At 70.1% G+C, this 54836-nt stretch carries 53 protein-coding genes, 1 tRNA gene, 4 pseudogenes and 1 riboswitch (1 of these 59 running past the window's edge); of the genes and pseudogenes, 27 read left to right on the top strand and 31 right to left on the bottom strand.

Going from position 1 to position 54836, the window contains the following annotated elements; translation table 11 throughout:
- The 4 genes from rlmB to AB0I83_RS24405 all read left to right on the top strand — a co-directional run.
- On the top strand, positions 1-348 hold the 3' portion of the coding sequence (gene rlmB, locus AB0I83_RS24420) for a 23S rRNA (guanosine(2251)-2'-O)-methyltransferase RlmB (protein WP_363306127.1). 609 nt of this gene lie to the left of the window's left edge; the window shows 348 of its 957 coding nt (coding positions 610-957); the start codon falls outside the window, past its left edge; its stop codon occupies positions 346-348.
- Between the two features lie 122 nt (positions 349-470).
- The gene (rfbD, locus tag AB0I83_RS24415) at positions 471-1352 is read left to right on the top strand and encodes a dTDP-4-dehydrorhamnose reductase (protein ID WP_363306126.1); all 882 of its coding nucleotides are present in this window, start codon (positions 471-473) and stop codon (positions 1350-1352) included.
- Positions 1353-1418: 66 nt separating this feature from the next.
- The gene (locus AB0I83_RS24410) at positions 1419-1850 is read left to right on the top strand and encodes a dTDP-4-dehydrorhamnose 3,5-epimerase family protein (RefSeq protein ID WP_363306125.1); all 432 of its coding nucleotides are present in this window, start codon (positions 1419-1421) and stop codon (positions 1848-1850) included.
- Between the two features lie 269 nt (positions 1851-2119).
- Positions 2120-3712, top strand: a complete 1593-nt coding sequence (locus AB0I83_RS24405; RefSeq protein WP_363306124.1) for a DoxX family protein — start codon at positions 2120-2122, stop codon at positions 3710-3712.
- Between the two features lie 88 nt (positions 3713-3800).
- Here AB0I83_RS24405 and AB0I83_RS24400 read toward each other — a convergent pair whose 3' ends face one another.
- The 3 genes from AB0I83_RS24400 to ugpC all read right to left on the bottom strand — a co-directional run bounded on the left by AB0I83_RS24400 (position 3801) and on the right by ugpC (position 6349).
- Positions 3801-4520, bottom strand: a complete 720-nt coding sequence (locus AB0I83_RS24400) for a nucleotidyltransferase family protein (protein ID WP_363306123.1) — start codon at positions 4518-4520, stop codon at positions 3801-3803.
- 36 nt (positions 4521-4556) lie between these two features.
- Positions 4557-4970, bottom strand: coding sequence for a hypothetical protein (locus tag AB0I83_RS24395; protein ID WP_356531363.1), 414 nt, complete (start codon positions 4968-4970; stop codon positions 4557-4559).
- A gap of 242 nt (positions 4971-5212) precedes the next feature.
- Positions 5213-6349, bottom strand: a complete 1137-nt coding sequence (gene ugpC / locus AB0I83_RS24390; RefSeq protein ID WP_356531364.1) for a sn-glycerol-3-phosphate ABC transporter ATP-binding protein UgpC — start codon at positions 6347-6349, stop codon at positions 5213-5215.
- A gap of 177 nt (positions 6350-6526) precedes the next feature.
- On the opposite strand from ugpC, the gene AB0I83_RS24385 reads away from it, so the two are divergent.
- Positions 6527-6600: transfer RNA gene (locus AB0I83_RS24385), tRNA-Thr, on the top strand.
- A 120-nt stretch (positions 6601-6720) separates the two neighbouring features.
- Here AB0I83_RS24385 and AB0I83_RS24380 read toward each other — a convergent pair.
- Both AB0I83_RS24380 and AB0I83_RS24375 read right to left on the bottom strand, forming a co-directional pair.
- Positions 6721-6855 (bottom strand): annotated as a pseudogene (locus tag AB0I83_RS24380) (site-specific integrase); the annotation flags it as partial.
- 79 nt (positions 6856-6934) lie between these two features.
- Positions 6935-7588 (bottom strand): hypothetical protein, encoded by a 654-nt coding sequence (locus tag AB0I83_RS24375; RefSeq protein ID WP_363306122.1) that lies wholly within the window; start codon positions 7586-7588, stop codon positions 6935-6937.
- 262 nt (positions 7589-7850) lie between these two features.
- Between AB0I83_RS24375 and AB0I83_RS24370 the strand changes: the two are divergent.
- From AB0I83_RS24370 to AB0I83_RS24355, 4 genes and pseudogenes are all read left to right on the top strand, one after another.
- Positions 7851-8234, top strand: a pseudogene (locus AB0I83_RS24370) (mobilization protein); the annotation flags it as partial.
- 649 nt (positions 8235-8883) lie between these two features.
- On the top strand, positions 8884-9414 hold the full coding sequence (locus AB0I83_RS24365; RefSeq protein ID WP_363306121.1) for a hypothetical protein: 531 nt from the start codon (positions 8884-8886) through the stop codon (positions 9412-9414).
- Between the two features lie 154 nt (positions 9415-9568).
- The gene (locus tag AB0I83_RS24360) at positions 9569-12319 is read left to right on the top strand and encodes a hypothetical protein (RefSeq protein ID WP_363306120.1); all 2751 of its coding nucleotides are present in this window, start codon (positions 9569-9571) and stop codon (positions 12317-12319) included.
- Positions 12316-12594: pseudogene (locus AB0I83_RS24355) on the top strand (LysR family transcriptional regulator); the annotation flags it as partial. The gene AB0I83_RS24360 and the pseudogene AB0I83_RS24355, both read left to right, overlap by 4 nt.
- Before the next feature lie 120 nt (positions 12595-12714).
- Here AB0I83_RS24355 and AB0I83_RS24350 read toward each other — a convergent pair.
- The 9 genes from AB0I83_RS24350 to AB0I83_RS24310 form a co-directional block, all read right to left on the bottom strand.
- Positions 12715-13569, bottom strand: a complete 855-nt coding sequence (locus AB0I83_RS24350; protein ID WP_363306119.1) for a helix-turn-helix transcriptional regulator — start codon at positions 13567-13569, stop codon at positions 12715-12717.
- Positions 13570-13769: 200 nt separating this feature from the next.
- A complete protein-coding gene (locus AB0I83_RS24345) occupies positions 13770-14204 on the bottom strand; it encodes a DUF393 domain-containing protein (RefSeq protein WP_363306118.1) in 435 nt (144 codons plus the stop codon).
- 85 nt (positions 14205-14289) lie between these two features.
- Positions 14290-15372: an HTTM domain-containing protein gene (locus AB0I83_RS24340; protein ID WP_363306117.1), complete on the bottom strand. Its 1083-nt coding sequence runs from the start codon at positions 15370-15372 to the stop codon at positions 14290-14292.
- Positions 15373-15505: 133 nt separating this feature from the next.
- Complete coding sequence (locus tag AB0I83_RS24335) at positions 15506-16207, bottom strand: DUF5819 family protein (RefSeq protein ID WP_363306115.1); 702 nt, start codon at positions 16205-16207, stop codon at positions 15506-15508.
- Positions 16208-16405: 198 nt separating this feature from the next.
- A complete protein-coding gene (locus AB0I83_RS24330; protein WP_363306206.1) occupies positions 16406-17692 on the bottom strand; it encodes an ice-binding family protein in 1287 nt (428 codons plus the stop codon).
- Positions 17693-18049: 357 nt separating this feature from the next.
- Positions 18050-18454, bottom strand: coding sequence for a VOC family protein (locus AB0I83_RS24325; protein WP_363306114.1), 405 nt, complete (start codon positions 18452-18454; stop codon positions 18050-18052).
- Between the two features lie 39 nt (positions 18455-18493).
- Positions 18494-18859, bottom strand: a complete 366-nt coding sequence (locus tag AB0I83_RS24320) for a hypothetical protein (protein ID WP_363306113.1) — start codon at positions 18857-18859, stop codon at positions 18494-18496.
- A gap of 75 nt (positions 18860-18934) precedes the next feature.
- A complete protein-coding gene (locus tag AB0I83_RS24315) occupies positions 18935-19621 on the bottom strand; it encodes a TNT domain-containing protein (protein ID WP_356531370.1) in 687 nt (228 codons plus the stop codon).
- A gap of 258 nt (positions 19622-19879) precedes the next feature.
- Positions 19880-21289 (bottom strand): FAD-dependent oxidoreductase, encoded by a 1410-nt coding sequence (locus AB0I83_RS24310; RefSeq protein WP_363306112.1) that lies wholly within the window; start codon positions 21287-21289, stop codon positions 19880-19882.
- A 106-nt stretch (positions 21290-21395) separates the two neighbouring features.
- On the opposite strand from AB0I83_RS24310, the gene AB0I83_RS24305 reads away from it, so the two are divergent.
- Positions 21396-21872, top strand: coding sequence for a GNAT family N-acetyltransferase (locus AB0I83_RS24305; protein ID WP_356531372.1), 477 nt, complete (start codon positions 21396-21398; stop codon positions 21870-21872).
- Between the two features lie 47 nt (positions 21873-21919).
- On the opposite strand, the gene AB0I83_RS24300 is transcribed toward AB0I83_RS24305, so the two are convergent.
- The gene (locus tag AB0I83_RS24300; protein ID WP_363306111.1) at positions 21920-23116 is read right to left on the bottom strand and encodes an FAD-dependent oxidoreductase; all 1197 of its coding nucleotides are present in this window, start codon (positions 23114-23116) and stop codon (positions 21920-21922) included.
- Between the two features lie 99 nt (positions 23117-23215).
- Between AB0I83_RS24300 and AB0I83_RS24295 the strand changes: the two genes are divergently transcribed.
- A complete protein-coding gene (locus AB0I83_RS24295; protein WP_363306110.1) occupies positions 23216-23923 on the top strand; it encodes a pentapeptide repeat-containing protein in 708 nt (235 codons plus the stop codon).
- A 19-nt stretch (positions 23924-23942) separates the two neighbouring features.
- Here the strand turns inward: AB0I83_RS24295 and AB0I83_RS24290 are convergent, their stop codons facing one another.
- Positions 23943-24440, bottom strand: coding sequence for a hypothetical protein (locus AB0I83_RS24290; RefSeq protein ID WP_356840514.1), 498 nt, complete (start codon positions 24438-24440; stop codon positions 23943-23945).
- Positions 24441-24593: 153 nt separating this feature from the next.
- Here AB0I83_RS24290 and AB0I83_RS24285 point away from each other — a divergent pair.
- A pseudogene (locus AB0I83_RS24285) lies at positions 24594-24779 on the top strand (TetR family transcriptional regulator); the annotation flags it as partial.
- Positions 24780-24831: 52 nt separating this feature from the next.
- Here AB0I83_RS24285 and AB0I83_RS24280 read toward each other — a convergent pair.
- Together AB0I83_RS24280 and AB0I83_RS24275 are read right to left on the bottom strand one after the other, a co-directional pair.
- A complete protein-coding gene (locus AB0I83_RS24280; RefSeq protein WP_363306109.1) occupies positions 24832-25461 on the bottom strand; it encodes a response regulator transcription factor in 630 nt (209 codons plus the stop codon).
- Positions 25458-26921, bottom strand: coding sequence for a sensor histidine kinase (locus tag AB0I83_RS24275; RefSeq protein ID WP_363306108.1), 1464 nt, complete (start codon positions 26919-26921; stop codon positions 25458-25460). The genes AB0I83_RS24280 and AB0I83_RS24275 overlap by 4 nt, the downstream gene beginning before the upstream one ends.
- 173 nt (positions 26922-27094) lie before the next feature.
- Here AB0I83_RS24275 and AB0I83_RS24270 point away from each other — a divergent pair, with 173 nt between their 5' ends.
- Both AB0I83_RS24270 and AB0I83_RS24265 read left to right on the top strand, forming a co-directional pair.
- The gene (locus tag AB0I83_RS24270) at positions 27095-27652 is read left to right on the top strand and encodes a heme-binding protein (protein ID WP_363306107.1); all 558 of its coding nucleotides are present in this window, start codon (positions 27095-27097) and stop codon (positions 27650-27652) included.
- A 113-nt stretch (positions 27653-27765) separates the two neighbouring features.
- On the top strand, positions 27766-29139 hold the full coding sequence (locus AB0I83_RS24265) for a M1 family metallopeptidase (protein ID WP_363306204.1): 1374 nt from the start codon (positions 27766-27768) through the stop codon (positions 29137-29139).
- An 84-nt stretch (positions 29140-29223) separates the two neighbouring features.
- Here the strand turns inward: AB0I83_RS24265 and AB0I83_RS24260 are convergent, their stop codons facing one another.
- The gene (locus AB0I83_RS24260) at positions 29224-30813 is read right to left on the bottom strand and encodes a M4 family metallopeptidase (protein WP_356531381.1); all 1590 of its coding nucleotides are present in this window, start codon (positions 30811-30813) and stop codon (positions 29224-29226) included.
- A 203-nt stretch (positions 30814-31016) separates the two neighbouring features.
- Positions 31017-31592 carry a TerD family protein gene (locus tag AB0I83_RS24255; protein WP_356531382.1) on the bottom strand — a complete coding sequence of 192 codons (576 nt, stop codon included), beginning with the start codon at positions 31590-31592 and terminating at the stop codon, positions 31017-31019.
- A gap of 172 nt (positions 31593-31764) precedes the next feature.
- Here AB0I83_RS24255 and arfB point away from each other — a divergent pair, with 172 nt between their 5' ends.
- Positions 31765-32199, top strand: a complete 435-nt coding sequence (gene arfB / locus AB0I83_RS24250) for an alternative ribosome rescue aminoacyl-tRNA hydrolase ArfB (RefSeq protein WP_356531383.1) — start codon at positions 31765-31767, stop codon at positions 32197-32199.
- A 62-nt stretch (positions 32200-32261) separates the two neighbouring features.
- Here the strand turns inward: arfB and AB0I83_RS24245 are convergent, their stop codons facing one another.
- Entirely contained in the window at positions 32262-32768 is a 507-nt protein-coding gene (locus AB0I83_RS24245) for a flavin reductase family protein (RefSeq protein WP_356531384.1), read from the bottom strand.
- Positions 32769-33121: 353 nt separating this feature from the next.
- Here AB0I83_RS24245 and cdgB point away from each other — a divergent pair, with 353 nt between their 5' ends.
- Both cdgB and AB0I83_RS24235 read left to right on the top strand, forming a co-directional pair.
- Positions 33122-34780 (top strand): diguanylate cyclase CdgB, encoded by a 1659-nt coding sequence (gene cdgB, locus AB0I83_RS24240; RefSeq protein WP_356531385.1) that lies wholly within the window; start codon positions 33122-33124, stop codon positions 34778-34780.
- Positions 34781-34912: 132 nt separating this feature from the next.
- Positions 34913-35905 carry a carbohydrate-binding protein gene (locus AB0I83_RS24235; RefSeq protein ID WP_363306106.1) on the top strand — a complete coding sequence of 331 codons (993 nt, stop codon included), beginning with the start codon at positions 34913-34915 and terminating at the stop codon, positions 35903-35905.
- Between the two features lie 88 nt (positions 35906-35993).
- On the opposite strand, the gene AB0I83_RS24230 is transcribed toward AB0I83_RS24235, so the two are convergent.
- From AB0I83_RS24230 to AB0I83_RS24220, 3 genes are all read right to left on the bottom strand, one after another.
- Positions 35994-36926 (bottom strand): 1-phosphofructokinase family hexose kinase, encoded by a 933-nt coding sequence (locus AB0I83_RS24230; RefSeq protein WP_363306105.1) that lies wholly within the window; start codon positions 36924-36926, stop codon positions 35994-35996.
- Between the two features lie 162 nt (positions 36927-37088).
- Positions 37089-38243: an N-acetylglucosamine-6-phosphate deacetylase gene (gene nagA, locus AB0I83_RS24225; protein WP_356531388.1), complete on the bottom strand. Its 1155-nt coding sequence runs from the start codon at positions 38241-38243 to the stop codon at positions 37089-37091.
- Positions 38243-39175 (bottom strand): ROK family protein, encoded by a 933-nt coding sequence (locus AB0I83_RS24220; RefSeq protein ID WP_363306104.1) that lies wholly within the window; start codon positions 39173-39175, stop codon positions 38243-38245. The genes nagA and AB0I83_RS24220 overlap by 1 nt, the downstream gene beginning before the upstream one ends.
- 244 nt (positions 39176-39419) lie before the next feature.
- Here AB0I83_RS24220 and AB0I83_RS24215 point away from each other — a divergent pair, with 244 nt between their 5' ends.
- From AB0I83_RS24215 to otsB, 3 genes are all read left to right on the top strand, one after another.
- Entirely contained in the window at positions 39420-40637 is a 1218-nt protein-coding gene (locus tag AB0I83_RS24215; RefSeq protein ID WP_363306103.1) for an extracellular solute-binding protein, read from the top strand.
- Positions 40638-40647: 10 nt separating this feature from the next.
- The gene (locus tag AB0I83_RS24210; protein ID WP_356531392.1) at positions 40648-40881 is read left to right on the top strand and encodes a DUF3263 domain-containing protein; all 234 of its coding nucleotides are present in this window, start codon (positions 40648-40650) and stop codon (positions 40879-40881) included.
- Positions 40882-40946: 65 nt separating this feature from the next.
- Complete coding sequence (gene otsB / locus AB0I83_RS24205; RefSeq protein ID WP_363306102.1) at positions 40947-41801, top strand: trehalose-phosphatase; 855 nt, start codon at positions 40947-40949, stop codon at positions 41799-41801.
- Here the strand turns inward: otsB and AB0I83_RS24200 are convergent.
- The gene (locus tag AB0I83_RS24200; protein ID WP_363306101.1) at positions 41798-43180 is read right to left on the bottom strand and encodes a trehalose-6-phosphate synthase; all 1383 of its coding nucleotides are present in this window, start codon (positions 43178-43180) and stop codon (positions 41798-41800) included. The genes otsB and AB0I83_RS24200 overlap by 4 nt on opposite strands.
- 86 nt (positions 43181-43266) lie before the next feature.
- Positions 43267-44217: a glucosyl-3-phosphoglycerate synthase gene (locus AB0I83_RS24195; RefSeq protein ID WP_356531595.1), complete on the bottom strand. Its 951-nt coding sequence runs from the start codon at positions 44215-44217 to the stop codon at positions 43267-43269.
- 153 nt (positions 44218-44370) lie between these two features.
- A riboswitch (SAM riboswitch) is annotated at positions 44371-44498 on the top strand.
- Between the two features lie 18 nt (positions 44499-44516).
- Between AB0I83_RS24195 and thrC the strand changes: the two genes are divergently transcribed.
- The 4 genes from thrC (at position 44517) to groL (ending at position 48823) form a co-directional block, all read left to right on the top strand.
- Entirely contained in the window at positions 44517-45815 is a 1299-nt protein-coding gene (gene thrC, locus AB0I83_RS24190; RefSeq protein WP_363306100.1) for a threonine synthase, read from the top strand.
- Positions 45816-45843: 28 nt separating this feature from the next.
- Positions 45844-46119, top strand: a complete 276-nt coding sequence (locus AB0I83_RS24185) for a MoaD/ThiS family protein (RefSeq protein ID WP_356531397.1) — start codon at positions 45844-45846, stop codon at positions 46117-46119.
- A 469-nt stretch (positions 46120-46588) separates the two neighbouring features.
- Positions 46589-46795 carry a cold-shock protein gene (locus tag AB0I83_RS24180; RefSeq protein ID WP_003967346.1) on the top strand — a complete coding sequence of 69 codons (207 nt, stop codon included), beginning with the start codon at positions 46589-46591 and terminating at the stop codon, positions 46793-46795.
- Between the two features lie 405 nt (positions 46796-47200).
- Positions 47201-48823 (top strand): chaperonin GroEL, encoded by a 1623-nt coding sequence (gene groL / locus AB0I83_RS24175; RefSeq protein WP_356531399.1) that lies wholly within the window; start codon positions 47201-47203, stop codon positions 48821-48823.
- A gap of 195 nt (positions 48824-49018) precedes the next feature.
- On the opposite strand, the gene AB0I83_RS24170 is transcribed toward groL, so the two are convergent.
- The 5 genes from AB0I83_RS24170 to AB0I83_RS24150 all read right to left on the bottom strand — a co-directional run bounded on the left by AB0I83_RS24170 (position 49019) and on the right by AB0I83_RS24150 (position 53353).
- Positions 49019-49672: a response regulator transcription factor gene (locus AB0I83_RS24170; protein ID WP_356531400.1), complete on the bottom strand. Its 654-nt coding sequence runs from the start codon at positions 49670-49672 to the stop codon at positions 49019-49021.
- A gap of 89 nt (positions 49673-49761) precedes the next feature.
- The gene (locus AB0I83_RS24165) at positions 49762-51453 is read right to left on the bottom strand and encodes a histidine kinase (protein WP_363306203.1); all 1692 of its coding nucleotides are present in this window, start codon (positions 51451-51453) and stop codon (positions 49762-49764) included.
- Positions 51454-51675: 222 nt separating this feature from the next.
- Positions 51676-52218, bottom strand: coding sequence for a dihydrofolate reductase family protein (locus AB0I83_RS24160; RefSeq protein ID WP_363306098.1), 543 nt, complete (start codon positions 52216-52218; stop codon positions 51676-51678).
- Positions 52219-52317: 99 nt separating this feature from the next.
- Positions 52318-52530: a DUF397 domain-containing protein gene (locus AB0I83_RS24155; protein WP_363306096.1), complete on the bottom strand. Its 213-nt coding sequence runs from the start codon at positions 52528-52530 to the stop codon at positions 52318-52320.
- Positions 52511-53353: a helix-turn-helix transcriptional regulator gene (locus tag AB0I83_RS24150; protein WP_363306095.1), complete on the bottom strand. Its 843-nt coding sequence runs from the start codon at positions 53351-53353 to the stop codon at positions 52511-52513. Before AB0I83_RS24150 ends, AB0I83_RS24155 begins: the two co-directional genes overlap by 20 nt.
- Before the next feature lie 118 nt (positions 53354-53471).
- Between AB0I83_RS24150 and AB0I83_RS24145 the strand changes: the two genes are divergently transcribed.
- The 3 genes from AB0I83_RS24145 (at position 53472) to AB0I83_RS24135 (ending at position 54686) form a co-directional block, all read left to right on the top strand.
- Positions 53472-53711 carry a hypothetical protein gene (locus AB0I83_RS24145; RefSeq protein ID WP_363306202.1) on the top strand — a complete coding sequence of 80 codons (240 nt, stop codon included), beginning with the start codon at positions 53472-53474 and terminating at the stop codon, positions 53709-53711.
- Complete coding sequence (locus tag AB0I83_RS24140) at positions 53701-53937, top strand: hypothetical protein (RefSeq protein WP_363306094.1); 237 nt, start codon at positions 53701-53703, stop codon at positions 53935-53937. Before AB0I83_RS24145 ends, AB0I83_RS24140 begins: the two co-directional genes overlap by 11 nt.
- A 131-nt stretch (positions 53938-54068) precedes the next feature.
- Entirely contained in the window at positions 54069-54686 is a 618-nt protein-coding gene (locus tag AB0I83_RS24135; RefSeq protein ID WP_363306093.1) for a Uma2 family endonuclease, read from the top strand.
- Positions 54687-54836 lie beyond the last annotated feature (150 nt).

Below are 54836 nucleotides of genomic sequence, written 5' to 3'. Positions count from 1 at the left end.
AGGGCGGCCGGCATGACGGCCGGCGCCTGGAAGTCCTCGGCCGGCACGGCGGCCCGCACGCCCGTCTCGCGCGTCACCAACCTGACCCGCGCCCTCGAGGGCTACCAGAAGGCCGGCCTCGCCGTGGTCGGCCTCGCCGCCGACGGCGAGCACACCGTCGAGGACCTGCAGGCCCTGGAGGGCCCCGTCGTCATCGTCATCGGCAGCGAGGGCAAGGGCCTGGGCCGCCTGGTCGGCGAGACCTGCGACTACCGGGTCCGGATCTCCATGCCGGGCGGCGCGGAGTCGCTGAACGCCGGTGTCGCCGCGGGCATCGTGCTCTACGAGGTGGCCCGCCGCCGCGCGTGACGGGTACCCACGGGGGTGCGCGTCCGCGTGACGCGCTCGCGCGCGGGTGGGGGTGGGACGTCGGGCCTCGGCCTGGCGCCGTTCCACGTGGGCGTCTGTGTTTCAGTGGGGGCTGTGACCTGGTGGACACGGTGCTCGTCACAGGCGGCCACGGCATGCTCGGCCGGGCGGTGACCACCGCGCTGCTCCGCGCGGGGCATCACACCGTCTCCCTGGGACGCCTCGAGCTCGACATCACATCGCCGAAAGCCGTCGCCTCCGCATGGGCAGCTCATCGTCCCCACACTGTTGTCAACTGCGCTGCCTACACGGCCGTCGACGATGCAGAGGAGGACGAAGCCGCAGCCTGGGCCGTCAACGCGGAGGGATCACGCCATCTTGCCGAAGCTGCGGCGGGTGCCGGTGTCCCGAGGCGGTCGGCCCGCCTCATCCATATCTCCAGCGACTACGTGTTCGACGGCGAGGCCACTCATCCCTACGCCGAGAACGCCCCCACCCGGCCCCGTACGGCTTACGGGCGTTCCAAGCTCGGTGGGGAACGAGCGGTGCTCGACACCCTGCCCGCAGACGGAACCGTTCTTCGCACCGCATGGCTCTATGGTGGGCACGGCCGTCACTTCCCCGCCACGATGGCCCGCCTCGCACACGAACCGGGCCGGATCGTGCGCGTCGTCGCGGACCAATACGGCCAGCCCACCTGGACCGGAGACCTCGCCGCTCGGGTCGTCGAACTTGTCCGATACCCCTGCCCAGGCATCCTGCACGCCTCTAATGCGGGCGAGACCACCTGGTTCGACCTTGCCCGCGCGGTCTTCGCCCGCGCGGGGGCCGACCCTGAGCGAGTCCGCCCTGCACGGACTGCAGACATGCCCCGTCCCGCTGCGCGCCCCGGCCGTTCCACGCTCGGCCACGGGCGGTGGGCTGCTGCCGGGCTCTCTCCGATGCGGCACTGGCTCGATGCGCTGGACGGGGCCTGGCCGACCCTCGGGCTCAGCAGCCGCTGATGTGTTCCCGGTTCCCCGAGACACCAGGCTGCCCGGGCGAGTTCACGACAGGAGGATGGGGTTCTCTTGCGTCAACTGGCCATACCCGGAGCCTGGGTCCACACACCCACTGCCCATCGCGACCCGTGCGGCACCTTCCACGAGATCTCCCGGGCCGAGGCATTCTCGCGGGCCACAGGCCGGGCACTCACACTCGCCCAGGCCAACGTGTCCGTCTCCCGGCGAGGCGTGCTACGTGGAATCCACCACGTCGAAGTGCCGCCTGGCCAGGCGAAGTACGTCACTTGTCTGCAGGGCGCGATGCTCGATGTCGCAGTCGACCTCCGCACTGGCGCACCCACCTACGGAGGTTGTGAGCGGTCCGGCTGGACGCCACGAACCGGAACGCGCTCAATCTGTCAGAGCAACTCGGGCATGCCTTCCTCGCGATCGACGACGACGCACCATGGTGTACTTCTGTTCTCAGGGCCATGCGCCGGAGCGGGAACATGGCACTGACCTCTCGATTTTTAGCTCGCCATGGATTGGCCGAGCGGCATCCCTCTGCGGCTCTCGGACAAGGACGCCACTGCCCCGACCCTCCGCGAAGCGGCCCGCTTCCCTCCCGCTCGGTGTGTTTGCTATACGCGAGCGGCCTTTGAGAGAAGGGCTGTTGACGGGTCTCGGACACTTTCGATGAGGCGAGGCAGTGTCCTAATCACACATCACTCGGTTAGATGAGTGTGGACACCAGAACGCCTCGGTTCGACGACCAACCCGCCCTGAGCATGACGAAGGTGGACAGCGACCCCGCACAGGTCATCGTCAGCCACGCCAGCTTCCGGGTGCAGCTCGCCCCGGGCCAGCGCACTCGTCTGCGCCCCGTGGGCTCCGCCGGACCGGCGAGGATCCCCGCCATGAGCGGCGCGGGAGGCCGTAGGCGGGCCCCCGTCGTCTGGAGCGGCAGGTCCGAGCCTGGCGACCCCGGAGCGACCGGACTCCTGCAGGCCGTACGGAACTCCACCGCCGGCCACCTCGACTCCCGCCCCGGCGGCGACTTCGGTGCGGGGTACGACGACGCGGGCGGCGGCACCCAGGTCATCCCGCGCCTCGACGAGACCCAGCCCAACCCGGTGGTCCCCGCCCCGCACAGGCACGGCGGCGGCCGGACCGGCCCGCTCCTGCCCCCCATGCGGCAGGCCGTCGGCGCCTACGACTCGGCGGAGCCGCCGCAGCACGGCGCCTACGACATGGACCACGGCGACGAGAACGCCGACGACGAGGGCCGCGACCGTGCCACCGCAGGGGAGCGCCGGCACGCCGGTGACGGCGTCCGGCAGGCCTACTACCCCGACCGCCGGATGAACCTCGGCGTCGTACTCCTCCCGCTCCGCGTCCTCCTCGGCTTCATCTCGATCTACGCCGGCATGGGCAAGCTCTGCGATCCCGCGTACTTCGAAGGCGGCGACCGCGGCTCCATGGTCAAGTGGCTGTCGTCGCTGCACCCCTGGTCCGCCGCCGAGCCGCTGCGCGACTTCGCGCTCTCCCACCCCGTCGGCGCCGGACTCTCCGTCGCCTTCCTCCAGGTCGTCGTGGGCGTCCTCACGCTGCTCGGCCTCTGGCAGCGCGTCGCCGCGGCCTTCGGAGCCCTGCTGTCCGCCGCCATCCTGGTGACGGTGAGCTGGCGCAGCGTCGCCACGTACGGTGCGTCGGACATCCTCTTCCTCGCCGCCTGGAGCCCGCTCGTCATCGCCGGTGCTCCCGTCTACTCCCTGGACGGGCGTCTCGCGGGCGAGGCCTGGCGCACGCTGGGCCCGCGTTCCGAGATCGGGGAACTCCGCCGCAGGGTGCTGCGCCGGGGAAGCGCGGTCGCCACCGTGGTCGTGGGTCTGACGCTGCTCGTGGGTTCGATGCTCGGCGGAGCGGTTCGTTCCAGCGAGGTCGTCACGGTGCCGGGCCCCGACAGCTACCCGACGAACCAGCTGCCCGGATCCCCGCTCCCCGGCGAGGCCAAGGACAAGAAGCGCAAGCCTTCCAGCACCCCGGAGGGGCGTCGTCCGGAGACCTCTCCCTCCAGCGCTCCCGGTACGCCGTCGGCGGAGCAGTCCACCCCGGGCTCCGACTCCGCGCGTGAGTCCGGCCCGACCGCCGGGGCGAGCACGGGGCAGCCCAGCCAGACGCAGGGCACCGGCCAGGCTCCTCCGCAGGAGCCGGAGCCCCAGGAGCCCCCGGCGGGTGACGACAGTTCCGGTTCCTCCGGCTCCAGCGGCTCGGGCGGACCCACCGGCGGTACGGACGGCGGCGGTTCGGACGGTGGCTCCGGCGGAGGTACGGACGGCGGCGGAGCCGGCCAGAACCCCATCGGCGGCCTGCTCGGCTGATCCCGCGCCACACGCCGTGAGGGCGGCCACCGGCATCCGGTGGCCGCCCTCACGTACGGGGTGCGGGGTTTCGACACGCGCGAGGGCCTCAGGTGCCCGCGTCGGCGCCCAGCTCCTTCGCGGCCTCGGTGAGGTCCTTGGCGGTGTCGATCGCCCGCCAGTAGGCACCGTGGGGCAGTGGGAACCCGGCGAGCCGGCGTTCCCGGGCCAGCCTGGGGAACGTCGTACGTTCGTGGTCGCCGCGGTCCGGCAGCATCGAGGTGAACGCGGGCGCGAAGACGTACACACCCGCGTTGATCAGGTACGGCGACGGCGGCGACTCGATGAAGTCGGTGATGTGGCCGAAGGCGTCCGTCTCCACGGCGCCCCAGGGGATCCGCGGTCGGGCCAGTGCGAGCGTCGCCGTGGCGTCCCGCTCGGCGTGGAAGGCGGCCATCTCCCGCAGCGAGAAGCGGGTCCAGATGTCGCCGTTGGTCGCGTACCAGGGCTTCGACGGATCGGGCAGTCGCGCCGCGGCATGCTTCAGACCGCCGCCCCGGCCCAGTGGCTCGGTCTCGACGACGGTCGTGACGCGCAACGGAAGAGCGGCGGAGTCCAGCCACTCCTGAAGGACATCGGCGAGATGACCGCAGGAGATCACGGCGTCGGTCACGCCCTCGGAGGCCAGCCAGGAAAGCTGATGGCCGATGATCGGCGTCCCGGTTCCGGGGATCTCGACCATCGGCTTGGGGCGGTCATCGGTGTACGGGCGCAGCCGTGACCCCTGGCCACCCGCCAGGATCACGGCCTGCGTCGGATACGTATGCATGCCAGGCACGATATGCCGTGCCCGGGCAGGCCCGGCTCAGCTGAACTGTGCGACGCCCGACGCGAACGACGTGTCGCAGACCGGACGGGAGAAGCGGTGGGCACGCGTCGGGCCGTACTGGTCGACGGCGGCCTTGCCCAGCGCCTTGGCGATCGACATGCAGTGCCTGGCGAGTGACGGACGTCCCTCGACGGCACGCTGGAGGTTCGTCAGGGCTACGCCCGGGTCCTTCTCACGGAGTTCGAGCAGGAGCTTGTCCCGCAGGATGTCCTGCGGAGCCGCTGCCTTCTTCTGCTTGGCCACGGTCTCCGAGGCGGCGGTCAGCAACTGGGTTTCGGTGTCCTGCCCCGACCACTGCACGCGGGTGACCGCGAGGGTCCCGGACAGGACCATGACGACTGGCAGTACGAGAGCGAGGGTTCGGCCGATTCGGCGCGCGGTGTGGGTCACGCAGGCGAGCGTAGCGGGCAGTGACCGGTCGGCGACATTTCGTCACCCCTGCGGGGGATGGTTCGAGAGGCTTTTTCGAATCGAGGGTTGACGTGCCCGGATGAATTGACCGTTGTGTCGGGGTATTTGGGGCCGAACAGATCCAAAACCCGATGCCGTGACGCGGAACGCAAACGGCCCCGCCTCCTCCAGGAGGACGCGGGGCCGCAGCGTGATGATCAGGTGACCGGTCGGTCAGGTGATCAGTCGGTCAGGCGCTCGCCGGTCGAGGTGGCGAAGACGTGCAGCTCCTCCGGGCGCGGCACGACGTGGAGCTCCGTGCCCTTCTCCGGGACGGCGCGGCCGCCGACGCGGACCACCAGGTCCTTGTGCTCGCCACCGACCTGCGCGGCACCGTAGACGAAGCCGTCGGCGCCGAGCTCCTCGACTACGTTGACGGAGACGGCCAGACCGGCCGGGGCGTCGGAGGAGGCCTTGGAGAGGCCGGTCGCGGCGGCGCCGCCGTGCTCGACGATGTCGAAGTGCTCGGGGCGGATGCCGACGGTGACGGTGCGGTCACCGCGGTCGGCGGCGGCGGAGAGCGCCTCACGGGAGACCGGGACGACGCTGTTGCCGAACTTCACGCCGCCGTCGGTGATCGGGACCTCGACGAGGTTCATCGCCGGGGAGCCGATGAAGCCGGCCACGAAGAGGTTCGCCGGGCGGTCGTACATGTTGCGCGGCGAGTCGACCTGCTGGAGCAGACCGTCCTTGAGGACCGCGACACGGTCGCCCATGGTGAGGGCCTCGACCTGGTCGTGGGTGACGTACACGGTGGTGATGCCGAGGCGGCGCTGCAGGGACGCGATCTGCGTACGCGTCGAGACACGGAGCTTGGCGTCGAGGTTCGACAGCGGCTCGTCCATGAGGAAGACCTGCGGCTCACGCACGATGGCACGGCCCATCGCCACACGCTGGCGCTGGCCACCGGAGAGCGCCTTGGGCTTGCGGTCCAGGTAGTCGGTGAGGTCCAGCATCTTGGCGGCCTCTTCGACCTTCGCCCGGATCTCGGTCTTGTTGATCCCGGCGATCTTCAGCGCGAAGCCCATGTTGTCCGCGACGGACATGTGCGGGTAGAGCGCGTAGTTCTGGAACACCATGGCGATGTCCCGGTCCTTCGGCGGCAGGTGCGTGACGTCGCGGTCACCGATGCGGATCGCGCCGCCGTTGACGTCCTCGAGACCCGCGAGCATGCGCAGGGAGGTCGACTTGCCGCAACCGGAAGGACCGACGAGGACGAGGAACTCGCCGTCCTCGATGTCTATCTCGAGCTGGTCCACAGCCGGCTTCGTGGAGCCGGGGTAGACGCGGGACGCCTTGTCGAACGTGACACTGGCCATGGCGATTCTTCTCCTCCACCGGCAGGAACGTGCCGGACGATCCGAGTAAGGGAGTGGTGTGGTCCACTGGAGTGAACCTGAGGTGACGCTACCTGGCGATTTCTGATCTGTCAGTAGTCAGCGGTCGCGAATATTGAGCGGGACCAGCCCCTCGGATTGGTTAGACTGCACCGGCACGCCTCCTTAGCTCAGCTGGCCAGAGCAACGCACTTGTAATGCGTAGGTCATCGGTTCGAATCCGATAGGGGGCTCCGAGAAACCCCAGGTCACATAGCCCGTGACCTGGGGTTTTCTGTCGTTCCGGGGATGGCGTGCCGGATGGCCGGGGCGCGGCGGGCGGGCCCGCGTGAGCGGTGCGTGAGCGGAGCCGCTCAGGGACCCTCCTTCTTGGCCTTCTCCTTCTTCGCGGCCTTGAGCGCCGCCTTCTCGGCCTCGGCCTTGCGCTGGAGGGGGACGAGCCTGGCTGTGGCCTCGGCGGCGCTCCTGCCGACGTGGGGCAGGACGCTTAATGGTGACGGCAGGTATCGGGACTGTCCGAATGACTGCCTCGCCATCCGTAGCCGGCACGTGCTCGGCAACTGTGGATCATGACTTCCACTGGTCGCAGTACTCGATGTGGATCTCGCGGGCGTCGCCGAGGGTGCCGTCATTCGAGTGGAGCTCGGTGCAGAAGTACGGATAGCCGGGGTGGGCCGGAACATAGCTCGGTCCGTTGCGGGCGACATCGAGGAAGTGCCGAGCGGTCTCTCGGAACACCTTCGCGCTGCCGGTCATGAACAGCGTCTCGGCATGAAGGTGCTGGTGAAACAGGTCGCGGTTCTCCTGGTAATGGCGTGCTGCCCAGTCGATTGCGGCGTTGTCGACAGGGTCTCTGTCGGGCAAGTTCACGGTCTGGGGACGGCCGGCGCCGAGTCGACTCCTTACCTGCTTCCAGAAGGAGGGGGCAAACTGCAGCGAATGGTGCAAGAGTACGAGGTCGAGCTGGAAGCCGATGTCGTCCGGTACTTCCCGGACTGGCGGGCGGTTCGCCCGCATTGGCAGGTGAATCAGCGAACGAGGCGAGCGTGCGGCGAGCATCCACAATCCTGCGATGCGTCGGGCGGCGTCTTGGTCGAGATAGACGTCCAGATGCCGATCGTGGTCGATGAGTACTGCATGGCTCAGAGGTTGCGCAGGCCGGATGACTCTGAACTCGTCGGCTCCCAAGCGGGCCTGGTGGATCATGACCGGCAGCTTCATCTGTTCTCCGTTGCGGTGCGTCGGCTGATTTCATTGGCATGTGTGGCCCAGTCGCCCGGGGAGAGACGTTGCCAGGTGACGGCGACATGGGTGTGGATGCCCAGGGTGCGGGCGAGGATCGGGGCCGGGATCTCGGTGACGAGCTGGAAGAGAGCGGTGCTGCGGGCCTGATTGGGCCGGATCCCGAGCTGGTGCAGGCGCTGGGTCAGCTGTGTGGTGCTGATCGGCCGTCCAGGCCGGCCGCCGGGGAAGAGCCATGCAGAAAGCCGACGACATCCTGGTCAAGCCCCGACGCGGCCCCTCCGGAGACCTCCTCGGCTACGCAGATCTACCACCCCGGCGGGAAGATCGCCCCCGACCTCGCCCTGCCCATGCTCAAGGCCCGCCTGGAAACCAGCGCACCGGAGGAACACCCCACAGCCCGTCGCGACCGACCCACCACTCTCTGGCACCAGGCATCGACGCCCGCGACACCCTCCGCCCGGAGACCACCAACACGAGCGCCGACGAGGACGCACGGACGCAGGCGAACGTCAGCGCTCTGGGCGAACTGATCGAAGCCCACTGCCCAAGCAGCACCGCCGACCATCGTGCTCAACTGCGCTCACCCAGTGCGGCAATCGCCCGTGCCCAGCGGTCGCAGATCGACCGAGTACGGCTCAACCTTCTCTTCTTCAACACGAGGGCCCTTCACGATCGTGGCCGGGTTGACCGTGGGACGGGCCCGGCGGGCCGCCTCCTTGAGGGCGATACGGACATTCCGGTGACTCTGTGCCCGGCATCGCGGTTGAGTCACCCTCGCCGCATCAACGGGACCGAGGGCCCAGAACGGACAGCTCGGGATCGCGAACGACATAGAGGCACCGCCGGTGACGGAGCGCGGGCCCGCCGTGCACTCCTGCCCGGATCCGCGGTCACACCCCCGAGACGACAATATTTGCCGAGAAGCAAATATTGTCGTCTATCCACCCCGCGACACCGCCACGCTTGTAACTCAAGTCACAGTCGGTGTGGTTTTCGTGCCTCATGCATCTACGCGCGTTCCGCGCCTTGGTGAGGTGGGGCAGGTTGGCGGCTGTGCCATTGCATCCACGGAAAGCGCTCTCATTTTCCGTGACTTGACGCACTGTCACTTTCACTACGGCCTGTGGTTTCCTCCGTGGAATCAGCCGTTCCGGTAGGGGGAGTGGTGATGATGTGAAGGTGCACCCGTTGGTGCGCCTTCATTCGCGTGAGTCGCCTGGTCGGTTGTGACGGGCTTTTTTGGGCTGCGCGGTTCGCAGGGGGGAATCAACGTGAGACGCAAACACATGATGGTGGTGGCGGTTGCGGGGGCGGCGCTGTCGCTGCTGGGTACGGGGGTCGCGTCGGCGGGTACAGGGCCGGGGCAGACGGCTCAGCAGCGGTCGGCGAACGAGGCGGCGGGGGCTGCGGGGACGGAGGCCGGCAATCCGCTCAGCGCGGTCGCGACGGCGGCGGGGGTGTGTTCGGACGCCGCTCAGATCGGTGCGACGGAGTACGTCTGGCGTGGCACGGAGAAGATCGCCTCGGTCAAGCAGTTCTACTCGCCCAACTGCGACGAGAACTACGCCTACGTGTGGGCGTGGAAGTCCTTCCTGGACAAGAACATCACGTTCGACCTGACGGTGGGGGTGTGGTCCTTCAACCGCAACGTGCTGGTGGGCCGCAAGGACGTCTTCGACACCCACGCCCAGGAGTTCTGGAGCAACGCCGCAAAGACCGCGGACGAGTGCACCTCCGGCGACGGTGCGATCAGCATCCTCAACGAGGCCACGTACACCGCCCGCACCGAAAAGCGCTGCTGAGCATCAACCGGCACCGCCCCCATCAACAGGGTGGGGCGGCACCCGTGCAGGGGTGCCGCCCCGTCAGCCCTGCTCCAATTTCATCCAACGCATCGGAGAGACCTTCGTGAATCCTCGCATGCCCGCATTCCGGCACCGCAGACACTTGCTGCCGTTGTCCATCCTGGCCGTGGCCACCGCCACCGCCACCATGGCCACCGCCGTCCCGGCGAACGCCCAGCCGCACACGACCGCTCCCGCCGCCGCGTCGGCCAAGCCCGGCCCGACTCCGCTGGGAGCGACCAAGGCCCCGACGAGTACGTTGTTCAAGGCGACCGGTCAGCCGCTGGTGAAGTCTGCGGCGGCGGACCCGGGCTTCTACGCCGTCGGTGTCGGGCAGGTCCCGTGGTCGGAGTTCCACACCGCCCAGCTCTCCGGCGGGGTCAGCGCTCAGGTCAACTACGCCAACGGCAACCTCCTGTTGACCGTCGACGGTTTCGACATCGCCGACGCAGGCCCGGGCCTGGCCTACGGCAACACCTTCAACAGCCTCAACGGCGTGGGCTGGAACGCCACGACCGGGGCCGACCACCACGTCGAGGAACCCACTCCCGACGGGGTGTCCGTCGAAGGCCCCTCCGGCACGGTCGCGGTCTTCGCCCGTTCGGGCTCGGGCTTCACCCCGGCCAAGGGCTACAAGCAGGACCTGACCGAGGCGTCGGACAAGAGGTCCTTCACCCTCACCAGTCGCTCCAGCGGGGAGAAGACCACGTTCACCCGCACGGGCACCACCGGTGATGCGCGGGTGTCGAAGGTGGAGGACAAGAACGGCAACGCCACCACCGTCACGTACTCCGGCGGCTTCACCTCGAAGATCACCTCGGCATCCGGGCGCACGCTGACGGTCACCAACGACGGCACACACGTCACGAAGGTCACCGACAACACCGGCCGGACGGTCGCCTACACCTACACCGGCGACCTGATCAAGACGTTCACCGACACCGACGGCAGGACGACCACCTTCGACTACGACACGTCGAACCGCCTGGTCAAGGTGACCACGGTCGAGGGACGGCAGACGAAGCTCACCTGGGACAGCGACAAGGTCGCCTCCGTGACCCGCGTCGTCACCAACACCACCGGTGCCGGCAACACCACCGCCTTCCGCTGGATCCTGCCCGCCAACAACACCAACGCGGAGGGAGTCGTACGCGTCACCGACCCCCGCGGCAAGCACACGATCAAGACGGTCGACGGCTACTGGCGCACCAAGAACACCGAGGACCCGCTCGGACACAAGCGCTCGAAGTCCTGGGGCCCGGACAACAACGTCATGACGGCCACAGACGCGATGGGCGCCTCCCCGGACGACGGCAACGTCACCAGCTACAAGTACGACAGCGCCTTCAACCCCACCACTGTCACCCTGCCGACCGGAGCTTCGGCGACATCGACGTGGGTGAAGAAGGGCAGCGGCTACTTCCCCGAGACTGCCACTTCAGCATCCTCAGAGAAGACGGCGAACGGCTACGACACCTCCGGCAACCTGCTGACGTCGACCGACTCCACCACCGGCGGCACCGGCGCGAAGTGGACCTACGACTACAACCCCAAGACGGGAGCCATGGACTGCGGTGGCCTGCCCGGCCAGCGGTGCAGCGCCACGGACCCGCGGGACCAGAAGACGTCCTACACCTACGACTCGAAGGGCAACCTGACCAAGGTCGCCCCGCCGTCCCCGCTGAAGCCGATCACGTACACCTACGACGACCTCGGCCGTCAGAAGACGATGACCGACGGGCGCGGCGTCACCACGAACTACACCTACGACGGCCGCGACCGGGTCAAGACGCAGAACGCCGGCTCGGCGAAAGCGACGTTCACCTACGATGCGGACGGCAACCTCAAGACCCGCACAGCCCCCGGCGGCACGTCGACATTCACCTACGACGAGCAGAACCGCGAGCGCACCCGCGCTCTGCCCGGCACTCCGGCCACTTCGATCACCTATGACGCCACCGGCAACGTCGCCACCGCTGTCGATGCCGCCGGCACCGTGACCTACGGCTACGACGACGCCAACCAGCTCACCTCCGTCGCTGAGCCCGGCGGAGCCAAGACCAGCTTCACCTACGACAACAACGGCGACCGAACCAAGACCACCTTCCCCGGTGGCACCACGCAGACCGTCACCTCCGACGACTCCAGCCGTCCCACGAAGATCGAGGTCAAGTCCGGCTCCACGAGCCTGTCGACGATTTCCTACGACTACGCCGACGCGGGCAAGGACACCGACAAGGTCCGCAAGCGCACCACCGACGGCGCCGCCACCGCCTACACCTACGACACCCTGGGCCGCCTGACCAAGGCCGTCGAGACCAAGTCCGTCTCCACCACGGCCGGCTGGTCCTACTGCTACGACAAGGCCGGCAACCGCACCGGCCGCTCCACCGGAACGTCGCTTCCCTCCAGCTGTGACGACGCCGAGCAGAAGGCCGTCTACAACAATGCGGGAGAGCTGACCTCGTTCGACGGCAACGACGCTTTCACCTACGACGGCGCGGGCAACGAGACCTCCGCCGCCAGCCCCACCGGCACCCGCACCGCTGAGACGTGGACGCCGCACACCCAGCTCGGCGCCTACACCCAGTCCGGCACCACCATCGACCAGACCTACGCTGGCACCGACAACACCCAGCGCCTGAAGGCCGGCTCCACCACCTTCACCAACGCCGCCGTCGGCATCACCAGCCAGAGCGTCTCAGGCACAGCCACAGGTTTTGTCCGCGAGCCTTCGGGCACGCTCGTGGCGATGAAGAGCGGAGGCACCAGTCAGTACTACCTCACTGATGCCCAGAACTCCGTCATCGGCCTGGTCGACGCGTCGGGCAAGCGTACGGCGACCTACTCCTACGGCCCCTGATGGACGCGTTGGCCGACTCGGCCTCGCTGGCCACCCTCGTCGGCAGCGGGGACCGGTACCTGTGGCCCCAGACCCACGACCTACGGCGCATTCCGTTGCACGACCCGACCCCGGTCTACCCGCACGCGCTGCTGTTCCGTAGCGGAGACCAGCATCCCGTACTGACCGCCCTGCGCGACTATCTGTGCACCGCAGGCCCGCGAACCCCGCACGACGTGTGGGCGCCGGATGGGTGGGCCGCTGACCACATGACCGAATTGGCCGACACGCCCTAGTCCTCTCCGGCAGACTTCATTGCCCAGCCACCCCAACGCGTTGCCAGGATGCATGCCGACCGGGGATCGGACGGGGATCGGCCGGGGTGTGCGGGCTTCGGGCTCCAGGCCTTCGACGGGTCATGGTGTGGCGCGGTCGTAGGTCCCCCTGATGGTGGAGACGAAGTGCCTGGTGTCGCCAGGGCTGAGCGCCCGGGCCTGCAAGTGGGCGTGGATGAGGTCGTAGTGCTCCAGTTCGGATCGTTTCTCCAGGTAGAGGTCGCTGGTCGATCCCTCGACGTGCACCACCTCTGCTTCCAGGTTGTCCGCGAAGCTCAGGATCGAGAACGAACCTGCGACGCCGGGGAGGGCGCCCGCGGCGCAAGGGAGGACCTGCACGGTGATGTGCGGTTCGGCGCTCAGTGCGTTCAGGTGCTCCAGCTGCTCGCGCATGAGGCCGGGGCCGCCGACGACTCGACGTAGCGTTGATTCGTCGAGGATGACGCTCAGGCGCAGCGGGTCGGCGGGGTCGTAGATCCGGTGCTGACGGCGGAGTCGCACCTTCAGGCGGTTGGATGTCTGTTCGGCGGTGACCGGAGGGATCGTTTCCTCGATGACTGCCTGGGCGTAGGCGGGGGTCTGCAGCAGGTCGGGAATGACCATGGGTGCGAAGCAGCGGATGGAGCGAGCATCGGTCTCCAGGCCGATGTAGACGCTGCAGGGGATGTCACCGTAGGCGTTCCACCAGCCCTGTTGTCCGGATTCTTCTGCCATTCGCATCAGGGAGCTGAGTACCTGCTGGTTGGTCACTCCGTAGAGAGAACACAGGTCACGGACGTCGCGCGGGCTGATGGCGCAGTGGCCGTTCTCCAGACGGCTGATCTTCGGCTGGGAGATCAGGAGGCGCTGTGCGACCTGCCCGCCGGTCAGCCCGCTGTCGATGCGGAGTCGACGGAGCTCGGCTCCCAGGCGGCGCTTCCTGACGATGGGGCTCATCCTCGTGACCACGGGTAGTGCATCTCCGGCGTAATGGGCGCACCGGTGCTCAACAGGCGGCCAAGATCAGAATCTTGTGCGCATTGTGCATTGCTGTGCTGAGGTCTTCATACGACCGCGTGGAGGAGTCCACCCGTGTGGCGTAACCGAGTGACCTCCTGCAGCGGCGAAGGGAACTGCCGGGCTTCGGCCGGGGGTTGCTAGGCCTTCCGCCGCTCAACGGAACCGGGGGCCGGCCAGGGACCGCGGGTCGGCCCGGTCGGCACCGCGCAGGCCGGTGAGCCGCCGGGTAGGCGGTCACGGTGGGTAGCGATGATCCGGTAGACGCCGTGGGCGATCCAGCGGACCGGTGGCAAGGTGAGCAGCCCGCCGGCCCAGGCCCGGATGCCGCCCGAGCGAAGCAGGAGTTCGGCGACCGCCTGCGCGCCGCCGTACACCGTTCCTGTCGGCGAGATGTACAGGAGTTCGTGCTGGGCTTGCCGCTGGGTGACGCCGAGAGCGTCGAGGTCTGCGACCTGCCAGGGCGCAGCGACGCACTTGGGCCGAAATCGCCGCATGATGTAGGTCACCGAGGTGGTGCAGAAGGCGCAGTCACCGTCGTAGACCAACACGGCGGGTACAGATCGCTGGTGCATGGGCTCGTCTCTGTCTGAACGCAATTCTCTGTGCGGGCCGGCCGTCCGCTGAGGCAACCCGACGTCGGAAGTGATGGTCGGGCGCTCAGCGCGGGTCGGGCACCAGCTTGTCCTTGTCGGCTGAAGCCGGACGTACTCCTGCCGAAGCGATCTGCTGACCCGCAGTGGACAGACCTCCTCTGAGCTGTGGAGGCACGGACCGGGAGTCCGGCTCCTCGGAGGTTCTTTGCCGTCGCAGGCTGGCCCGCGCAGTCACGTGCCGGGCGGAGCGGCCCAGGAACATGTAGAAGCGGTCGGGGAGGAACGCCGCGTCGGCCACGATCATCGCCCCGGAGAACAGGGGAAGTCCCATGAGGACGGCGATGCCGATGTGCATACCCAGCAGCATGGCGAGGACGGGGTACTTCAGCCTGCCGAAGAGCACGAAGGGGAAGGCGACCTGCAGGAGCACGGTGACGTAACTGGCGACCGCGATCACCGTCGGGTACTGATCCACGAGATGCGAGAGGGCCGGCCAGGGCTGGAAGAGGTCGAGGTTCAGCACGTAGTGGATGGCGGTCCCCCCGCCCCACGAGGCGCCCTGGACCTTGTACAGGCCGGCTGCTCCGTACAGGAGACAGACCTGGGCTGCGATGACGAAGAGTCCGCAGTTGTGCACCGCGGTCGTCAGCGTGACCCGGGCGTCGTGCAGTTGCCGTAGCCAGAAACTCCTCCTCGGTGGTGGCGGCCTCGTGCCCGCTCGCGCGATGGCTCGCCTGGTTCTGCGCGCGTCCAGGGACCAGCGTCGGCCGCACGCGGTGAAGACGAGGTACAGGGCCATGAGCAGGATCAGGTTGTCTCCCCCGTCCGTCATGAAGATCGCTCTCGCGTGGAAGGAGACGACCACGACGGCGAACAGGACGGACATGAGGCGGGTTCGCCAGCCCAGCGTGAACAGAACCGACGTCACCACGGCCGCCGCATAGCAGAACTCGAAGTAGGTACGGCTGCCGGACAGAGTCAGGATGCTGTTCCAGCCCGATTGCTCGAAGAGCTGCTGTGCCAGTTCCGGTGTCCAGGGCGAGCCGGGGCCCCAGATCTCGTTCCGGTGCGGGAACTCACGCAGGAGGAAGGCGGTGTACAGCAGTCCGTACCCGATGCGCAGGACCGCGGCCGCGTACAAGGACATCGGCCGGCCGGTCACCAGATTCCAGAACGCGCCGCTTCGTTCACTCAGCCACCGGACGACGACTCCGTCCGCTGTCTCCTGTTGTGCCGGCCGGTTCGGGGTCACGGCCGGGGACGGGAATGGGGGGAGTTGCTCAGTTCCCATGAGGGGTCACCTTCCACCAGGGCAGAAGCCGGTTCTCGACCGGTACGGGCGGACGCTTGGAAGCCGCCGTGCCGGGAGCCGCGATCGGCAGCGTCAGAACACGAAGCTGGATGAATTCGAACGGACCGCTGCTGTGGTCCGCGAGACGGTCAGCGGCAATGTTGCGCAGGTACTGCTGCAGCATCACGGCCCGTTCCGAGGTCGTTCCGTCGTCGCCGCCGTGCAGTTCGACGTAGGTCGTCCACGCGCGGCGCAGCAGGTTCTGCGCGGTGTGGCTCGGGAATGCGCTGTGCTCGACTGCCGAAGAATCCACAGCGGCCAGGTCGAACCAGTCGCTCACCCGGACCGATCCGTCCGGCGCGGTGTGCGACGTCCTCGCGAGGATCTGCCGATTGGCCGAGTCGGGATCCGGGGCGAACAGCCGCCAGTTCTGCTCGAACAGGGGGTACACCCACGCGTTCACCTGCGGGCTGTAACGCTTCGAAACAGGATTCGCGGGTGCCACATGGAGAAACACCATGGCGACGTGAGTAACAGCTGTCACCAGACACAAGACCACCACGGTGAACAGACCCTTGTGCAGGGCACGGGCAGCTCTCGCCCGGTTCGCCGAAACAGCCTCACTCTTGCTGTCGGCGTCGGGCGGACCGGACTCGGACTGTCGCACTTCTTCCGTGTCCACTGCTTGCATGCCGCCTGACACCGCCCACCCAGTTTTTCTCATGCCAACTCTCGCAGATAAGGCCGTTGTCGCGAATACCACTGACGGCATGCGGCAGATGGAGAATCTGCCGCATGCCGTCGAACTGTCATCCAGTCATCCGATACCTGCGGTCAGTCCGAGACCTGGCCCCCGTGCTCCTCGGAACCGCCGTGCCGGATCCGGGACCTAGCCCGCGTGACCCTCGGAGCCACCCTGCTCATCGGGCATGTCCCCGTAGCCGTGGTGCTCGCCGTGCTTGTCGTCGCCTCCGTGGCCCGGCTTGCCCTCGGGACCATGGCCCGGCTTGCCCTCGGGACCGTGCTCCGGCTTGCCCTCGTGGCCCTTGCCGGGTCCACCCTCGTGGCCCTTGTCCGGTCCACCGTGATCCGGACCGCCGGGCCCACCACCGTGGCCGCCGGTGACGTTCCCCGCGGTGTTGTTGCCGGTTGTGTTGCCCGCGGTGTTACCGCCGATGGTGTTTCCCGCCACGTTGCCCGAGGTGTTGCCGGAGATGTTTCCGGACGTACCGCCGGTCACCTGGCCGGCAACCAGGCCCCCCGTCGAGACGCCGCCGAGGAGACCGCCGACCGCGCCCGTCGTCGCACCGCCTGTCGTCACGCCGCCGAGCACACCACCCAGGACGCCGGTCGTGCTGCCGGTCGTCGTTCCGGTGGTGGTCCCCGTCGTGGTTCCGGTGGTGGTGCCGGTCGTCGTCCCGCCCGTGGTCGTGGTCGAGCAAGTCCCCGGGAAGATCCGGTTGTTGTCGAGCGTCACGGCGCCGTTGCGAGCCAGCGCACGGCCCTGGATGTTCGTCCCCGTGGTCACGCTGATCGAGGTCAGAGCCATGATCGTGCCGACGAACGTGGAGGTGGTGCCCAGCGTGGCGGAACTACCGATCTGCCAGTACACGTTGCAGGCGGACGCGCCGTTCGTCAGAAGCACCCGGCTGGAGGACGCCGTGGTCAGAGCCTCAGGAATCTGGAACACCCAGACCGCGTTCGGGTTCCCCCCGGCGTCCAGAACCAGGTCGCCGGTGAGCCCCACGCCCGATGAAGCGGTGTACACACCCGGAAGCAGCGTGTCGCCGTTCCCGATACCCGCCGCAAGCGCGAAATCCGTGGCCTGGCCCGCGGCGTTGTTGTAAGCCACGACCAAGTCACTCTTGGCCTGCAGTGCCGCAGCGTCCGCGGAATGCACTGCACCGAGCACCTGCCCGGGCGGGAACCCGGTAATGGCCGTCCCCGGGCTCACCCCGAGATCCTGACTGATAACCGAGGGCCCCGTGTTCGTGACCTCCGAACCCGCCAGAACGGAGTACGAGGCAGCCGTGCCCAGCGGCACGGGAATTGCGATGGCCAGCGCCTGCGTCGGCGTCACAGCGACCATGACGCCGGCAACGGTCGCGGCAAGCCCCGAGGCAAGCCAGCCGGACAAGGCGCGGCGGGAAGCCAACTTGGGGATCTTCAACTTCATCGAGAGGCCATTTCCTGTCGGAGAGTCGTGGTCCACGGCACACCCGGCCCAACCAAACAGCCCGGCCGCCGTCACGTTGTCGCCGAATATTACGCAGTAATTTTTGGCGCTCCGGGTTTGATGCCGGTAATTTCTGTTGTGGCAGCGTGCTATTTAAATTAGAATAGAGATTCATTGGTGCGGATAATAATCCTATTCACTCCGGTGCGCCTATTTCCTTGACCCGCATGGCGCAACTTCTCGGGTGCGACTGCAAGAAACCCCATCCGAGAGGTCGTCGTGCCGCCGTCCAGGTGAGATCAGCGAACCGCTTCCAGTTGGGCGCGGCGCGCCCACGACCTCAACTCCCGCACAGACTCAACACAGGGGCGGCGCCGGTCGGAGGGGCCGGAGCCGGGTGCGCGAAAGGCAGAACTCGTTGCCCTCCGGGTCGGCCAGGACGTGCCGGCCGTCGTTCCCTGTCCGGCCCACGTCGACGGGCCTGGCGCCGAGGGCGAGCAGTCGTTCCAGCTCGGCGTCCTGGTCGCGGTCGGTGGCGTCGACGTCGATGTGCAGTCGGAGCTTCGCGGGCCGCGGGTCGTCGGTGGGGCTGATGACGAGGGTGGGCTGTGGGCCGCCGGAGCCTGTGCCGGGTGGTCCGATCTCGATGCTTCCGTCGGCCTCCCGGTCGAGTTCGACGTAGCCGAGGACCTCGCTCCAGAACGCGGCGAGCGGCTCGGGGGCGGTGGCGTCGATGACCAGCTCACTGATTCGGCATGCCATGCGCGGCATCGTACGAAGCGGCCCGTCCGTTCCGGATGCTCAGGTGCCGCGTGGTTCGTCGCCCTCGTGGCCGGGGGCCTGTTCGAAGTCCTCCTCCGCCTGCCGCTGGATGTCGTCGGCGTCCGCCAGCAGGCGTTCGATCCGTTCCGCGCCGCCGGGTACGGGCGGGGGTACGTCGGTGAGCGTTTCGTACAGGTACCGGCATGCCTCCGCCTCGGTTCCGAAGCGCGCGATGACGCTGTCCTGGCCGCGCTGGCGCAGAAGCACCGGCCACGCGTCCGCCTCCGGGCGCAGGACGTAGTAGGCGTCCAACTGCATGGGGGTGCCGTGGACGCCGGGGATGTCGTACAGCGCGTCCGGGACTCCCTCGCGGCGGAGGCGTTCGGTGAGTTCTGTCCTGTTCATCGCGCGGGTTCCCCTTCCAACAGCCTGGGCGGGCCCCGGCCGTGCCGGAACCCGCCCAGGAGAGTGCGTACTCGGTCAGTTCAGGGCTTCGAGCTTCTGCTCGGTGACCAGTTCCGGGATCCGCTTGTCCGTCATGTACTGGATTCCCAGGCCGGGCTGCCCGAACCAGGGCCGGATGCGGCCGGCCTGCACGGTGAACGCTTCCTTCACCTTGTACAGGTGGTAGCTGTACGGGTAGTCGTCGGTGTACCTGACGAGGTTGCTCGGCGGAATGGCGCGCTTGGCGTACGGCGTCCCCGCCGGGGCGAGGAAGTTGCCGCGCCCGCTGCCGAAGAGGTCGACCAGCTGTCCCACGCGGAGGGTCAGGGCCTTCTGCACCGGGTTGCCTGCTCGGTCCAGGACGAAGCCGTTGTTGTCCGGGTACCACCAACCCGACTCGCCCGTGGCCGGGTTGGTCTGCCAGTAGCAACCGAGGAACCAGTACGCCGACGTCGGGCCGGTGCGGTGGTAGCCGCGCAGCATCGCGCCGATGGCGCCGGTCCTCGGCAGCACCTCGGGGCCGAGCCGCCAGTCGTCGAGGTAGTACTGCTCCAGCGCCGGGATGGGCGCTCCGTTCGTCCCCCGGGTCCTGCCGTCGGTCGGGCAGTGGGCTCCCGGTCCGCCCTTGTCGCCGGTGTCGGCGTGGGCGGCCGTCGGTGACAGCCCGACGAGAAGGAGCAGCGAGGCGATCGCGCTCCAGACGATGTTCCGCAGCACCCGCATACAGTTGGTCCCTTCGCAGTGCCCGCGCCGGCCGGAGGGCGCGCACGGGTGTCGAGGTCGCGCGAAGGCGCCCCGTGAGAGGGGCGCCGTCATGTGGTGCCCCTCAGTCAATTGCGCTCTCGGCCACTGGGGAGGGCGGGGGTGCGCGCTGTCACCCGTACGGAGCCGCACGTTCTCCTGATCGGCCTACCGGACGACGCCCAGGGGGCCGCGGCGGGCTGTCCGCGAGTCGGGACAGCCCCCGGGGAGGGGGCCGGGTCAGTGGCGTCCGGAGATGCGGTCCGCCGCCTTCGCGATCGGGTCGGTGTCGGCGCGGGACGAGGTGGCCTCGCGGCGGTCCGCCGCGCGGTAGGCGGCGTAGAGGGCGTGCACGCCGAGCCAGCGGAAGGGTTCGGGCTCCCAGCGGCGGACCTTGTGGCCGACCCAGGGGAGTGCGGTCAGTTCGGTGGGTCCCGCCTGGCCGGAGTCCTGCTGGATCAGGTCGCGCAGGGTGCGTGCGGCCAGGTTGGCGGTGGCGACGCCCGAGCCGACGTAGCCGCCGGCCCAGCCGAGGCCCGTGCTGCGGTCCAGGGTGACGGTGGCGCACCAGTCGCGGGGTACGCCGAGCACGCCGGACCAGGCGTGGTCGATGCGGGTGCCCGCAGTCGTGGGGAAGAAGCGGACGAGCAGGTCGCGCAGGGCCTCGATGGTGGCGGGCTGCGTGCGGGTCGTTCCGTTGACGCGTGCGGCCGCCGAGCCGTAGCGGTACGGGATTCCGCGGCCGCCCAGCGCGATGCGGTCGTCGGCGGTGCGCTGGGCGTACATGTAGGCGTGGGCCATGTCGCCCAGGGTTTCGCGGCCGTCCCAGCCGATGGTCTCCCAGAGGGACTTGGGGAGCGGCTCGGTGACGATCATGGAGGAGTTCATGGGGAGCCAGGTGCGCGCGTGACCTTTGAGGCCCGCGGTGAAGCCTTCGGTGCAGCGCAGCACATATGGGGCGCGCACGGTGCCGTACGGGGTGACCGCGTGTTTGGGCTTGATCTCGGTGACTGGGGTCGACTCGTGGATCGTGACGCCGAGGGCTTCCACGGTGTCGGCGAGGCCGTTGACCAGCTTGGCCGGGTGCAGGCGGGCGCCGTGCGGGGTCCAGCTGGAGCCGACGGCCCCGCTGACGCGGACGCGCTCGGCGGTCTCGCGGGCGCCGCGCAGCACGCGGTCGGTCTCGCCGAAGGCGATCTCGACGGAGTGGAAGTCCTTGAGGCGTGCCAGCTGGGCCGGGGTGTGGGCGACTTCGAGGACGCCGCCGTGGTGGATGTCGGCGTCGATGCCCTCGTCGCCGGCGACGCGGATGACCTCGCCGACCGTGTCGTTCATCGCCTTCTGGAGGCGGACGGCGGCGTCGTGGCCGTGCAGTTCGGCGTAGCGGTCGCGGCCCGCGATCCCGTTGTAGAGCCAACCGCCGTTGCGCCCCGACGCACCGTAGCCGCAGAACCTGGCTTCCAGGACGGTGATGTTGAGGAAGGGGACGGCCTTCTTGAGGTAGTACGCCGTCCAGAGCCCGGTGTAGCCGCCGCCGACGATGCATACGTCGGCGCTGCTGTCGCCGGTGAGGGGCTCGCGGGGGGCGGGGGTGCCCTCGTGCGCGTACCAGAAGGAAATGCCGCCGTTGACGGTACTGACGGTGCTCATGGGTCCCCTGCTTGTCCGTGTCCGGCCGAGTCGCTGCAGGGACGTTACCTCTACGCCCGGCTGAACCGAAGGCCAGAGGTTCGGCCCGGCTGTCTAGGCTGGTTCCATGATTCGCGCAGCCACTCCCGAAGACGTCCCTGCCATCCACGCCATGGTCCGCGAGCTCGCCGACTACGAGAAGGCGCTCGACGAGGCGAACGCCACCGTGGAGCAGCTGCGGGAGGCCCTGTTCGGCGAGCGGCCCGCCGCCTACGCGCATGTCGCGGTGTCGGACGACGACGGTGAGGTGGTCGGATTCGCGCTGTGGTTCCTCAACTTCTCGACGTGGCGCGGGGTGCACGGCGTGTACCTGGAGGATCTGTACGTGCGCCCCGAGCGGCGCGGCGGCGGGTACGGGAAGGCGCTGCTGAGGGAGCTGGCGCGGATCTGTGTGGAGCGCGGTTACGGGCGCCTGGAGTGGTCGGTACTGGACTGGAACGCCCCGTCCATCGCGTTCTACGAGTCGCTGGGCGCGCGTCCTCAGAGCGGGTGGACGGTGTACCGGCTTCACGGCGGGGCGCTGGCGGAGCTCGGTGCGGCCTGAGGCGGCCTGAGGGTGCGTCACCGGTCGCGGTGGGATCGCCGTGCGGGTCAGGGGGTTCCGGCCGGGCGGGGGACGTCCCGTGGCGTGCCGCCGAGTAGCCGCACGGCCCGGACCGCCGCTTCGATGCCGCTGTTGAACGAGACCTCGCTGAGGAGTCCCGGGGCGGCGACCTGGTCCCCCGCGAGGAGGATCCCGTCCCCGCGGTCGACGGCGGGGCGGTCGCGCCATGTGGTGCCCGGCGGGTCGACCGCGCCCGTACGGCCCGACGCCAGTGCTTCGCGGCGCCAGGTGGTGCGGTCGCGCCAGCCGGTGAAGCCCAGGTCGAGCATGTCCTCGGCCCGGCGGACGGCCTCGCCGCGCGGGGTGCCCGGGGCGAGGGGGATCTGGGCCTGGACGAGCTGTTCGTCCGCCGGGGCGAGGGTGGGGTCCTGGGCGGTGAACCGTTCGATCCAGCCCGGGGCGTCGAGGTCGGAGACGACGAACGGGTCGCCGCGCCGCGTCCGTACGGCCAGGTCGAGGAGCGCGGTACGGCCGCCGGGCCAGGTCAGGGAGGGGTCTCCGAGCAGGGTCCGGGCCGACTCCAGGTGGGTGGCGACGACGACCGGGCCGCCCCGGCCGAGCTCGGCCAGGTCGCCGGGTCCGACGCGCGAGCCCGTCTCCACGCGTACGCCGAGGTCCCAGGCGCGTGAGGCCATCCGGTCGACGAGCCGGGCCCAGCCTCCGAGCGGGTACCGGGCTTCGGGCGGCAGCGCGGTGGCCCGGCGGAGCCGTTCCTGTACGAACGCTGCGGAGAGTGACCCCGGGTCGTGGTGGAAGAGCGCGACCCCCATGTAGTGCGCTGCCGCGCGGGCACCCTCCTCGCCGACCTGTCCGGTGGCCCAGCCGAGGAAGTCGGTGTCCACGGGGGCCCGGTGGGCGCTGCGGCGGGCGAGGCGCACCAGGCCGAGGGGCGGGAGCCTGCGCAGTGCTCCGCCGCGGCGGAAGAGGAAGCGGGCGCCTTCGAGGGGCGGTACGGAGGCGAGCGGACCGAGCAGCCCACGCTCTTCGAGCCAGGTCCGGTGCGGGCCGCGGTGGTAGAGGGCGTGCGGCCCCTCGTTGGTGAGGTAGGGGCCTTCCGCGGTTCTCGCCCGTCCGCCGAGGGAGTGGTGGGCCTCGTGGAGCGTGACCGGGGTCCGGGATTCGGCGGCGGTGATGGCGGCGGTGAGTCCGGCGAGTCCGCCGCCGACGATGTGGATGCGCTGCATGGCTGGGTCTCCTCGCGATCGGTGCTTCTGCGGGGTGGACGGATCGACGGGCCTGTTCCGTGACACCGGGCCGGACGGATGTCAGTGGTGTGCGTCACGATGGGGGGCATGGCACGTACAGGCAACAGGAGCGGCAGGGGCGCGGGCGCGAAGGGCGGGGTGGCTGAGGCGAGACGGCCGGAGATCCGGCTGCCGCCCCTCGTGGAGTACGCCGCGGACGGGCTGGAGCCCGACGGGGACTACGACGGGGTGCGGTTCGAGGGGACGGACCTCGCCGACGCCTCGGGTCCCGGTGCCCGCTTCATGGACTGTGAGCTGCGCGGATGTGCCCTGGACCGTGCTGAGCTGGTGCGTTCCCGATTCATCGACTCGGTGCTGACGGGCGTGCGCGGCGTGGGCACCGATCTCGCGGGGGCTTCGCTGCGGGACGTCGAGGTGGTGGACGCGCGGCTCGGCGGGGTGCAGCTGCACGGGGCGGTGCTCGAGCGGGTGCTGGTGCGGGGCGGGAAGATCGACTACCTGAACCTTCGCAAGGCACGGCTGAAGGACGTCGTGTTCGAGGGCTGTGTGCTCTCGGAGCCGGATTTCGGTGAGGCGCAGTTGGTGCGGGTGGAGTTCCGGGACTGTGTGCTGAAGCGGGCCGACTTCAGCGCCGTCCGGATGGAGTCGGTCGATCTGCGCACGGTCGCGGAGCTGGACATCGCGCGCGGGGTGGAGCGGCTTGCGGGAGCGGTGATCAGCCCGTCCCAGCTGATGGAGCTGGCCCCGGCGTTCGCCGCGCAGATCGGGGTGCGGGTGGAGGCGTAGCAAGGGCGCCGGGGGCGGCTCAGAGGCGTGGGAAGCGGGCCTGCAGGTCCCAGATGACCGGGTTGTCGGCGAGGCCCTCGTGCATGTCGGCCAGGTCGGCGACGAGGTCGTGGAGGAAGTCACGGGCCTCGCGGCGGAGCAGGGAGTGGCTGAAGGTCAGCGGGGGCTCGTCGCCGGGCATCCAGTCGGCCTCGACGTCCACCCAGCCGAAGCGGCGCTCGAAGAGCATGCGGTCCGATGACTCGGTGAAGTCCAGCTCGGCGTACTGCTGGCGGTGCGAGCGGTTGCCGCGGGGGTCGCGGTCGATCTGCTCGACGATGTCGCAGAGTGCCCAGGCGAAGTCGAGCACGGGAACCCATCCCCAGGCTGTGGACACCTCGCGGTCGGCCTTGGTGTCGGCGAGGTAGACGTCCCCGGAGAAGAGGTCGTGCCGCAGCGCCCGGACGTCCGCGCGGCGGTAGTCGGTCTGCGGGGGGTCCGGGAAGCGCCGGGAGAGGGAGTAGCCGATGTCGAGCACGGTTCGATGGTGTCATGCCGCCCGGGCGCCCCGCGCCGGGCCTTCGTGGCCGGTGCGCGCGGTCCCGTGTCGGGATCAGGCGAGGGTCCGGACCCGCCTGGTCCCGGGGACGGCCCTCAAGCGACCGTGAGCACGATCTTGCCCTGGACTGCCCTGGCCATGCCTTCGACCGGCTCGCGGCTCCTCGCCCGCGCCCAGGCCGCGGGCGCCGCGCGGACCGACATCGACGGCACCGATCTGTTCGCGCTGGCCGCGCTCGCGTGGCTCAGCGATCAGCCCTCGCTCGCCCCACGCGCCGACCACCTCTTCGAGGTCGTCACGAGCGCGATCCTGCGGTGACGGGACCCGGCACGAGCGGGGTGCGACAGCGCCCGGACGGCCGGTGCGCCGGCTACGGGAGCAGTCGCTGCTCCTTGGCGACGGCGACCGCGCCCGAGCGGGTGTCGACTCCGAGCTTCTCGTAGATCCGGCCCAGGTGGGTCTTGACGGTGGCTTCGCTGATGAAGAGGGCGCGGGCGATGTCGCGGTTGCCGAGGCCCTGCGAGAGCTGGCCCAGGATGTCGAGCTCCCGTTCGGTGAGGGTGGGCCGGGGGCTGCGCATCCGGGCCATGACCCGGCTGGCGACCGGGGCCGAGAGTGTCGTACGGCCCTGTGCGGCGGCGCGGATCGCGGCGAACAGCTCCTCCGGGCGCTCGGCCTTCAGCAGGTAGCCGGTGGCCCCCGCCTCGATGGCCCGGGTGATGTCGGCGTCCGTGTCGTACGTGGTGAGGACCAGGACGTGGGACGCCCCGTCGGCGGTGGCGATGCGGCGGGTCGCCTCGACCCCGTCGATCCCGGGGCCGAGCTGAAGGTCCATCAGTACGACGTCGGGGGCGAGCCGGGCGGCGAGGGCGACGGCCTCCTCTCCGCTGCCCGCCTCGCCCACGACCTCGATGTCCGGTTCGCCGCCGAGCAGCGCGAGCAGTCCGGCGCGCACGACGGCGTGGTCGTCGCAGAGCAGGATCCTTATGGTCGCGGTCATGCGTGTTCCTCCGGAACGGGTGCGGCGGCGGTGTGGGCCAGGGGTACGGCGACGGACAGGACCGTCCCCTCGCCCGGCGCCGACTCGACGGTCAGTGTGCCGCCGAGCTGCTGGACCCGGGCCCGTATCGCGGGCAGCCCGTGGCCGCGTACGCCTTCCGGCGGGCGGGCGTCGGGACGGGTGGGGCCGAAGCCCCGGCCGTTGTCTGCGATGTCGAGCACCACCCGGTCGTCCAGGTGCGTCAGGGTGAGAGCGGCGACGGTCGCGGCGGCGTGCTCGGACACGTTCGCGAGGGCGCCCTGCGCGATCCGCAGCAGCGCCGACTGGACCCGGTCGGGAAGAGCGGTGGCCGGGGTGCCCTCCACATGGCAGCGGACGGTGAGGCGGCCACGCGCCTGGGCGGTCTCACGGTCCGCGAGCGTGCGCAGAGCGGCTTCCAGTCCGCCGCCCTCGGCGAGATCGGCCGGTGCCAGGTCGTGCACGAAGCGGCGGGCCTCGGCGAGGTTGCGCTCCGCGATGCCCGTCGCCGTCAGGACGTGCCGGCGTGCGGTGCCGGGGTCCGAGTCCCAGGACCGGTCGGCGGCCTGGAGCAGCATCTGCTGGCTGGAGAGGCCCTGGGCCAGGGTGTCGTGGATCTCCATGGACAGCCGTTGCCGTTCGGCGAGGGTGCCTTCCCGGCGTTCGGTGGCGGCGAGTTCACGCCGGGTGCGCAGCAGGTCGTCGATCAGCTCGCGCTGACGTGCGGCCTGGCGCTGCATGTGGACGAAGACGGCGGTGGCGACCGCGGCGACCGCGGGCGGGGCCAGCACGAGATTGGGATCGAAGCCGGTGGCGAGCCGGAGCTGTGCGGCGACGACGAGCACGGTCAGCAGGGCGACCAGTGCCAGGGCCGCGCGCGGCGGCAGGATCCTCAGGCCGGTGTAGAAGAGCGGCACGGCGCACCAGGCGAAGCTCGGCGCGAGGACGACGAGGACCATCCACACGACCACGAGTACGCCGAGCCAGGTGAGCCGTCGTGGTGTCGGCCGGGAGCCGAGCACCGGGCCGAGGAGGTAGAGCCCGGCGAGCCCGGCCGACAGCGCGATGATCCACGGGGTACGGGTCTCGCCCGGGTGGCGCATCAGGAACCGGGCGAGCGAGGCGCCGAGGAGCAGGAAGAAGGCGGCGTGCATGAGCAGGGCCAGCCACCGGGCGTCCGGTCCGCCCGCCGCCGGCCCCCCGGCGCCGGGGTCGCCCGTCGCAGGGGTCCCCGCCCGGCCCGTCCCTGCCGCGTCCGCCCGGCCCGCACCCGCCGCCGCGTCCGCACCTGCCGCCGCGTCCGCCTGATGAGCCCCCGTCCGGTCCGCGTCCCGCTGGCCCGCCCCCGGCCCGGTTCGGTTCCGCCGCACCTCGTACCTCGCGTTTCCTCGCCCCGTGGACCTTCGCCGCCGCGCCGGTGCTGACCTGCGCGGACACCCCATGGTCACCCCCTGGGGCCACCCCCGCATCAACCGATCGGCCGACGGAGCGGTCGGCCGACGGGGGTGCGGCTTCCAGCCGGTACGCCGACGGCCCGGGCCCGGGTCCGGCCGGAGGATCGAAAGCGGAAGCAGAACGGTTCGAGGCCGAGCCGAAACAACCCGAGGAGACCACCATGAAGAAGATGTCGCTGCGCACCCGTGTCCTGACCGGCGCGGTCGCCGCCGCTGCCCTGGGTGCCGGAACCTTCGGCGCGATGTCCGCGAGCGCGTCCACCCCCGCCGCCGCGCCCGCCGCCGCTGTGAAGGCCGACACCGCCGACCGGAACCTCCAGCAGTCCACCCGCCTGACCGTCGCCGCCGCCACGAAGGCCGCGCAGGCGGCCCTGGACGCCGCGAAGAAGGAGAACCAGCGGGTCTCGGTGGCCGTCGTCGACCGCGACGGCAACACCGTCGTCACCCTGCGCGGCGACGGAGCCGGCCCGCAGGCACCGGAGTCCGCCGTGAAGAAGGCGTACACCGCCGTCTCCTGGAACGCGCCGACCTCCGAGCTGGTCAAGCGCCTGGAGCAGGCACCGAACCTCAAGGACATCCCCGGCACGCTGTTCCTGGCGGGCGGCTCCCCGGTGCAGGTCAAGGGGGCCCCGGTGGCGGGCGTCGGCGTGGCGGGCGCCCCGAGCGGCGACCTCGACGAGAAGTTCGCGGCGGCGGGCGTCGCGGCGCTCGGCAAGTAGCCCGTCAGGCGCCCGCTCGCCGAGCCGGGTGGGCGTCCTAGGATCGCGGTGTGGACCAGCCAACGGCGCCCGCGCGGCGCACCGTGCCCGGCGGCGCCCGCCGACTCGCCGCGATCACCCTGGCCACCGCACTCACCGCACTCACAGCCTGTACCGCGGGTCGGGGCGCGGTCGTGGGGACACCGGGGGCGGCCGGGGTGCGTGATCCGTACTTCCCCCGGCTGGGCAACGGCGGCTACGACGTGACGCACTACGACCTGTCAATCGGGACGGACGCCGCCGCCGAACAGCTGAGCGGCACCGCCGTGATCACCGCTCGGGCGACCCAGGACCTCAGCGCGTTCAACCTGGACCTCGCGGGTCTCGAGGTCAGGTCGGCCACCGTCGAGGGCCGACCGGCCGCGGTGAACCGGGCGGGGCGGGAGCTGACGCTGCGTCCGGACGCCGCCGTCGCGGACCGTCTCCGCGAGGGCAGGACCTTCCGCACGGTGGTGCGCTACGCGGGTCCGCCCCGGACCGTCACCGACGCGGACGGCTCCGAGGAGGGCTGGCTGCGCAACGCGCACGGGGCGGTGGCTCTCGGGGAGCCGACCGGTTCCATGGCCTGGTTCCCCGGCAACCACCACCCGGGCGACAAGGCGTCCTACGACATCCGGGTCACCGTCCCGGAGGGGCGGAGCGCCGTCTCCAACGGCGAGCTCGCCTCACGCCGGACGGAGGGCGGTCGCACCACGTTCCACTGGCGCGTCCGTGAGCCCATGGCGAGCTACCTCGCGACCGTCGCGATCGGCCGCTACACGGTGAGGCGGACGGTCACCCGCGAGGGGCTGCCGGTGGTCACCGCCGTCGATCCCGGGTCCGCCGGGGCGAGCGCGCGCGTGCTGGCCCGGATTCCGGAGATGCTCGCCTGGGGCGAGAGGCGGTTCGGCCCGTATCCCTTCTCCTCGGCCGGGGCGATCGTGGGCCGGCCGGGTGACGCCGAGTACGCGCTGGAGACGCAGAACCGGCCGTTCCTCCCCGGGCCGCCGGATCCGGTCCTGCTCGTCCACGAACTGGCCCACCAGTGGTTCGGTGACTCCGTGACGCCCGCGAGCTGGCGGGACATGTGGCTGAACGAGGGCTTCGCGACGTACGCGGAATGGCTCTGGGAGGAGGACCACGGGGGCGCCACCGTCCGGGAGAGTTTCGACGAGGCGTACGCCGACCGGTCGAACTGGGCCTTTCCGCCGTCCCGTCCGCCGGGCGCCGCCGATCTGTCCCGGCCCCCGGTGTACGGGCGTGGCGCGATGGTCGTCCACCGGATCCGGGAGGAGATGGACGACGACGAGGCCTTCTTCGCGCTCGTCCGGGGCTGGCTGGGCGCGCACCGGCACGGAAACGCCTCGACGGCCGACTTCACCGCGTACGCGCAGAAGTCGGCCGGCGTGGACCTGACTGAGGTCTGGGACAGCTGGCTCGACGGCGGGAGCCGGCCGGTCAGGGGCTGACCGGCCGGCTCCCTGTGCTGCCGTGCGCTTGCTGCGGTGCGCCAGTTGTCGTGCGGCTACCGCCCTGCGGCTACCGTCCTGCGGTCACTTGACGTTGACCCCGGTCCAGGCGGAGTCGACGGCCTTGAGCTCGGCGCTGTCGGCCCCGAACAGGTCGGTGGCCGCCTTCTCGGTCGCGACGCGGGCACCGGCGTAGTCGGTGCTCGACGTCATGTAGACGGAGAGCGCCTTGTACCAGATCTGGTAGGCCTTCTGGCGTCCGATGCCGGTCACGGTCGAGCCGTCGGAGGTCGGCGAGTCGTAGTCGACGCCGTCGATGGTCTTGGCGCCGCTGCCCTCGGCCAGCAGGTAGAAGAAGTGGTTCGCGACGCCGGAGGAGTAGTGCACGTCGAGGTCGCCGACGCCGGCGTCCCAGTAGTCCGCCGAGCCGCCGTCCTTGCTGGGCTTGTCCATGTAGCGGAGCGGGGTTCCGTCGCCGTTGATGTCGATCTTCTCGCCGATGAGGTAGTCACCGGGGTCGGCGCTGCTGTCGGCGAAGAACTCGACCGAGGAGCCGAAGATGTCGCTGGTCGCCTCGTTGAGCCCGCCGGACTCGCCGGAGTAGTCGAGGTTGGCGGTGGCCGCGGTCAGGCCGTGGCTCATCTCGTGGCCGGCGACGTCGATCGCGGTGAGCGCGCTCTTGTCGTCGGCCCCGTCGCCGTAGGTCATGCAGAAGCAGCTGTCGTCCCAGAACGCGTTGACGTAGCCGGTGCCGAAGTGGACGCGGGAGTAGGCGGCCTTGCCGTCCCCGGCTATGCCGTCGCGGCCGAGCTCGGTCTTGTAGAAGTCCCAGGTCTTCGCGGCGCCGTAGTGCGCGTCGACCGCGGCGGTCTGGCGGTCGGCGCCCGTGCCGTCGCCCCAGGTGTCGTCGGCGTCGGTGACGAGGTCCCCGGTACCGGTCTCGCCCTGGTTGAGGTCGTACGTCTTGTGGCCGCCGCGGTCGCCGTCGGTCAGTTCGAAGCCCGAGGAGCCCTTGGTGGTGGAGAGCGCCACCTCACCGCTGTACTGGCTGTTGCCGGTGCCGGTCTCGACGGCTTCGAAGCTGTGCAGCTTCTTGCCGGTCGTGGCGTCCGTGATGACGTGCAGCCTGCTGGGAGTGCCGTCCTTCTGCACTCCGGTCCGTACGGCCTCGAAGGCGAGGACCGGCTTGCCGGCGCCGGCCCAGACGACCTTGCGGGCGCTCGCCGCGGACTTCACCTTCGGCTGGGTCGACGGGACGGATATGCGGGCGTTGTTGGCCTTGGTCACGCCCTTGGAGCTGCCGTCGGCCGCGGTGTGGGTGACGAGGTCACCACCGAGGACCGGCAGTCCGGCGTAGGTGCGCTCGTAGCGGGTGTGCACGGTGCCGTGGGCGTCCTTGATCACGTCACGGACGATCAGCTTCTCCTGGCTGCCGAGCCCGAGGGACTTCGCGGCGGCCGGTGCGTCGCTCTGTGCGGCGCGCAGCGCGGTGCCGCGCACAGCCGCCGTGTTCACCCCGAGTGCGGTGGCGCCCGCGGTGGTACGGGTGGAAGAGGCGCTGTCACTGCCGGAGTTGGGGCCGGCCGAGGCCGTACCGGTCTGTACGCCGACGACGACCATCGCGGCAACTGCGGTCAGGGCGGCGGCGCGACGGGTGTTCATGTGGGGGGTCATGCTTTCTCCGTTGCTCGTTCCTGTGGGGGTTACGAGCGGAGAGCGTGCCACCGATTGAGCGATATTGACGGGACGCCAACAATTACCTCACAAGTTTTTGACCAGTTCTTGTCCGAATGAAGTTCACTCGTGTCCGCTATGTGACGCACGGGAGCCCCCGTCCGACCGAGGTCGGCGGGGGCTCCCGTGGGCGCGCTGTTACGTCAGAGGTTGACGCCGAAGTCCTGGGCGATACCGCGCAGGCCCGAGGCGTAACCCTGGCCGACCGCGCGGAACTTCCACTCGGCGCCGTTGCGGTAGAGCTCGCCGAAGACCATGGCGGTCTCGGTGGCGGCGTCCTCGCTCAGGTCGTAGCGGGCGATCTCGGTGCCGCCGGCCTGGTTGATGATGCGGATGAAGGCGTTCCGCACCTGGCCGAAGTTCTGGCTGCGCGTCTCGGCGTCGTAGATGGAGACCGGGAACACGATCTTGTCGATGTCCGCCGGGAGGCCCGCCAGGTTGACGTTGATCTGCTCGTCGTCGCCCTCGCCCTGGCCCGTGACGTTGTCACCGGTGTGGACGATGGTCTGGTCCGGCGTCGCCTTGTTGTTGAAGAAGACGAAGTGTCCGTCGGAGAAGACCTTGCCGGCTGTGTTGACCGCGATCGCCGAGGCGTCCAGGTCGAAGTCGGAGCCGGTGGTGGTGCGGACGTCCCAGCCGAGGCCGACCGTGACGGCGGTCAGGCCCGGGGCCTCCTTGGTGAGCGAGACGTTGCCGCCCTTGGACAGGCTTACAGCCATGGGAAGTCCCTTTCCTCGTCGTGTGCGGGCTTCGTGCCACCACGAAAGCTACCGTCACCCGTACTAACGCAGACAAGTGACCACGAGGTTCCTGCTCGCTTTACTTTCTTTGCCGAACTTCTGGCCGAACGCTCGCAAAAGAAGGTGACGGACGGGCCGGACTGCGGGGAACATGGGTGTCATGTCCGGGCCCTATGTCATCCGCGGTTCGGTCTCCCTGCCGGAGGCCGAACTCATGTGGCGTTTCTCGCGGTCCTCCGGGCCCGGCGGGCAGCACGTCAACACCAGCGACTCCCAGGCGGAGCTCCGCTTCGACCTCGCGGCCACCGAGGCGCTGCCCGAGGTCTGGAAGGCCCGCGCCCTCGAACGCCTCGCGGGCAGGCTGGTGGGCGGGGTCGTCTCCGTGCGTGCCTCGGAGCACCGCTCCCAGTGGCGCAACCGCGAGACGGCGGCCGTCCGGCTGGCCGCTCTGCTGGCGGAGGCCACCGCGCCGCCGCCCAGGCCGCGCCTGAAGAAGAAGATCCCGCGCGGGATCAACGAGCGCCGCCTGCGCGAGAAGAAGCAGCGCGGCGACACGAAGCGCGGGCGTTCGGGCCGCGACTGGTAGCGGGCGCCCCGTCGGCCGTCGGGCCGGAGCGGTGTCTCGGCCGGGCGCTGGGGGAGGGGCGGTCAGCCCAGGCGCCGGTACCGGCCCTTGAAGTACGCCAGTGGCTCGTCGTCCGTGCTCGGCAGGGACGCCGTCAGCACCCGGCCGATCACCAGCGTGTGGTCGCCGGCGAGGACGCTCTGCTCGGTCCGGCACTCCAGTGTGGCCAGCGCCCCGGCGATCAGGGGCGCCCCGGTGATCCCGCCCCGTATGAAGGGGATGTCCTCGAAGAGCAGCCGGTCGCTGATCCGGCCCTTCATGGCGAACCGCCCCGCGATCTGCCGCTGGCTCTCCGCCAGCACCGACACCGACCACAGGGGCTGTTCGGCCAGCAGGTCGTCCATCCGTGAGTCGTTGCGCAGGCTCACCATCACCAGCGGCGGGTCCAGGGAGACCGAGACGAAGGAGGTCGCGGTCATCCCGACGTCCTCGCCGCGGCCGTGCTCGTCGAGCGGCGGCTCCTGGGCGGTGATCAGCACCACGCCCGCGGCCAGGCGCGACAGGGCGGCACGGAACTCGTCGTTGCTCACCCCCTCAGCATGCGGGACGGCTTCGGGGCGCGGGGAGGGGGGAGTCTTCTGCAGCACAGTGGGAACGCTAGCCGCGCGGGCGGCGCCACCGCATCGGGCCAGGGGACCAGCCGGGTCCTAGGACCAGGGCCGTGAGCCGTCTGTGCGGATTTGCGTTCCGTAAACGGCGGCGGTCCGGCAGGGTGCGGCTGGTTGGTCTTTACCATCTGTTGTGACTTGAATCACAGAGAGCGATAATTGTTGACCCTGTGTACCGGGTGCACAGCTCACTGTGATTCAGTGGCGGTGACACTGCGATAAGTACGTCGATATGAAACCTGGAGTTGCTGTCGAGGTCTCAGGGAGTGCGAGCAATGGAGGCCGAGTCGGAGCCGTACGTCCGCCTTGCGACCATGCGGCAGCTGCACCAGGCCGTCGCTGACCTCAACACGGCACGGAGCCTGGCGGACACGCTGCAGAGCGTGGCCGACGGCATCGTCGCCGGGCTCGGCTACGAACTGGGCTGCGTCAACCTCGTCCGCCCCGACGGCGATCTCGTCGTAGCCGCCTTCGCAGGCAACACCGCCGCCGAGGCCCTGATCACCGGCCGTGTCGGCTCCCGGGACTCCTGGGAGCGCCGGCTTTCGATGGGCGAGGCCTGGGACGGCCTCCGGTTCATACCGCACACCGAGGGCTGGGTCCTCCTGGACGACGACGTGCCGCAGTGGCACACCGAAGGGCCCGAGCCCCGCTTCGAGGACGAGTGGCACCCCCTGGACCGCCTCTACGCCCCCATGTACGCCTCGGGCGGAGGCCTGGACCTCCTGGGGGTCATATCCGTCGACCGGCCGCGCAACGGCCGCCGCCCGGGCGCCTGGGGCCGTGAGGCTCTTCAGATGTACGCCTCCCAGGCGGCCATTGCGATCAGTAACGCCAGGCTCCGAGCAAACATGCAGCGCGCCCTGGTCAGGCTCGAACGTGAGCAGCAGGCGCTGCGGGCCAGTGAGGAATCCTTCCGCCAGGCGTTCGAGTACGCCCCCAGCGGGATGGCCATCGCCGAGATGGGCGGTGACCAGAACGGCCGGCTGCTGCGCACCAACGACGCGCTCTGCCGGCTCCTGGGCCGCCCCGCCTCCGTCCTGCGCCGCTACTCCTTCGCCGACCTCGTGCACCCCGAGGACATCGGCACCCTGCTGCGCACCTCCGCCGAGGGCGGGCGGGCCGAGCTGCGGCTCGGGCGCAGGGACGGCACGTACCTCTGGGTCTCGCTGCGCAACTCGGTCGTCGCGGACACCACCGACGGCCCGCGCTTCCTGCTCACCCACGTCGAGGACATCGAGGAGCGCAAGCGCAACGAGCTGCACCTCGCGCACCGCGCCTCGCACGACGCGCTCACCGGTCTGCCCAACAGCGCCGAGCTGCGCTCACGGCTCGGCGCCCGTCTGTGTGAGAGGCCTCACTCCTCGGTCACCTCCAGTGCGGTCGAGGCGCTCGACGCGGCCTACGGAGATGTCGAGACCTCCCCGGCGCACGGCTACCGAGCGGACGGCTACGAGGCCGAGGTGGCGGCAGGCGTCGGCCCGTACGACCACCACGTGCACACCGTGGCGCCCGACATGGAGCGCGACGACGGCACGAAGGGGCTCGCGGTGCTGTTCTGCGACCTCGACGGCTTCAAGTCCATCAACGACCGCTTCGGACACCACGCGGGTGACGCGGTTCTCATCGAGGTGGCCAGGCGGCTGACCACCTGCGTAAGGGACGGTGACACGGTCGCGCGGCTCGGAGGTGACGAATTCGTCGTCCTCGCGGACGGCCTTGGGGCCGCAGATGCCGCGGACCTGGCCGTACGATTGCGTAACGCCATCATTCCGCCCATCCGGGTGGACGGCCGGGCAGTCAGGGTCGGGGCGAGTTTCGGTATCGGCTGGGCCGAGTGCGGCATGACAGGGGAAGAGGTCCTGCACTCCGCCGACCAGCGGATGTACGTGGAGAAGCGGTCCCGGTCGAAGGTTCACCGCAGAGCCGGCTGACGTTCACGCCCCGGCGGTTCCCGTACCCCGCGCGGTTTCCCGCACGGCCGAGGTCAATTCGACGTGTGCTCCGTTCGGGGTAGGCTCGGCCGGTCGGCGACGGCTGGCGACATGGTGAGGAGTGACCCAGGGATGACGGCCGGAAACAACGGCGCGAGCAAGCCCGAGGACGACGATCCGTTCGGCTATCTGTACGAGGACGGCAAGGCGGCGGGCGCACAGCCGCCCGGGTACGGAGGCTACGGCTACCCGGGTCCTGCCGCGCAGCCCGGCAGGCCCAGAACGTCGTACAACCAGGTGCGGGCGGTCGGCGAGCGCCAGTACGGGCAGGTCCCGCCGCAGCAGGCGTACGGCCAGCCGCCCCAGCAGCAGTCCCAGCAGTACGGTCAGCCGAACGCGCAGTACGCGGCGCCGGAGACCTACCCGGGCGGTGCGGTGACCGCGCAGCACGGCTCGGTCGGGCACGGCGGCGGTGGCGGCAGGAGCGCCGGTCCCGGCCGTGGCGGTCCGAACACCAAGGCGCTGCTGATCGCGGCGGTCGCGGTGGTCGCGGTCGTGCTGATCGGCATCGGCGCCGCGCTGATGACGGGTGACGACAGCGACAAGAAGAAGGACGAGGCCGGTACGTCGACGGGCTCGGCCGGCGAGGTGTCGGAGTCCCCGAAGCCGGACAAGTCCGCCGAGCCCTCCAAGGAGCCCGTCGAGCTGCCCAAGCAGGACGCGGCGACGCTGTCGCTGGGCGGTACGGCCTCCCTGGACAACACCGTCAAGGGCGCCAAGAGCCCCAACGGCCAGTACATCAACCTCAACGAGGTCGGCCGGTCGGCGACGTGGACGGTCGACGTGCCCGAGAGCGGCGCGTACACGCTGTACGTGACGTACGGCGTGCCGGGCCGGGACGCCAAGACGTCCCTCACGGTCAACGACACCGAGCCGCGCTCCATCAACATGAAGAACTTCGCGCACGCCGCGGAGGGCGACCTGGAGAAGGGCTGGACGAGCACGTACGCCTACGTCCAGCTCGACAAGGGGTCGAACAAGCTGATGCTGTCGTGCAACGAGGGTGACTCGTGCGACGCCAACCTCGACCAGCTGTCGCTGAAGTCGGGGCACGTGAAGGGCTAGCCGGAGAACCCGTCGCGCCCCCTGTCCGACACCACCGTCCCGGTCATCGCCCCGCGATGCCGGGACGCTGTGTTCTCCGGGGCCGGGCTCAGGCCGCAGGCGCGTGCGGTTCGACGGTGACGCGGGCCAGCAGGTCCTCGTAGTCCGCGCGGTCGAACTCGCCGGCGGCGGTGGCCATGACGGTCGCCGTCGACAGGGCCACCGCGCGTGTCAGCCGGTCCGGCCAGTCCAGCCCGTCGGCGAGGGCGGAGAGCAGTCCGGCCACGGCGGAGTCGCCCGCGCCCGTCGGGTTGCCGCGCACCGCGGACGGCGGGGCCGCCCGCCAGACGCCGTCCGGCGTCACGGCGAGGAGGCCTTCCGGGCCGAGCGAGGCGACGACGCTGCGCGCGCCGCGGCGTCGGGCGTCGCGGGTGGCGCGCAGGGGCTCGCGGGCGCCGGTGAGCCGGGCGAGTTCGTCGGCGTTCGGCTTGACGACGTCGGGGCGGGCGGCGATCCCGCGACGCAGGGGCTCGCCGGCGGTGTCCAGCAGCACGGGCACCCCGGCGGAGCGGGCGAGCCGGATCAGTTCCGCGTACGCGCCGACGTGGATGCCGGGCGGGAGGCTGCCGCAGAGGGCGACCGCCTCGGCGCCGGTGAGCAGCTCCCCGTACGTCCGCAGGAGGGACGCCCACTCGTCGGGGCCGATGTGCGGTCCCGGTTCGTTGAGCTGGGTGGTGTCGCCGCTGGAACCGTCCACGACGGCGAGGGTGCGGCGGGTGTTCCCGGCGACGGTGACGAGCGCGTCGGTGGGGCGGTGCGGGAGCGCGGCGAGCAGTTCGCGCAGGACCGCTCCGTTGGTGCCGCCGGCGAATCCGGTGATCACGGTGTCGTGGCCGAGCGCGGACAGCACCCGGGCCACGTTGACGCCCTTGCCTCCGGGGCGTTCGGTCACCTCGCCGACGCGGTGGCTGGTGTGCGGGACGAGGGCGGGGACGGCGTACGTCAGGTCGAGTGCCGTGTTCAGCGTGACGGTCAGTATCACGTGTACCGGCCCCGGCTTCCTTGGTCGTCCGTCCCTGCGCGCCGTCCCCTCGCGGCGCTGTCCTGGTGATCATGTCAAAGAGGCGGCGGCCGTCCCAGGGCTCCGGGACAACCGCCGTCTCTTCGTTACGTGTTCAACCCGCCGCCGGCCTGTGACGGGCCGTCATCCGATGCCGGGCTCCACGATCCACTCGCCGCGGCGCATGACGCCCCTGAGCGCGAAGTCCGCGTCCAGCACCACCAGGTCGGCGTCCTTGCCCGGGTCCAGCGAGCCGACCCGGTCGTACATCCCGAGGAGCCGGGCCGGGGTGGCGGAGATGGACCGGACGACGTCCTCGACGGGGATCCGGTCGATCGTCACCGCCCTGCGGAACGCGGTGTCCAGGGTGAGGGTGGAGCCCGCGATCGAGCCGCCCTCCACCAGGCGTGCGACCCCGTCCCTGACCTCGACGGCGAGCGGGCCGAGCTCGTAGTGGCCGTCGCCCGCGCCGGCCGCGTCCATGGCGTCCGTGATCAGCGCGACCCGGGCGGAGCCCGCGTGGTGGTAGGCGAGACGGAAGGCGGCGGGGTGCAGGTGGGTGCCGTCGTTGATGAGCTCGACGGTGACGCGCTCGTCCTCCAGGAGGGCCGCGATCGGGCCCGGGGCGCGGTGGCCGATCGCGGGCATCGCGTTGTAGAGGTGCGTTGCGACGGTGGCACCCGCGTCGATCGCCTCGACGGTCTGCTCGTACGTCGCGTCCGTGTGGCCGACGGCCGCGATCACGCCGTGCTCGGCGAGCAGCCGTACCGACTCGATCCCGCCCGGGAGTTCGGTGGCGAGCGTGACCATCTTCGCGCTGCCGCGTGCCGCGTCGAGGAGCTTGCGGACCTCGGACGGGTCGGGGTCGCGGAGCAGCCCCTCGCTGTGGGCGCCCTTGCGGCACGGTGAGATGAAGGGGCCCTCGAAGTGGACCCCGGCGAGCTCGCCCTGTTCGACCAGCTCGGAGAGCATGCCGGCCTGGCGGGCCAGGAGGTCCATGTCGCCGGTGACGGTGGATGCGACGACGGTCGTCGTCCCGTGCGCCCGGTGCGCCCGCGCCCCGGCCAGGACGTCCTCGGCGGTGCCGGTCGCGAAGGACGCGCCGCCCCCGCCGTGGTTGTGGATGTCCACGAACCCGGGGACCACCCAGTGGCCCGACAGGTCGACGGTCCGGGCGCCCTCCGGCGTGCTGCCGGCGATCCGGGTGCCCTCGACGATCACCCGGCCGTTCTCGACGGTCCCGGTGGGCAGTACCACCCGGGCGCCTGCGAGAACTGTGCTGTCTGCGCGTCCGGCCATCAGGCGGATACCTCCGTGGAGAGTAGATCCCAGGCGAGCAGCCCTGCGCCCAGGCATCCGGCGGTGTCCCCGAGGGCCGCCGGGACGATACGAGGCAGTTTCTGGAACGTGATCCGTTCCTCGACGGCCGCACGCAGTGGTGTGAACAAGGTTTCCCCCGCCTCGGCGAGACCGCCACCGATGATGAGCGTGCGGGGGTCCAGCAGGGTGAGCGCGGTGACGAGTCCGGCGGCCAGCGCGTCGACGGCGTCCTGCCACACGCGCACGGCCTCGGGGTCTCCCGAGGCCACGGCCTTCGCGCAGTCCGCCGCGTCCGCGTCGGGGTCGCCGGAGGCCGCGGCCCAGGCCTTGGACACCGCCGCGGCCGAGGCGAGGGTCTCCAGGCAGCCGCGCTGTCCGCAGCCGCATTCCGGGCCGTCCGGCCGGACGACGATGTGGCCGATCTCGCCGGCGTAGCCGTGGGCGCCCGCCTCGATGGTGCCCGTGATGCCGATGGCGCCGGCGATGCCCGTGCCCAGCGGCACGAACAGGAAGCGGTCCGCGTCCTTGCCCGCGCCGACCCGTCCCTCGGCGAGGCCGCCCGTCCTGACGTCGTGGCCGAGCGCGACCGGTATGCCGCCGAGGCGTTCGCCGATCAGCTTCCGCAGCGGTACGTCGCGCCAGCCCAGGTTGGCGGCGTACACGGCGATCCCGCGCTCCGCGTCGACGATGCCGGGAACCGCGACTCCGGCCGCGACCGCGCCTTCGCCGAACCGTTCCCGGCCGTGGGCGTGCAGGTCCGCGGCGAAGTCGAGGATCGTCTCCACGACGGCCTCGGCGCCGCGCTCCCTGCCGGTGGCCCGGCGCGCCTCGTGGAGCAGTGTGCCGTCGGCCCCGACCAGTGCGGCCTTCATTCCTGTGCCGCCCACGTCGAGGGCGATGACATGTCTCACGGAGACAGTTTCGCCCGCCGACCCCCAAAAGGTCTAGTCCACTATCGTGGTTTGTTGAGCATCCATACAAAACGGCCCTGCTAGATTGCCGAATCGATACTTCGACTGGTGTAGACCTCCGGGCCGGTCGTGAGGCAGGATCGCGGGTCATCGCCGATGCGGTGACCCGGCAAACCGATGTAGGGATGGACAGGCTGTGCAGCGGCGCTTTGTGGGTCTGACCGCGGTGGTTGCCGCACTCGGCATGACGGCAACGTTGTCGGGGTGCGGTTCGGACGCGGGAGGCGGAGACGTCACCCTGAAGCTGGTCGCGGCCGACTACGGCACCAACGCCGAGAACAGCTCCGAGCACTACTGGAACGACGTCGCCGCCGAGTTCGAGAAGGGCAACCCCGGCATCAAGGTCGACGTGTCCGTCTACTCGTGGAAGGACGTCGACCGCAAGGTCTCCGAGATGGTCAAGGCGGGCAAGGCCCCCGACATCGCGCAGATCGGGGCGTACGCCGACTACGCGAAGGCGGACAAGCTCTACACCGCCGACGAGATGATCGCGATCCGCACCGGGGCCAACTTCCTGCCCTCGCTCACCGACGCGGGCGAGGTCGACGACAAGCTCTACGGCCTGCCGTTCGTGGCCAGCACCCGCCTCCTCTTCTACAACAAGGCACTGTTCACGCGTGCCGGCATCACGGCCCCGCAGACCTGGGACGACATCCGCAGCGACGCGGCGGCGCTCAAGCAGCGCGGCGTGACCTACCCCTTCGCCCTGCCGCTCGGCCAGGAGGAGTCCCAGGCCGAGACCCTGATGTGGCTGCTCAGCGGGGGCGGCGGCTACACGGACGAGGTCGGCAGTTACGACATCGACTCCCCGGCCAACATCGCGACCTTCCGGTGGCTGAAGGACAACCTCGTCGGCAAGGGCCTCACCGGTCCCGTGGCACCCGGCAAGCTCGACCGGGCGCAGGCCTTCGACGCCTTCACCAAGGGCGAGGTGGGCATGCTCAACGGCCACCCGACGCTGATGCAGGAGGCCGAGAAGAAGGGCGTCAAGGTGGGCATGGTCCCGCTGCCCGGTGCGGACGGGCCGACCAAGGGCTCGATGGGTGTGGCCGACTGGATGATGGGCTTCAAGCAGAACGGCCACCGTGTCCAGATAGGCAAGTTCCTCGACTTCGCCTACAAGGACGACAACGTGATGTCCTTCGCCGACCAGTACGACCTGCTGCCCGTCACCAGCACCGCCTCCGAGGCCATGCAGGCGGACAGCAAGCACAAGTCGCTCCACGCGTTCCTGGAGGCGCTGCCGAACTCGCAACTGCCCCCGTTCGGCAAGACGTCCTGGGCGAAGGCCAGCGAGACGATCAAGGAGAAGATCGGCTCCGCGGTCGAGCCCGGCGGCAACCCGGAGAGCGTCCTCGTGGACATAGCGGCCCAGGCGCGGCAGGCGGAGAGCGCGGAGTAGGTTGGTTCATATGACCGCCGATCCGCTCTCCGACCAGGAACGCGCGGTGCTGGCCCTGGAGCGGCGCTCCTGGCCGGGACCGGGCGCGAAGGAACGGGCGATCCGGGAAGAGCTGGACATCTCGCCGGTCCGCTACTACCAGTTCCTCAACGCGCTGCTGGACGACCGCCGCGCGCTCGCGGAGGACCCGGTGACGATCAACAGGCTGAGGCGGGTCCGCGAGGCGAGGCGCGGCCGACGCTGAGGCCGCGGCCGGGGTCCCCGAGGGGCGGAGGGCCGTGCGGCCACCCGCCCGCTACGCTCACCCGTATGGGCAATCAGGACCACCCCCTCCCGACCCCGTCCACCCGAGCCGGCCGCGAAGGTCTCGCCGCGCTCCTGGCCCGGCCCGGCCGGGCGGTGATCGCGCTCGACTTCGACGGCACGCTCGCCGACATCGTCCCGGACCCCGAACGGTCCCGCGCCCACCCGGACGTCGTCCCGGCCCTGTCCGCGCTGGCCCCCCAGGTCGCCGCCGTCGCGGTGATCACCGGCAGGCCCGCCGACACCGCGGTGCGCTACGGCGGCTTCGCCGGCGTGTCGGGCCTCGACCACCTCGTCGTCCTCGGGCACTACGGCGCGGAGCGCTGGGACGCCGTCACCGGCGCCGTCCACGCCCCCGCGCCCGACCCCGGCGTCGAAGCCGCCCGCGCGGAGCTCCCCGTGGTGCTGGAGGAGGCCGGGGCCGGCGAGGGCGCCTGGATCGAGGAGAAGGGCCGCGCGGTTGCCGTGCACACCCGTCGCGCCGCCGACCCGCAGGGCGCCTTCGAGGCGCTGCGCGCCCCGCTGGGCAGCCTGGCCGCGCGCCACGGCCTGATCGTCGAACCGGGCCGACTGGTACTGGAGTTGCGGCCCGCTGGCATGGACAAGGGTGTTGCGCTGGAGGAGTTCGTACGGGAGACGGGCGCCGAGACCGTGCTCTACGCGGGCGACGACCTCGGTGACCTCGCCGCGTACGCCGCCGTGGAGAAGCTCCGCGCCCGGGGCACCGGCGGCCTCCTGGTGTGCAGCGGCTCCGAGGTCCCCGAACTCGCCGAGCGCGCCGACCTGTTGCTGCCGGGCCCGGCAGCGGTGGCCGCCCTGCTCCGCTCCCTGGCCGGACAGCTCACACCGGACAGCCCCTAAGGAGTCTCCCGCAGCGCGTCCAACTGCTCCAGGAACCACTGCTGCGGCGGCAGCGCGGTCGCCGCGGCGGCGAGGCGCTTCGAGCGCGCGCCCCGCTCGTCGGGATCCATCGTCAGCGCCTCGTGCAGTGCCGCCGCCGTGGCCGACACGTCGTACGGGTTGACCACGATCGCGTCCTCGCCCAGCTCCTCGTACGCCCCCGCGTCGCGGGAGAGGACCAGCGCGCAGCCGTGGTCCGAGACGACCGGGACCTCCTTGGCGACCAGGTTCATGCCGTCGCGGATCGGGTTGACGAGGGCCACGTCGGCCAGCCGGTACGCCGCGAGGGAGCGGGCGAAGTCGTCGTCGACGTGGAGCAGGACCGGGGTCCAGTCCTCCGTGCCGAAGTCCGTGTTGATCGTGTCGGCGACCCGCTGGACCTCCGCCGTGTAGTCCCGGTACACCGCGAGGTCCTGCCGCGAGGGGTAGGCGAAGGCGACGTGCACCACGCGCTCGCGCCATTCGGGGCGCTCCTCGAGCAGTGCCCGGTAGGCGTGCAGTCCGCGGACGATGTTCTTCGACAGCTCGGTGCGGTCCACCCGCACGATCGTGCGCCGGTCCGCGCCGACCTGGTCCCGCAGGATGTCCATGCGCTGGTCGACGTCCGCCTCACGGGAGCGGCGGCGCAGGAAGTCCGCGTCGGCGCCCAGTCCGTGCACCCCGATCCGGGTGCGGCCGGTGCCGCCGAGGATCTGCGTGCAGCAGCTGATGAAGGCGTCCGCCCAGCGGCGCGTCAGGAACGCGGCGCGGTCGGCGCCCAGGATGCCCTTGAGGAGCTGCTCGCCGATGTCGTCGGGCAGCAGCCGGAAGTAGTCGACGGGCGCCCAGGGGGTGTGCGAGAAGTGCCCGATCCGCAGGTCGGGGCGCAGCTCGCGGAGCATTCCGGGGACGAGCGAGAGGTGGTAGTCCTGCACGAGGACCGCGGCGCCCTCGCCCGCCTCCTCGGCGAGCGCCCGGGCGAAGGCCCGGTTGTACGTCTCGTACGAGGCCCACCGGCGGCGGAACTCGGCGTCGAAGACGGGTTCCACCGGCGTCTGGTAGATCATGTGGTGGACGAACCAGAGGACCGAGTTCGCGATGCCGTTGTACGCGTCCTCGTGGACCCCGGCGTCGATGTCCAGCATGCGCACGCCGGGCTCGGACACGCCTCGGCGTACCGCCTCGCGGTCGCCGTCACCGAGGGCGGCGCAGACCCACAGCTTGTCGTCGACAGCGCTGAGGCCGGAGACCAGCCCGCCGCCACCCCGCTTGGAGTCGAGCGCGCCGTCCTCTCGCAGTGCGTACGACACCGGGCCGCGATTGGACGCGACGAGGACCTGGGCAGCGTGCTCGGAGACCATGTACCCGAACCTAGCCCGTTCCGGAAGCCTCCAAACGTGAGGAGTGGCCGGAGATCAGGACCGGTGGTCCCGCTGGCGTGGAACCGCTACGCGGCGTGCCGGGACGCGTACTCCGCGATCTCCCGCATCGGCGGCCGCTCCTCCGTGTCCACGGCGTGGGTGCGCGGGACGAACCCGCCGGGTCCCCGCTCGAACTGGGTGATCTCGGGCCGCACCAGCGGGCCCCGGGACAGCCGCAGCTGGGCCGTGCGGTAGATCGCCGCCGCCATCCGGCCGAGTGCCTGGCCGTCCTGATGGCGGTGCTTGCGTACGCCGACGTCGACCTGGGCCAGCGCGTCCAGGCCCACGGTGTGCAGTGCGTCGACGAGCAGCCCCAGCTCCACTCCGTAGCCGACGGGGAAGGGGAGCTGCTCCAGCAGGGAGCGGCGTACCGCGTACTCGCCGCCCAGCGGCTGGACGAATCCGGCCAGTCGCGGCCAGTGCAGGTTGAGCAGCGGGCGGGCCACGAGTTCGGTCACCCGGCCGCCCTGGCCTGCCGCTTCGCCGAGCGGGCGGTCGTACATCGCCTTGACGAACTGCACCGTGGGGTCGGTCAGCAGCGGGCCGACGATTCCGGACACGAAGTCGGCGGAGAAGTCCTTGAGGTCGGCGTCGACGAAGCAGACGATCTCCCCGCTGGTCACCAGAAGTGATCGCCACAGGACCTCGCCCTTGCCGGGGAGCGCGGGGACGCGGGGGAGTACGGAGTCCCGGTGCACGACCCGGGCGCCGGCCCGCCGTGCGACCTCGGCCGTGGAGTCGGTGGAACCGGAGTCGATCACCACCAGTTCGTCGACGAGCCGGACCTTCTCCATCAGCTCGCGCCGGATCTCCGCCACGATCGCGCCGACCGTGGCCTCCTCGTTCAGCGCGGGCAGCACGACGCTCACGCGCGAGCGGTGCGGATCCCTCGCCCGAGCGGCCGTGAGCCGGTCGAGCGGCCGGTCGTCGGCTGACCAGGAACGCCTGGTCAGCCAGCGCTCCACCTCTTCCAGCACGGTCGAAACTCCCTGTATGTGATCCATCTCGCGGTTCGGACGACTATCTCGATCGCCCGTTGCTTCGGTTACAGTCTTGAACAACGCGGATGGCCCTCGCATGTCGGGGTCGGTCCGCGAATAAACGCCCGGATCCATGATCCGGTGCCATAGCGCTCATCCAGAGGGACTGAGGGAACGGCCCGTTGAAGTCCCGGCAACCCTCCTGCCGACCGAGAGGTCACGGTGGGGAAGGTGCCAATTCCGTCTTGTGGCGAAATACGTCGCAAGGAAGATGAGGAGAAAGGGCCTCCGCCATCATGGCCGTGCAGACAGTCGCAGCAAACACCGAATCCTCCGCCGTTGACCTCGGTCCCGCAGCCGCGCTTTCCTGTCGCGAATGCGGCGAGCGTTTCGAGCTCGGCCCCGTTTTCGCCTGCGAGTCCTGTTTCGGGCCGCTCGAAGTGGCGTACGACCTGCCGAGCGGCTCCCCCGAAGAGCTGAAGAAGCGCATCGCCGAGGGCCCGGACAACATCTGGCGCTACGCGCCGCTGCTTCCCGTCCCCGCCGACGTCGCGGACAAGCCGAACATCAACCCCGGTTTCACCAAGCTCGTCAAGGCCGACAACCTCGCCCGCGAGCTGGGCGTGACCGGTGGGCTCTACGTCAAGGACGACTCCGGCAACCCGACGCACTCCTTCAAGGACCGTGTCGTCGCCATCGCCGTCGAGGCCGCCCGCGCCTTCGGCTTCACCACGCTGTCCTGCTCGTCCACCGGCAACCTCGCCGGTGCGGTGGGCGCCGCCGCCGCCCGGGCCGGCTTCCGCTCGTGCGTGTTCATCCCGCACGACCTGGAGCAGGGCAAGATCGTCATGGCCGCGGTGTACGGCGGCGAGCTGGTCGGCATCGAGGGCAACTACGACGACGTCAACCGCTTCTGCTCGGAGCTCATCGGCGACCCGCTCGGCGAGGGCTGGGGCTTCGTCAACGTCAACCTGCGGCCCTACTACGGCGAGGGCTCCAAGACCCTGGCGTACGAGATCTGCGAGCAGCTCGGCTGGCGGCTGCCCGACCAGATCGTCATCCCGATCGCGTCCGGCTCGCAGCTCACGAAGATCGACAAGGGCCTCCAGGAGCTGATCAGGCTCGGTCTCGTCGAGGACAGGCCGTACAAGATCTTCGGCGCCCAGGCGGAGGGCTGCTCACCGGTCTCCACCGCCTTCAAGGCGGGACACGACGTCGTGCGGCCCCAGAAGCCGAAGACCATCGCCAAGTCCCTGGCGATCGGGAACCCGGCCGACGGCCCGTACGTGCTGGACATCGCGCGGCGCACCGGCGGGGCCGTGGAGGACGTGAACGACGAGCAGGTCGTCGACGCGATCAAGCTGCTGGCCCGCACCGAGGGCATCTTCGCGGAGACCGCGGGCGGTGTGACGGTCGGCGTGACGAAGAAGCTGATCGAGGACGGTCTGCTCGACCCGGCCCTGACCACCGTCGTCCTGAACACCGGTGACGGGCTGAAGACGCTCGACGCGGTCGCTCCCACGACCGGCCTGTCGGCGACGATCAGGCCCAGCCTGGACGCGTTCCGCGACGCCGGCCTCGCCGCCGCCAACTGACCACCCGAGACCGAAGGAAGGCACCCACATGAGCGTCAAGGTCCGTATCCCCACCATCCTCCGCACCTACACGGGCGGTCAGGCCGAGGTCCCTGCCGAGGGTGCGATCCTCTCCGAGGTCATCGAGTCCCTGGAGAAGAACCACCCGGGCATCGGCGCCCGCGTGCTGGACGACCAGGGCAAGCTGCGCCGCTTCGTCAACGTGTACGTCAACGACGACGACGTGCGCTTCGAGGGCGGCCTGGACGCGGCCACCCCGGACGGCGCCGGGGTCTCGATCATCCCGGCCGTCGCCGGAGGCTGACCCCCTCCCGGCGGGTGTCCGGCGGGTGCGCGAGCCGGAGCGTGACGGACCGGCCGGCCCCGGCCCCGCAGTGCGAACACGATGGCCCCCTCCGGGAAGCGGAGGGGGCCATTCTGCATGGTTGAGCACGGTACAGTTGGGGAAGCCCCCCTGGCTGCTCGTGCCGCCCGCATATGAGAATGCGCCCGGTCACGACAAGAAGTGGCCAAAGTGTGTGGGCTCTTTGTGGCGTAAGTGCCCTTTGCCTGGCCCGAGTTGCCCTGGAATGCCACTGATTCCCACTGTCCGGGCGTTCGTGTGTGCCCAGAATTCTCGTCCGATTGACCTGTTGCAGAGGGCAGTTGGGCAGATACATTCGGCCGCGGTCGACGCGTTCCGGCGCACGCCGCCCTTCCTGTCGGAGGGTGAGTTCCGACCCGGGCCCGCGAAGTGCGGGCTCGTGCAAGGGCCTGTTATAGGGGAGTTAGCCATGGCTCAGGGCACCGTCAAGTGGTTCAACGCGGAGAAGGGGTACGGCTTCATCGCGGTCGACGGTGGTGCGGATGTTTTCGTCCACTACAGCGCGATCCAGATGGACGGGTACCGCACCCTCGAAGAGGGTCAGCGAGTTGAATTCGAGATCTCGCAGGGCCAGAAGGGGCCGCAGGCGGACATGGTCAAGCTCGCCGTCGGCTGAGCTCGGCGCGGTCGGCGAACGACACTACTCACGCACGTAGGGCCCGTACCTCCCGACAGGGGATACGGGCCCTACGTGCGTCGGCGCGCCCCCCTCGCGGCCGTCCGCATCCGGGCAGGGGCGCCTGCGCCCACCCGTCGCCGGACCTCCGCTCCCAGCGAGCCTTCCTCGAAGGCGCTTGCACTCGAAGGGGTCGAGTGCTAATCATTGGCGTTAGCACTCTCCAGGTGAGAGTGACAGAACTTGGACCGGGCCGGTGAGGCCCGCAGGCTCGTTGGGGCAAGGAACCAGTGAGCACGCAGGCCGTCCGTCGCGGGCGCCTCCCGGTCCGGAGAGATCCTTCCTCGAGCTCTCGGATGCGTTCGAGTAGAGGAAGGTCCTATCCGTCCGGGAGGACCACTTCACATGGCCAAGATCATCGCGTTCGATGAGGAGGCACGGCGCGGTCTCGAGCGCGGGATGAACCAGCTCGCCGACGCCGTCAAGGTCACCCTCGGCCCCAAGGGCCGTAACGTCGTCCTCGAGAAGAAGTGGGGCGCGCCCACGATCACCAACGATGGTGTTTCCATCGCCAAGGAGATCGAGCTCGAGGACCCGTACGAGAAGATCGGTGCGGAGCTGGTCAAGGAGGTCGCCAAGAAGACGGACGACGTCGCCGGCGACGGTACGACCACCGCCACCGTTCTCGCCCAGGCACTCGTCCGCGAGGGCCTGCGCAACGTCGCCGCGGGTGCCAACCCGATGGCTCTCAAGCGTGGCATCGAGAAGGCCGTCGAGGCCGTCTCCGCCGCTCTGCTGGAGCAGGCGAAGGACGTGGAGACCAAGGAGCAGATCGCTTCGACCGCCTCCATCTCCGCTGCCGACACCGAGATCGGCGCCAAGATCGCCGAAGCTATGGACAAGGTCGGCAAGGAAGGCGTCATCACCGTCGAGGAGTCCCAGACCTTCGGTCTGGAGCTGGAACTCACCGAGGGCATGCGCTTCGACAAGGGCTACATCTCGGCGTACTTCGCCACCGACATGGAGCGTATGGAGACGTCTTTCGACGACCCGTACATCCTGATCGTCAACTCCAAGATCAGCAACGTGAAGGACCTCCTTCCGCTGCTCGAGAAGGTCATGCAGTCGGGCAAGCCCCTGCTGATCATCGCGGAGGACGTCGAGGGCGAGGCCCTGTCGACCCTGGTCGTCAACAAGATCCGTGGCACCTTCAAGTCCGTCGCCGTCAAGGCTCCGGGCTTCGGTGACCGCCGCAAGGCCATGCTCGGCGACATCGCCATCCTCACCGGTGGCACCGTCGTCTCCGAGGAGGTCGGTCTCAAGCTGGAGAACGCCGGCCTGGACCTGCTCGGCAGCGCCCGCAAGGTCGTCATCACCAAGGACGAGACGACGATCGTCGACGGTGGCGGTGACAGCGACCAGGTGCAGGGCCGCGTCAAGCAGATCCGTGCCGAGATCGAGAACTCCGACTCGGACTACGACCGCGAGAAGCTCCAGGAGCGCCTCGCGAAGCTGGCCGGCGGCGTGGCCGTCATCAAGGCCGGCGCCGCGACCGAGGTGGAGCTCAAGGAGCGCAAGCACCGCATCGAGGACGCGGTGCGCAACGCCAAGGCCGCCGTCGAGGAGGGCATCGTCGCCGGTGGTGGCGTGGCTCTGCTCCAGGCCTCGGCCGTCTTCGAGAAGCTCGACCTGACCGGTGACGAGGCCACGGGCGCCAACGCCGTGAAGCTCGCGCTGGAGGCCCCGCTCAAGCAGATCGCCGTCAACGGTGGTCTCGAGGGTGGCGTCATCGTCGAGAAGGTGCGCAACCTGCCGATCGGTCACGGCCTGAACGCCGCGACCGGCGAGTACGTCGACATGATCGCCGAGGGCATCATCGACCCGGCGAAGGTCACGCGCTCCGCCCTGCAGAACGCCGCGTCCATCGCCGCGCTCTTCCTCACCACCGAGGCCGTCATCGCCGACAAGCCGGAGAAGGCCTCCGCGGCCGCTCCGGGCGGCATGCCGGGCGGTGACATGGACTTCTGATCCCCGGATCAGCAGCTCCAGGCGGTACCCGCAGTACCTGTACGACGCCGGCCCCCGGGATTCGTCCCGGGGGCCGGCGTCGTGTTTCCCCGCCCGGGACGTGGCCGACCGGAAGGCCCGGCGTCCGTAGCGGCTCCGTCCCTCGACGCGGGGCCGGTCGCGGTGTGCCGGACGAGCAGGGGCCCCGGTCGGGGGTCAGGTGCCGAGGCCGGCGTCCCGTGCCAGCAGCGCGGCCTGCACCCTGTTCTCGCACCCCAGCTTGGCCAGGATGCGGCTCACGTAGGTCTTTACCGTGGCCTCGCTCATGTGGATCCGCTGACCGGCGTCCGAGTTGGACAGGCCCTCGCCCAGGAGGGCGAGGACATCCCGTTCGCGGTCCGTCAGCTTCTCCACCCGGCGGCGGGCGTCCTCCGCGCGGTGCGTGGAGCCACCGGAGGCCAACGAGTCCACGACATGCCGGGTGGCACCCGGCGACAGGTACGCCTCCCCGGCCGCCGCCGCCCGTACGGCACGCATCAGCTCCGCGGGCGCCGAGTCCTTCAGCAGGAAGCCCGCGCTTCCCTCGCCCAGGGCGCGCAGCACGTTGTGCCGTTCCCCGAACGTCGTCAGTATCAATACCCGCACCTGAGGGGCGGTCCGGCGAAGCTCCGCGAGGGCGGTCAGCCCGTCCATGACCGGCATCTGGATGTCGAGCAGCGCGACGTCGATCCGCTGGGCACGGGCGAGTTCGACCGCCTCGCGTCCGTTCGACGCCTCCGCGACGACGTCCATGTCGTCGGCGGAGGAGAGGATCATCCTGATGCCCGCCCGGATGAGCGGCTCGTCATCCGTCACAAGAACCCTGATCACGACTCTCCCGAGCGGTCCTGAGCGGTCATACCTGTGGGCATCCGGCCATCATCCCCGATCGCGCCGGAGACCGGGGCGCCGTGGGGCCCTCAGGCCGTCTCGAAGGACTTCTTCTCGACCAACTTGCCGTCCTTGAAGCAGAAACGGAAGACCGGTTCCGCGTCCAGGCCGCTCCCCATGTCCGAGGAGAGGAGCGTGAGGCACGTCGCACCGTCGGGCTCCGGCGGCGCGCCGTCACCCGGGCCGGTGTTCAGGAACGAGTCACCGCGCGGCAGCCGATCGCGGACGGACTTCTCGGACTGACCGATCGTCACGGCGTCGTACTGCTCGGGGTCGATCATCGCCTTGTCCGCCTCACGTACGAGGAAGACCCCCGCGACGACCACCGCGATCACCAGCAGGACGGCGACCAGGGCCACCACCCCGCATCCGATGGCCACACCGTTGCGCCTCTTGGTCCTGTCCACTGCCCTTGCCAACTCCTTCGGGAGACCGTTCCAGTCGGTGACCGGATCACTCTCACCCGTGCGGCCCGCCGGGTTCTGCGCCCGAAAGTCGTTCCGCGGAGCGACGAACGTCGTCGCCGCGTCGCCGGGCTGCGGGCTCGTGAAGCCCTCGGCCGCCGACGTGTACGGCAGGACGCCGGCCAGCCGGAACCCGCCGTCCGATGTGGGGCCCGCGTGCACCATGCCGCCGACCAGTCTGGCCCGCTCCTCGAGCCCGGTCAGCCCCTGGCATCCGCTCGCCACACCGCTGCTCACCGGTTCCGGCGCCGGGCCGTTGGCGACCTCCACGACCAACGAGTCCGGCTCGTACCGCAGGCCGATGCTGATCGAGGCCCCCGGAGCGTGCTTGTGGGCGTTGGTGAGGCCCTCCTGGACCACGCGGTACGCCGCGTGGTCGGCGGCCGGGGCCAGTGGACGCACCCCGCCCGAGCGCCGGACCAACACGTCCGCGCCCGCGCTCCGGGACGTGTCGGCGAGGCCCTCGATGCCGACGACACCACGTGACGGCGCCCCGGGGCCCTCGCTTCCCGTACCCGCCGCCTGCGGCCCGGGCTGCGGGGCGTCGGCACCGCCCCGCAGCACGCCCACCACGTCGCGCAGTTCGTGCATCGCGGTCACCGAAGCCTCACGCAGCACACCGACCGCCACGCGCTGCTGCCCTGTCAGCTCGCGGTCCACCTCCAGCGCCCCGGTGTGCACCGCGATCAGGGCGAGTTGGTGTCCGAGGCTGTCGTGCATGTCCTGCGCGATGCGCTGACGCTCCAGCATCCGGGCCTGCCCGGCGATCATCGCCCGCTCGCGCAGGAGTTGGGCGTTGTACTCGTGGAGGGTGTCGGTCAGCGTCCGGCGCTGCGACCAGTAACGTCCCGCGAGTCCCGGCACGACGAGCGCGACCAGCAGGAACATCCCGCTGATGACCAGGAGCGCCCAGGACACCTGCGTCTGTTCCCACACGGCGGTCAGGCCGAGGGCGAGACCGTAGGCGAGGCCGAAGACACCGCACGCCCTGCCGAGTCCGTCGATCCGTCGCCCGGCCGACCAGGCGACGACGAGCAGCAGGGGCGCGAGCCCGCTGAACGGCGCGGAGCCGGCCGCGACCGCCAGCAGCACGGGTGCGGGCAGCCCCCGGCGCAGGAGCGACAACAGCCCGGCCACCACCCCGATGACGACGGCCTGCACCGTGCCTTCGTCGTCCACGAGCCCGGTGCCCACAGCCAGCAGCGCGAGGGCCAGGCTCAGAAACGATTCGCCCACGATGCGCCGGCCCGGCCACATCCCGGGCGCGAAGAGGGCCCGCCCCGGTACGGCCGACCAGGACGCCAGGCGCGCCCTCACCGCCGATGCCCGGGAGGCGGAGTTCACGGGGGCCATGGAATCCACACGAGTCACGCGCCCACGTTAGGGTCCACCTGCCGGACACCGCTGTCACCGTTGGTCGCGACGGCCCACGACGAAAGTCGCTGCCGGTCAGGTGGGGCGGCTGCTTGAGGGCCGCGCCTACTTCGGCACGCGGAACCGGAGCATCGTGACGGCGCCCGACTGGGTGTTGCTGAAGGGCTCCAGGTCGATCCTGTCGAGGCTCGATGGCGAGAAGCGGACACCGTCGCCTAGTAGCACCGGCAGGACATAGACCAGGATCTCGTCGACGAGCCCCCGCTGCAGGCACTGGGCGGCCACGTCGGCACCGAGGATCTCCAGGTTCTTGCCGCCCGCGGCGCTGCGTGCCGTGGCAACGGCTTCCTCGAGTCCACAGGTGAGGAACGTGACGGTGGGGTCCGGTTCCTCGGGAGGCTCGTGGGTGAGGACGAACTGTGCTCCCCCGTCGTAGGTGGCGTCCTGGTCGGCCATACGCTTGGCGACCTCGTACGTGCCCCGGCCGACGAGCATGGCGCCTGTGGCCGCCATGACCTCCGGGAACACGTCCGCAGTCAGGTACTCGGCGATCCAGTCCATCGCGTTGCCAGGACCGGCGATGAAGCCGTCCAGCGACATCGCCCTGTTCACGACCACTTTGCCGGTGCCGGTGCTCACGTCGCTCATGCGTACTCTCCAAGAGTTTTGGAAGCCGAGGCCGAATCATATTTCGACCGGCGGGGAGGGCGAGGGCGACCGACCCGGTGATTGTTTGTGGTCACCGCACTACTGGCGCAGCTTGAGCCCGGTGACGAAGGCTGCCCACGCGGCGGACCGGAACACGAGCGCCGGACCTCCGGTGGCCTTGGAGTCGCGGACGGGGACGATGTCGGGTTGGCCGGCGGCAACTTCGAGGCAGTTGCCGCCGCTGCCGTCGCTGTACGAGGACTTGTGCCAGGTGACTGCGGCCAGGTCGTGGTCAGAGCTGCTGAGCTTCATGGGCGTAATCCTCCGCCACCGATTCGATCAAGGCCAGGGACGCAACGGGGGACAGTGCGCTGGCCACCAGCAAATCGTAGGTTAGTTCGTATGAACGAACCGCTGCCGGATCGTCAAGCAACTGCCCTGAACCCAGCCCGTCCAAGTAGGCGAGGGGTGGGGCGTCCGGAAAGGTCATCAGCTTCAGAGGGCCGCCCATGGCTGGGTGTCCGCCCGCATGGAAGGGCAGCACTTGAACAATGATGCGTCTTTGCCCGATCAGGTTCGTCAGGTGCGTAAGTGCCTGGCTCATGACCTCGGGGCCTCCGACTTTTCGTCGTAGCGCAGCCTCGTCCAGAACTGTCCAAACCATGGGCGTTGTTGGATTGGCCAGGAGGCCGGCCCTCGCGATCCTGGCTTCGACGAGCTTGTCCACGGCTTCTTCCGGAGCAGTTGGGCGGTAGGCGAGGAACACGGCCCGCGCGTACGACTCAGCCTGGAGAAGCCCGGGGATGAGGAGCGGAGAGTACTCCTTGATCGTCTCCGCGACGGCCTCGGCCTCCGCCGCCTCCGCGAAGTGGTCCGGGTACTTCGACTGCTTCAGTGCGACGCAGTTCCGCGCGAAGAACCCGCCCCCGCCGAGCACTTCGTCCAGCTTCTGGGCCTGGTCCGCCTGCATACGTCGCGTACCCGCCTCCAGTTGCCCGATGAAGGAGCCGCTGACGAACAGGGGCACCCCCAGATCGTCCTGCGAAAGGCCCGCCGCCTCCCTGCGGTGGCGGAGTTCGGCGCCCAGCAGGGCCCGGGGCGATGAGGACGGGTCGAGCTTCTTCGGTCCGGGCAAGGCGACTCCCTGTGACACACGTGCGGGTGTTGGAACTGCACCTCTTCCACGGTAGCGATGAATTGGCCACTCTGAGTAGGCATAGGCGCTACTCAGCGTGGAAATGGGGAAGATCATGATGACGGCTACGGAACGGCGCAAGGAAGCGGCGGGCAGAGTGCGGGCGGCGGAGGACGCGGTGGCGCGGCTGCGGGCCGGGCTCGCGGGGGTCGGTGTGAAGCTGCCGTCGTTGGGGATCGATCCGGTCTCGTGCGCGGGCAACGAGCCGGCGCCGCTCGTGGACCTCGGCCGGTGCACGATCGAGACGGCGTTGCGGCTGAGTGAGCGACTCGAAGCGAAGGCCGCTCATGACGGTTGAGGGACTGGAGCCGTGTACACCGGAGCCCGGGTCGTTCGTCGTGGACGAACGGACCGGGCGGGTGGGGCGGGTCATGGGGCGCGTCGGACCGTACGTCCAACTGCGTCCGCCGGGCGGCGGCGCGGAGTGGGACTGCCCGCCGGACGCGGTCCGGCCCGCCTCGCCGGGGCTCGTGCTCCGGGCCCGGGTGAGGGAGATCAACCGGGAGGGGCAGTTGCCGCGATGAGCGGCGGGACACCTGTCGTCAGGGCGATGCGCGCCTCACACGATCGTGGGACGCTGGTGGATGCGGCGGACTGCCGCGAACACGTCGATCTACGCTCCCACGTAGTCAGGCCACAGGAGAAAGGACCTGCGATGACCGCTGCGATGGTCGAAAGCGATCAGGGTTCTGAAAGCCGTCCGTGGGACTACCTACTGCGTACATGGCAGGAACTGGACGTGCCCGAGGGGTGGCGCGCCGAGATCGACGAAGGGCAGATCGTCTTGGTACCGCCGCCTCACCCGCATCACAACGGCATCGCCGCGAAGGTGCAGCGCAGGCTCTATACGAACCTCCCCGAGGATCTGGAGATCTATCAGACGCTCGGTGTGCACGTCGCGCCGCTCGACAAGCTCTACGTCCCGGACCTGGTCGTGATGCCGACGGAGCTGATCGTCGCCGCCGACCCCGAGGCCAGTGACCCGATGGACGCGGCGGAAGCCCTGCTGATCGTCGAGATCACCTCCAAGGGCAACGCCCGGGAGGACAGGACGAAGAAGTACCGCGCCTATGCGCGGGCAGGGGTCCCGATGTACCTGCTGATCGACCGGTTCGACACGCGGGGGGCGATGTCCACGCTGTTCACGGAGCCGAACGAGGACGGGACGTACAAGCACTCCGACCCCGTGCCCTTCGGGAAGCCGCTCCCGCTTCCCGAACCCTTCGACGTCACCCTGCTCACAGCTGACTTCCCGGTCCACACATCGCGTTGACGCGGAGGCACCGAGAGACGCGGGGGGGGGGGGGGGCCCGCGGGGCGCGCCCCCCCCCCCCCCCGCCGGGGGGGGCGGGGGACAGCCGGGACCCCCCCCCCCCGGGGGGCCGGCGCCGGCCCGGGGGGGGGACTACAAGACACACCCCCA

Source organism: Streptomyces sp. NPDC049970, assembly GCF_040660235.1.
Classification (GTDB): domain Bacteria; phylum Actinomycetota; class Actinomycetes; order Streptomycetales; family Streptomycetaceae; genus Streptomyces.
The sequence above is the reverse complement of the archived record's forward strand: the minus strand, read 5'-3'. Positions and strand labels throughout refer to the sequence as shown.

Excerpts from the sequence above, each read along its gene's own strand:
- AB0I83_RS24405 (WP_363306124.1), top strand. The coding sequence starts at position 2,120 with ATGACGAAGGTGGACAGCGACCCCGCACAGGTCATCGTCAGCCACGCC.
- AB0I83_RS24400 (WP_363306123.1), bottom strand. The coding sequence starts at position 4,520 with ATGCATACGTATCCGACGCAGGCCGTGATCCTGGCGGGTGGCCAGGGG.
- ugpC (WP_356531364.1), bottom strand. The coding sequence starts at position 6,349 with ATGGCCAGTGTCACGTTCGACAAGGCGTCCCGCGTCTACCCCGGCTCC.
- AB0I83_RS24375 (WP_363306122.1), bottom strand. The coding sequence starts at position 7,588 with ATGAAGCTGCCGGTCATGATCCACCAGGCCCGCTTGGGAGCCGACGAG.
- AB0I83_RS24350 (WP_363306119.1), bottom strand. The coding sequence starts at position 13,569 with ATGAGCCCCATCGTCAGGAAGCGCCGCCTGGGAGCCGAGCTCCGTCGA.
- AB0I83_RS24345 (WP_363306118.1), bottom strand. The coding sequence starts at position 14,204 with ATGCACCAGCGATCTGTACCCGCCGTGTTGGTCTACGACGGTGACTGC.
- AB0I83_RS24340 (WP_363306117.1), bottom strand. The coding sequence starts at position 15,372 with ATGTCCTTGTACGCGGCCGCGGTCCTGCGCATCGGGTACGGACTGCTG.
- AB0I83_RS24335 (WP_363306115.1), bottom strand. The coding sequence starts at position 16,207 with ATGCAAGCAGTGGACACGGAAGAAGTGCGACAGTCCGAGTCCGGTCCG.
- AB0I83_RS24330 (WP_363306206.1), bottom strand. The coding sequence starts at position 17,692 with ATGAAGTTGAAGATCCCCAAGTTGGCTTCCCGCCGCGCCTTGTCCGGC.
- AB0I83_RS24325 (WP_363306114.1), bottom strand. The coding sequence starts at position 18,454 with ATGGCATGCCGAATCAGTGAGCTGGTCATCGACGCCACCGCCCCCGAG.
- AB0I83_RS24320 (WP_363306113.1), bottom strand. The coding sequence starts at position 18,859 with ATGAACAGGACAGAACTCACCGAACGCCTCCGCCGCGAGGGAGTCCCG.
- AB0I83_RS24315 (WP_356531370.1), bottom strand. The coding sequence starts at position 19,621 with ATGCGGGTGCTGCGGAACATCGTCTGGAGCGCGATCGCCTCGCTGCTC.
- AB0I83_RS24310 (WP_363306112.1), bottom strand. The coding sequence starts at position 21,289 with ATGAGCACCGTCAGTACCGTCAACGGCGGCATTTCCTTCTGGTACGCG.
- AB0I83_RS24305 (WP_356531372.1), top strand. The coding sequence starts at position 21,396 with ATGATTCGCGCAGCCACTCCCGAAGACGTCCCTGCCATCCACGCCATG.
- AB0I83_RS24300 (WP_363306111.1), bottom strand. The coding sequence starts at position 23,116 with ATGCAGCGCATCCACATCGTCGGCGGCGGACTCGCCGGACTCACCGCC.
- AB0I83_RS24295 (WP_363306110.1), top strand. The coding sequence starts at position 23,216 with ATGGGGGGCATGGCACGTACAGGCAACAGGAGCGGCAGGGGCGCGGGC.
- AB0I83_RS24280 (WP_363306109.1), bottom strand. The coding sequence starts at position 25,461 with ATGACCGCGACCATAAGGATCCTGCTCTGCGACGACCACGCCGTCGTG.
- AB0I83_RS24275 (WP_363306108.1), bottom strand. The coding sequence starts at position 26,921 with ATGGGGTGTCCGCGCAGGTCAGCACCGGCGCGGCGGCGAAGGTCCACG.
- AB0I83_RS24270 (WP_363306107.1), top strand. The coding sequence starts at position 27,095 with ATGAAGAAGATGTCGCTGCGCACCCGTGTCCTGACCGGCGCGGTCGCC.
- AB0I83_RS24260 (WP_356531381.1), bottom strand. The coding sequence starts at position 30,813 with ATGACCCCCCACATGAACACCCGTCGCGCCGCCGCCCTGACCGCAGTT.
- AB0I83_RS24255 (WP_356531382.1), bottom strand. The coding sequence starts at position 31,592 with ATGGCTGTAAGCCTGTCCAAGGGCGGCAACGTCTCGCTCACCAAGGAG.
- arfB (WP_356531383.1), top strand. The coding sequence starts at position 31,765 with ATGGGTGTCATGTCCGGGCCCTATGTCATCCGCGGTTCGGTCTCCCTG.
- cdgB (WP_356531385.1), top strand. The coding sequence starts at position 33,122 with ATGGAGGCCGAGTCGGAGCCGTACGTCCGCCTTGCGACCATGCGGCAG.
- AB0I83_RS24235 (WP_363306106.1), top strand. The coding sequence starts at position 34,913 with ATGACGGCCGGAAACAACGGCGCGAGCAAGCCCGAGGACGACGATCCG.
- nagA (WP_356531388.1), bottom strand. The coding sequence starts at position 38,243 with ATGGCCGGACGCGCAGACAGCACAGTTCTCGCAGGCGCCCGGGTGGTA.
- AB0I83_RS24215 (WP_363306103.1), top strand. The coding sequence starts at position 39,420 with ATGACGGCAACGTTGTCGGGGTGCGGTTCGGACGCGGGAGGCGGAGAC.
- AB0I83_RS24210 (WP_356531392.1), top strand. The coding sequence starts at position 40,648 with ATGACCGCCGATCCGCTCTCCGACCAGGAACGCGCGGTGCTGGCCCTG.
- otsB (WP_363306102.1), top strand. The coding sequence starts at position 40,947 with ATGGGCAATCAGGACCACCCCCTCCCGACCCCGTCCACCCGAGCCGGC.
- AB0I83_RS24200 (WP_363306101.1), bottom strand. The coding sequence starts at position 43,180 with ATGGTCTCCGAGCACGCTGCCCAGGTCCTCGTCGCGTCCAATCGCGGC.
- thrC (WP_363306100.1), top strand. The coding sequence starts at position 44,517 with ATGGCCGTGCAGACAGTCGCAGCAAACACCGAATCCTCCGCCGTTGAC.
- AB0I83_RS24185 (WP_356531397.1), top strand. The coding sequence starts at position 45,844 with ATGAGCGTCAAGGTCCGTATCCCCACCATCCTCCGCACCTACACGGGC.
- AB0I83_RS24180 (WP_003967346.1), top strand. The coding sequence starts at position 46,589 with ATGGCTCAGGGCACCGTCAAGTGGTTCAACGCGGAGAAGGGGTACGGC.
- groL (WP_356531399.1), top strand. The coding sequence starts at position 47,201 with ATGGCCAAGATCATCGCGTTCGATGAGGAGGCACGGCGCGGTCTCGAG.
- AB0I83_RS24165 (WP_363306203.1), bottom strand. The coding sequence starts at position 51,453 with ATGTGGCCGGGCCGGCGCATCGTGGGCGAATCGTTTCTGAGCCTGGCC.
- AB0I83_RS24160 (WP_363306098.1), bottom strand. The coding sequence starts at position 52,218 with ATGAGCGACGTGAGCACCGGCACCGGCAAAGTGGTCGTGAACAGGGCG.
- AB0I83_RS24155 (WP_363306096.1), bottom strand. The coding sequence starts at position 52,530 with ATGAAGCTCAGCAGCTCTGACCACGACCTGGCCGCAGTCACCTGGCAC.
- AB0I83_RS24145 (WP_363306202.1), top strand. The coding sequence starts at position 53,472 with ATGACGGCTACGGAACGGCGCAAGGAAGCGGCGGGCAGAGTGCGGGCG.
- AB0I83_RS24140 (WP_363306094.1), top strand. The coding sequence starts at position 53,701 with ATGACGGTTGAGGGACTGGAGCCGTGTACACCGGAGCCCGGGTCGTTC.
- AB0I83_RS24135 (WP_363306093.1), top strand. The coding sequence starts at position 54,069 with ATGACCGCTGCGATGGTCGAAAGCGATCAGGGTTCTGAAAGCCGTCCG.